We start from the raw sequence: 57,671 nt of genomic DNA, 5'->3' as shown, positions 1-57,671 counted from the left end.
TTAAATTAAAGGTAATATTAAATCAAAGTTAACCAAAACAACCAAGATGTAACAATTTAAATGGTATGTTTTAAGTAAATCTATGGAGGGGTATGAATGTCAATTAGAAAATTAAAAAATTATATAAATGGTGAGTGGGTAGAAAGCCAAACAACCACATACGAAACAGTAGTGAATCCTGCAACAAAAGAAGTAATGTGTGAGGTTCCGTTATCAACCCGTGAGGATTTAGACCATGCAGCCTCTGTCGCACAAGAAGCATTTCAAACATGGAAAGAGGTTGCTGTACCAAGACGTGCACGAATTTTATATAAGTTTCATCAATTATTAATTGAAAACAAAGATGAGTTAGCAAAATTAGTTACGTTAGAAAATGGAAAGGCTTTATCTGAATCATATGGTGAAGTTCAACGTGGTATTGAAAATGTAGAATTTGCTGCTGGAGCACCAACTTTAATGATGGGGGATAATTTATCTTCTATCGCAACAGATGTTGAAGCAAGTGTTTATAAATACCCAATCGGAGTAGTTGGTGGAATAACGCCATTCAACTTTCCGATGATGGTACCATTTTGGATGTTCCCCATGGCCATTGCTACAGGAAACACAGTAGTATTGAAGCCATCTGAAAAAGCGCCAATGTTAATGGAAAAAGTGGTGAGCTTATTAGAAGAAGCTGGTTTACCTAAAGGAGTATTTAATGTAGTTTTTGGAGCACATGATGTTGTAAACGGTTTATTACAACACCCAGATATCAAAGCGATTTCATTTGTTGGGTCACAACCAGTTGGACAATATGTTTATACAGAAGGTTCTAAAAACTTAAAACGTGTTCAATCACTAACAGGAGCTAAAAACCACACGATTGTTTTAAATGATGCCAATCTTAAAGACAGTATTCCTGCTATTGTAAGTGCCGCGTTTGGTTCAGCTGGTGAGCGTTGTATGGCAGCTGCAGTGGTAACAGTAGAAGAAGGTATCTATGATGAATTCATGGCTGAATTAACAAAAGCCACAAAAGATATCAAGATGGGCAATGGATTAGATGATGGCGTATTTTTGGGCCCAGTTATTCGTCAAGAAAACTTAGATCGTACACTAAACTATATCGAGCAAGGCGTTGAAGCAGGTGCTAATTTAATCTGTGACGGTCGTGAGCAACTAGATGAGGCGGGATTCTTTGTTGGACCAACTATTTTTGAAGGTGTGACAACAGACATGACTATTTGGAAAGATGAATTATTTGCTCCAGTGTTATCTATTATGAAAATTAAGGATTTACAAGAAGGGATTTCTATTGCAAATGCATCAGAGTTTGCTAACGGTGCTTGCCTCTTTACGAATAATGCTTCGGCTATTCGCTTCTTTAGAGAAAACATTGATGCTGGAATGTTAGGTATTAACTTAGGCGTTCCTGCTCCAATGGCAATGTTCCCGTTCTCAGGATGGAAATCATCATTCTACGGGACATTACCAGCAAATGGGAAAGCTGGAGTAGATTTCTATACACGTAATAAAGTCGTAACAGCACGTTACGCACGTAGTGATGTGTAAAGGGAGGAAACAAAATGGTTGAGCTAAAACGACGTCCATATAAAAAAGAACTTTCTGAACACGTGGTGGAATGCCATCACGTGACGCGTGAGGCGGACGGATTACGCTATATTGAAATGCGCGTGTTAAACCTATCTAAAGGTGGTATTTACACAGAAGAATTAACGAATTTAGAAGCGTGCATTGTCGTGATGGCAGGGAAAATTGATGTAATAGTTGGGGAAGACTCATTTAAACAAATTGGGAATCGTCAAGATGTCTTTGATAGAGTTCCAACGGATAGTGTTTATGTTTCAAGTGGTAAAACGTTCGATATTACGACCAATGAGGATGCTAGAGTATTAATTGCCTATGCTCCAAGTAATAAAATATTACCAACGACTTTAATTAAAGCATCTGATAATTCAGTAGAACATCGTGGAAAATATCAAAACAAACGTACTGTTCACAATATTATGGATGATCAAAGTCCCATTTCAGATAAATTAATTGTGGTTGAAGTGTATACAGATAGTGGTAACTGGTCTAGCTATCCCCCTCATAAACACGATCAAAATAATTTACCACATGAATCCTTCTTGGAAGAAACTTATTATCATGAAATGAACCCTAAAAAAGGCTTTGTATTCCAACGTGTATACACAGATGATCGTTCATTAGATGAAACCATGACTGTAGAACATGAAAATGTGGTGTTAGTACCAAAAGGTTATCATCCAGTATCAGTCCCTGATGGATACGATGGTTATTATTTAAATATTATGGCAGGGCCAATCAAAAAATGGCAGTTTCATAATGACAAAGATCACGAATGGATTTTAAATAGAGACTAATAAAAAGGAGTTTAATTATGACAACTTATGATTTAATTGCTGTTGGCCGAGCGTGTATTGATTTAAATGCAGTGGAGTACAATCGTCCAATGGAAGAAACAGAAACATTTAGTAAATACGTTGGAGGATCTCCAGCCAATATTGCAATTGGTGCATCAAAATTAGGATTATCTTGTGGATTTATTGGGAAAATTCCTGATGATCAACACGGAAGATTTATCTCAAATTACATGTCAGAAGTTGGAATTGATACAAGCCAAATGGCAATAGATAAAGATGGACATAAAGCAGGGTTGGCTTTTACTGAAATTCTTAGTCCGTCAGAATGTAGTATTTTAATGTACCGTGATGATGTGGCTGATTTATATTTAGAGCCAAATGAAGTCAGTGAAGACTACATCAAACAAGCGAAAATGTTAGTTGTATCAGGAACAGGTTTAGCACAAAGTCCTAGCCGTGAAGCCGTATTAAAGTCAGTTGCATTAGCACGAAAAAATAATGTCAAAGTGGTGTTTGAATTAGACTATCGTCCTTATACATGGAAAAATGCTGAAGAAGTATCTGTTTACTACTCAATCGTAGCTGAACAATCAGATGTCGTGATTGGAACACGTGATGAATTTAATATGTTGGAGAATGTAGTAGAAGGAAATAACGATAAAACAGTCGCGTATTTATTCCAACATGAGCCTGAATTAATCGTGATTAAACATGGTGTTGAAGGGTCATATGCTTATACAAAAGAGGGCGAAACATTCCGTGGTAAAGCGTATAAATCAAATGTATTAAAAACATTTGGAGCAGGAGACTCTTACGCTGCAGCCTTTTTATATGCCTTAACTAAAGGGAAAACAATTCAAGAAGCATTGCAATATGGTAGTGCCTCAGCAGCCATCGTGGTAAGTAAACATAGCTCATCTGAAGCCATGCCAACAGTAGAACAAATTGAAGCGTTAATGGAAGAACAATCAAACTAAAAGGAAGTAAGCTAATGAGAGAAACAATTCGATTAACAACAGCACAAGCATTAGTTAAGTTTTTAAATCAACAATATATCCATGTTGATGGTGTAGAAACACCTTTTGTTGAGGGAGTATTTAATATTTTTGGACATGGTAATGTCTTAGGCCTAGGTCATGCTCTAGAAGAAAATCCAGGGCATTTAAAGATAATGCAAGGTAAAAACGAACAAGGGATGGCGCATGCTGCGATTGCTTATGCCAAACAAATGAAACGACAAAAAATTTATGCTGTGACAGCTTCAGCTGGACCTGGTTCAGCAAACATGATTACAGCAGCCGCAACAGCGCATGCAAATAATATTCCTGTTTTATTTTTACCAGCAGATACTTTTGCGACACGTCAACCAGATCCAGTGTTGCAACAACTAGAGCATGAATCTAGTATTTCACTAACAACAAATGATGCGTTCAAAGCAGTATCACGATATTGGGACCGTGTAACACGTCCTGAGCAGTTGATGTCTGCGTTAATTCGAGCATTTGAAGTGATGACGAATCCTGCAACGGCAGGGCCAGCCACAATTTGTTTACCGCAAGATACTGAAGGGGAAGCATTTGATTTCGATGCGTCATTTTTTAAAAAACGTGTTCACTATTTAGATCGTACAAGTCCTGTTGAAAGAGCCTTGAATGATGCACTAGATAGAATCAAAGAAAGCAAACGTCCAGTGATGATTGTGGGTGGCGGTGCGAGATATTCTGGTGCTGGTGAGGTAATCCAACAGATTGCAACGCAACATAATATCCCATTAGTTGAAACGCATGCTGGAAAATCAACTGTTCCAAATAGTTTTACTTATAACCTAGGAGGAACAGGTATCTTAGGCACATCAGCAGCCAATAAAGCAATTGACTCAGCTGATTTAGTTATTGGTATTGGAACTCGCTATACCGATTTTACCACGTCATCAAAGACAGCATTTAATTATGATAAAACACGTTTTATTAATATCAATGTGAGTCGAGTACAAGCCTATAAATTTGATGCACTACAAGTAGTAGGTGACGCAAAAGCTAGTTTAGAATGGTTTAGTCAACATTTGGATGATTATAAAGCCAGTTATGGTTATGAGTTAGAAGAATGGCACAAAGAATGGCAAGAAGAACGCCAACGTTTACATAATATTGTCTTTAATAGAGAAACATTTAAAGCAGAAATTGCGGATCATTTTTCACAAGAAATCATGAATGATTATGCCGATGTGTTGCGAACAGAATTTACCCAAACCAATGCGTTAATCACACTAAATGATACAGTTGCAGATGACAGTGTTGTCGTTGCTTCAGCGGGTTCTTTACCAGGAGATGTGCAACGATTATGGGAAACAGATACAGTCAATACATATCATTTAGAGTATGGTTACTCATGTATGGGGTATGAAGTGGCAGGCGCTTTAGGAGCAAAATTAGCTAACCCAGATCAAGAAGTCTATGCTGTATTAGGCGATGGTAGTTTCTTGATGTTACATACAGAGTTAGTAACAGCCCTACAGTACAAACAAAAAATTAATATTTGTTTGTTTGATAACGCTGGATATGGTTGTATTAATAATTTACAAATGTCTAATGGTGGTGGAAGTTTCAACTGTGAATTACGCGATGCTGATAATCAAATTATGGCAATTGATTATGCGATGGTTGCAAAAGGATATGGAGCAAAAGTGTATCGTGTTAACACACGAGAGGAACTTGTTGCCGCATTAGAAGATGCAAAAAAACAAACAGTGTCAACATTGATTGACATTAAAGTATTACCAAAAACCATGACTGATGGATATGGTGGTTGGTGGAATGTTGGAGTATCAGAAGTATCAGATAATCCTAATGTGACACAAGCATGGAAACAACGAGAACAAAAGTTAGAAAAAGCGTGGAAGTATTAAGGTTTGGGAATATAGCTAGCTAAATAAAGGTGTTAGCTATATTTCTTTTAAAAACAAAGAAAGCGCTCTTTTTTTGAGCTAGGAGGATACTATGACAATTATTAAGTTAGGGATTGCACCAATCGCTTGGACAAATGATGATATGCCGGAATTAGGTAAGGAAAATACGTTTGAACAATGTATCAGTGAAATGGCATTAGCAGGGTACACAGGAACAGAAATTGGAAACAAATATCCGAAAAATCCAGAAGAATTAAAAAGTTACTTAGAACCACGTGGATTATCAGTAGCTAGTGCCTGGTTTAGTGCTTTTTTAACAACCAAACCATTTGAAGAAACAGAAGAGGCTTTTATGTTACATCGTGACTTTTTGCATGCAATGGGAGCAAAAGTCATCGTTGTGTCAGAACAAGGACATAGTGTACAAGGTCAAATGGAGACACCTGTTTTTGATAAAAAACCTGAATTTACAGAAGAAGAATGGCAAAAGTTAACAAGTGGGTTAGATAAATTAGGCGAGTTGGCAAATGAAAAAGACATGTCTATTGTTTACCACCACCATATGGGGACAGGTGTCCAAACAACTGATGAAATCAATCGTTTGATGGCTGAGACAGATCCTAAAAAAGTGTCACTATTATATGATACTGGTCACTTAGTTTTCTCAGGCGAAGATCCGATTGAAGTGTATCAAACACACAAAGACCGTATTAAACATATTCACTTTAAAGATATTCGTAAGGAAAAAATGGAAGAAGTTAAAACAAACTCATTTAGTTTCTTAAAAGGTGTTAAAGAAGGTGTGTTCACTGTTCCAGGAGATGGCATGATTGATTTTACACCAATTTGGCAAGAAATTGAAAAAGATGGTTATGAAGGATGGATTGTCGTAGAGGCAGAACAAGATCCAGCCAAAGCGAATCCGTTTATTTATGCCAAAAATGCTCGTGAATACATCAAATCAGTTACGAAACTGTAATAAAGGGAGACGGTCATGAATCTATTTTCTATTTTAAGTTTTGTTGTCATTATTAGTTGTGTGTGGTTATTTGCTTATAAACGCTCACGTGGCGTCAATGTTGATGGGGCAGAAGGATTCTTTATGGGTGGTCGAAGTTTGACTGCCCTACCGATTGCTGGTTCGATTATTATGACAAATTTATCAACAGAGCAAATTGTCGGTCAGAATGGACAAAGTTATGTCGCGGGAATGGAAGTTATGGCATGGGAAGTCACTTCAGCCATCGCAATCGTTATGTTAGCGTCCGTTTTCTTACCGAAGTATTTGAAATATGGGATTAATACCGTATCTGATTTTATTGAAATACGTTATGATACACAAATTAAGCGAATTATTTCAGCATTATTTATTATTACATATATCACATCTTTTTTACCAGTAGTGTTGTATTCAGGATCATTAGTATTTAATAAAATTTTTCGGATTGATGAACTGTTGGGTATTCGTCCTATTACGTCAATCATTGTCGTTTCACTAGCTATTGGTGTTATTGGGATTTTGTACCTACTTATTGGGGGGTTACGCCTAAGTGCTTACAGTGATACAGTATATGGCTTTGGTTTACTAGCTTGTGGTCTACTGATTCCGACAATTGGCGTTACAATGCTTGGTAATGGTAGTTTCATTGCAGGAATTGATCACATTGTGGATAACACACCTTGGTTACTAAATTCTGTTGGTTCAATTGATTCAGCGATTGTTCCTTGGCCAACGCTATTAACAGGCATGATGTTTAATAATTTATATTTCTGGTGTACCAATCAGATGATTGTCCAAAAAGCGTTAGCTGGAAAAAACTTAGCTGAAGCACAAAAAGGCGTATTCCTTGTAGGATTCTTTAAAGTATTTGGTGCATTATTCTTAGTATTTCCAGGAATTGTGGCGAGAAATATTTTTGGTGATGCATTAATGGGGATGCCTGATGAGGCGTACCCAACACTTGTGATACATGTCTTACCAGAGATGATTTATGGCGTGTTTGCAGCGGTTATTTTTGGGGCGATTTTATCGTCATTCTCAGGAGCGTTAAATGCGACCTCAACATTATTATCGCTTGATTTTTATAAGCCTGTTTTCAATAAACAAGCAACAGATCATGATATCACGCGTTTTGGGAAAAAAATTACGATTGCAATTGGGTTATTATCTATCTTTATCTCACCATTGATTTCATTTGCACCAGCAGGATTGTATCAATTTGTACAAGAGTTTAATGGATTGTATAATATGCCTTTGTTGGTAATTATTCTATTAGCATTTTACTCTAAAAAAGCAACAGCCTTTGCAGCAAAAGTAACGATTTACTTACATATTATCTTGTATGCGTTATCAAAAGTTGTATTAAAAGATGTGCATTTTCTATATGTGTTAAGTGTGCTATTTTTCTTAGATATGCTTGTTATGTTTGTGGTTTCAAAACTGAAACCAGATGGTGATTTTGAATTGAAAGTCTTTAATACAAAAGTAGATATCACACCTTGGAAACATACAAAATTAGTGAGTGTGATTACCGTTTTAGTAGTTGTTTTAACATATTTAATGTTTTCTCCATTGGGGATTGCTAGATAAAAGAATTAGGGGATGAATGATATGACAAAAGAATTAGTTGTAGGTGTAATTGGTGGCGGACGTATTGGAAAACTTCACACGAAAAACTTGGTACAAATGCCAGGTGTGAAAGTAAAAGCAGTCGCAGATATTTTTGCAGATAACATGCCAACATTTGAAGCAGAATATGGTGTACCATTAGTGTCGGATTTTGATACAATTTTTAATGATGATGAAATAGATGCAGTATTTATTTGTACGCCAACAGATACACACGTTGAGTTAATTAAAAAAGCTGCGGCAGCGAAAAAACATATTTTCTGTGAAAAACCAATTAGTTTTTCTGATGAAGAAACAGTTGAAACCTATCATATTGTGAAAGAAGCTGGTGTTAAATTTCAATTAGGAGTGAATCGTCGCTTTGATCGTAATTTTGCACAAGTTAAAAAACACGTTCAAGATGGATCTATTGGAGATATTCAGTTATTACGTATTGACTCACGTGATCCAGAAGCACCACCTTTGTCTTATGTTAAGTCGTCAGGCGGTCTATTTTTTGATATGATGATACATGACTTTGATATGGCCCGTTTTATCACAGGTAGTGAAGTAAAAGAAGTTTATGCTACAGGGGATGCATTAGTTAATCCAGAATTAGAAGGTATTGATGTTGACACAGCAATTGTGACATTAACCTTTGAAAATGGGTGTCTAGGTGTGATTAGTAACAGTCGTCAAGCAGTGTATGGCTATGACCAACGTTTAGAAGCATTTGGTTCAAAAGGTGCGTCTCAAGCAGAAAATGAGCTAGTGAATAATGTTGTGTTATCAGATGAGTCCGGTGTTCATAGCCAAAAACCACTTCACTTTTTCTTAGAGCGTTATAATGATGCATATATTAAAGAAGTTGAAGAATTCTTAACAGCGATTAAAGATGACACAGATACTGTTGTGACGTACGAAGATGGTATCATGGCACAACGTTTAGCTTTTGCTGCAAACGAATCTCTGAAAACTGGTCAGCCTGTTAAAGTTAAAAAATTATAAAAGGTGAATGACATGGAAAAAAGTATTTTATTTATCTGTGAGTCAGGTATTAGTGCCTCGTTATTTGTTTCAAAAATGTTAGAGAGTTTAAAAGAGCATGGTTTAAACTATGATGTTGATTATGCACCAGTTCAACGTGTGGAAGCAAAATTGTCACAACAACATTATGATGTGATTTTACTTGCACCACAAATTAAACGTTATGAAAAAGAGCTAAGAAGCTTACTTGAAGAAAAATCGCATGAGTCATATGTGAGTGGGATTCAAGATGACGAATTCGTTACAATGAATATTGAACGCATTTTAGAGAGAGTTAGATAAAACGACAAAGAAAACCAACTAGCCGGAACTAGTTGGTTTTTTCTTTTAATTGAAAGGTCATCTGAACAGGGTGATGATCTGTGTATCTAAATTGATAATCGTAGGTATTGGTTTGCTTAGTATTGATATTGTCTGATACGATAAATCCATCAATTACATAGACTTGAGAGGATTCATAATCACCAGTAAACGCATGGTTTAATACTCTGACTGAAGGATGGGTATCATCATATGAAAAAGAGAAATGATCAGGAATATCAGTTGAACTAATACTTCCAGGCTTCCATCCTTTTTGCCCTGTTTGAGGGAATGATTGAGTACCTTCAAAGACTTGATTAAAATCTCCTCCAGCAATGACATAATTTCCTTTATCATACTCTTCTTCAAGTACTTTTTTTAGAAGTTTACTTTGTTCAATTTTTCCTTGACCATTATCATAAGCATCCAGATGTAAATTAAAGACAACTAACTCTTTATCACTGCCACCTATAGGAAATCTTGTTTCAAGTAGTGCACGTTTTAAATTAGCCATACGAATAGGCCAAGAAAAAGGATTAGGTAGCGCAATGCGTTTGGCTTCACTCATAGTTGCGTTAGTCATCGTGACGATTCCGCTTTCTACTTTACCAATCGGTGGGATAGGGAATGGGACGTATGGTACATTGAAATTATACGCAAATGTACTTGGCATATGAAGCGCATTAGACAGCGATTCTTTTTGGTTTATATGGTATGAGCGTTTTGAATCTAAATCCACTTCTTGTAATAAATACATATCAGAAGGATGCTCTTTTAACATTGTTGTAATCCCAGCTAAATTTTCTTCGACGAGTTGTTTAGATTTAGGTTGGATATTTTTCCCGCCATCCATAAAAAAATCTTCAGAGCTGGATAAGCCACCATAACCAATATTTAGTGTGAGCAGTGAGATGTCAGTCTGTTGTTGCAACATGTTTTTCCCTTTAGTAGTTGTCACTGTTTCAACTTCTCTAGGTTTATATTCTTTGATTGAAAGATAGCCAATAAGTAATAATACGGTACTTAGTAAACTTATGACAATCCCTAATATAATCATTAATAATTTTTTCATATTTTCTCCTCCAAGTCAGTAAATGACTAGGGTTTATTATAAAACAGTTTAGTTTATTATGAAATAATATTTTGACATTTCTATAATTAAAATCATTAGAACATCACATTTTTTTCGAGGAATCTTTCTATACTAAAATTAAATCACGTTAAGGAGGTAGTATCATGGTAGCTATACCATATTGGTTAACTATTTTGGCTTGGATTAGTTTATTTTTAGCAGGTATTTCTTTTATTTATATTGCATTAGACGTGAAAAAACACCCACAAAAAATGAAAATAATGACGATTGTTTGGCCATTAACTGCTTTATTTGGGTCGTTTATCTGGGTCTTGGCTTATAAAAAGTGGGGTGAAAACCACTCGTTAGAAAAAATGAAAATGGGTGATTCTATGAATATGGATTCATCAAGTAAGTCAATGGCAGTATCTGTTTTTATTGGGACATGTCATTGTGGAGCTGGATGTAGTTTAGCAGATTTAATTATTGAGTGGCTGCTATATTTTTTTCCAGCATTGTATGTTGTGGGGGGGTACCCAACTATTTTCTCTCATAAATTATTTTCAGGATTTGTTCTAGCTTTTATTTTGGCTCTGATTATTGGAGTAAGTTTCCAGTACTTTGCGATTGTTCCGATGAAGCACTTAAGTAGAAAAGAAGGGATTATAGCTGCGATAAAAGCAGATACCTTATCATTATCTTGTTGGCAAATAGGGATGTATGCTACTGTTGCATTGTGTCAATTAAGTCTTTTTCCTCATTTCTTTGGAGGAGAAGTGTTACCAACTACACCTGTTTTTTGGTTAATGATGCAAGTTGCTATGTTGGTTGGATTTTGTACAGCATATCCAATGAATTGGTGGTTAATTAAGACAGGTATAAAAGAAAAAATGTAGAAAATATTGTTGTCATTTTAAACAATATTTCTTTGTTATTTTATTAAAAATGAAAGGGGATACTTAGATGGTATAATAGAAAGTAAGATGAAAAAGGAGGGGTCGTTATGACATTGTTGTCACTTGCTCAAACAGTTTTAAGATTGGGGCTATCCATTGTAATGGGAGGTACTATTGGGTATGAAAGAGAACAAAAAAACCGTCCAGCTGGGATGAAGACACATATATTAGTCTGTTTAGGGGCAACTATTATTGCACTGATTCAACAAGAGATAGCTCATGAAGCCATAAGACTTGTGCAAGAAAATCCAGATATTGCGCATATTGTAAAATTTGATCAGTCGAGATTAATTGCACAAGTGGTAAGTGGTATAGGTTTTCTAGGAGCAGGAACGATTATTGTAACAAGGCAACGTATTACAGGCTTGACAACAGCAGCATCATTATGGTCATGTGCTGCAATTGGTATTGGTTTGGGGATGGGTTTTTATTTGGTCACAATATTAGGATTTATATCAATCATGTTTTCGTTATCATTAGTGAAGCAAATTATTACAGTTTCTAAAGTAAATAATTTAGAAATTCAATACGTGCATAGAAAAGAAACAAAAGATTTTATTCATCAATATTTTGAAGTACGTCAAATTGAAATAGAAGATGTTACATTTGAAGTTCAAATTATCGAAGGTGAAAAATATTATAAAAATGTTTATACGATTGATTTACCTAAAACTCTTACATATGCTGATGTGATAGAAGAGCTTTCTATGTACTCAAATGTACGGGAAATAAGGTTAGTGGCTATTAGTGATTAAATTAAGAAGAAAAATATTATTTATTAATAAATAAGGTACTATTTCTTGCGATTTATATGATTAAAGAATAATATTGTATTGAGAATAATATTTTAAGAAGGGAAGAGAGTTATTATGTCAAATGAAAAAAATGGATTTGATTGGTCCTCATTTTTATTAGGAATTTTGTTTATATTTGCATCGTTGGCGTCGTTTCAAGATCCTGCTGGAAATTTAGTGGCAATCGTTGTAGTTTTTGGAATGTTTGCTATTATTAAAGGTATTTTTGAATTATTTTTAAGAAAGAAAGTGAGAGAACTTATAGGTTTTTCTGCAACAATGCCAATAGTAGTTGGTATTTTTGATATCATTGTTGGTATCTTTTTATTATTTAATATCTCTGCAGGTGTTGTGGCTCTACCAATTGTGTTTGCTATTTGGTTTTTAATTGATTCATTAGTCGGTTTATTTAGTTCAAATGCTTTAAAAAATTTGAATACAGGTTACTATTGGTTCTCAATCATTATTAATATTTTAGGTGTGATTGTAGGATTCATACTTTTAGCAAATCCAGTATCATCTGCTTTAACATTAAGCTTTTTAGTCGGTTTTTATTTCATGATGTTTGGTATGACTGAAATTATTTATGCCTTCCGTTAAAATAATGGAAGGATATGTTATAATTGAGTTAGCTAAATAACAGTAAACTCAAAGGTGTGATAAAGATGGAAAAAGCAATAATACATTGTACAACTGAAATCGTGCATGGTGGATGTAATGTCTGCCCAACAACTGCTACCGCTACTTATGAGGTAGAATTCTCAGGTAAAATGATTGGGATTCCGAATTTAGATGTTGTGTCACTTCTTCGCCCAATTGTGAGAGAGCATGGTTATAAAGAACGTCAAGAATATGATGTAACAAGTGATTATGATGTGTTTGAAACATCAAACAACAGTGTCGATGTATTTGAAACATATCAAGGACTACGCTTTAAAAATCAAGAAATCGAAAAAGAAGTCAAACCTACTTATGAATCAGATGATGAAGTATTTAAAGTAGTAAATGAGTTGTTAACAGATTTATTTAAACTTGATGCAATTGAGTTTGTCACAGATATACCAGAGAATTAGAAGATTGAGTCTACTTGACCCAGTCTTTTTTTATCCAACCATATTTATAAAGATTTGTGAGAATGGTTGGCTATTGCATGAAAGCGTGTTATATTTGAGTGGAATTGAATACGAGAAACATTTGGGGTGCGTAAAGCTGAGATTATACCCATGGAATCTGCTCCAGTTAGTACTGGCGAAGAGAAATGTGTCATTTATGACAAAACATTGAACCTAGGTCTATTTACGCCCATCCAATTTATTTGGACGGGCTTTTTTATTTGGATGAGTGTCGATAAATGTTGTAATGAATCAGATTAACCCTACCTCCTTTGTTTCTTTTAATGAGAAAAAGGAGGTTTTTTGTCGTTTAATTTAACACAATAATAAGGTGTAGGTAAGATATAGGAGGATGAGTAAAATGAAGGAAAAATGGACGTTGCGTCAGGTTGTATTATTAGCATTATTAGCTTTTTTATTTGGTGGTGTATTTATGGGAGCTGGGTTTTTATATGCTGGCTTATCAGCTGTATTAACGCCCCTTGGGTTAAGCCCTTTTGCTAATGAACTATTATTTGGTTTATGGACAATGGCTGCACCAATGGCAGGGATATTAATTCCTAGAAAGGGAAGTTCAATTTTAGGAGAAATGTTGGCTGCACTAGCAGAGATGTTATATGGCACGTATTTTGGCCCAGGTGTTCTTATTTCAGGTTTTTTCCAAGGGCTAGGGACAGAACTAGGATTTATGGTTACAGGATACAAACGGTATGATATCGTGCCATTATTTTACGGGGCGATTGGAACAACCTTATTAAGTTTTGTGTATGAATTTTTTAAATTTGGTTATGGAACGTATTCAATTGGAATGATTTTATCACTTCTTGCTGTGCGGTTTTTATCGGTGACGTTCTTTGGCGTTGTTGTGGTGTCAATGGTCATGAAGCTTTATAACCGTTCACAAGAGCTTTCGGTAGTAAACGAATGAGAGGAATAGAATTAAGTGAGTTGACGATTAAACGTGGCGATAAAGAGGTGTTACGTCAGGTTGACTTTGTTTTTTCTCCTCATGAATTTATTTTGCTATCTGGTGCCAGTGGTAGTGGTAAATCAACATTATTAAAAGCCATTGCTGGATTTGCTGATGTGCCATATTCAGGTACAATCACCGTTGATGGCAAGAGTCTAACACAAGCGAGTATGTCTGATAAGGCTAGACAGATTGGCATGATGTTTCAAAATCCAGGGCAACAATTTACAATGAAAACACTACGTCGTGAAATTATTTTTGTGTTAGAAAATCTGCAAACAAAACCTAGTGATATCACGGAACAAATGCACGAGGCTGTTTTATTAGCAGATACGACAGAATTATTAGATAGACAGTTATCAACTTTATCAGGTGGGGAAAAGCAACGAGCAGCATTGACTGTTTTACTAGCGATGAAAAGCCCATTTTTATTACTAGATGAGCCGTTTGCCAGTATTGATCCTAAAACAAGAAAATTATTAATTCAACAGTTACAGCAATTAAAAAATCAAGGTAAAACAATTATTATTTGCGACCATGATTTTAATGATTATGTTGATGTGGTTGATACATGGGTGACACTAGATAATCAAGTATTACAAAAAATTCCAGTAGCTCTTTTAAAGCAAGAGCAGACAAATGTGCTCTTGACGGATCATAGAGCATCTATGGATGGCATTTTAAGATTAGAGGATGTCAGATACAAACAGAATAAGCGCGAGCTACTAAGTCAAGATTCTTTTCATTTTTCTAAAGGAATCACGACACTTACAGGAGATAACGGAACGGGAAAATCAACGTTGTTTCGTTCGATAGCACAATGTCATCGTTATAAAGGCAAGATGTTTTTATACGATAAAAAGCTTAAAAAAAGCCGTACGCTATATCAGATATTATCCTTAGTTACTCAAGAAGCGGAAAAACAATTTGTGACACTCACACCAGCTGAAGAATTTACTTATAGTGTGTATCAGTGGGAGGACGCTAAACGTCAAAGACAAGAAGCGATTGAGTTTTTAGGATTGGAACCACTACTTAATCGAAGCGTGTTTCATCTAAGTGAAGGACAGAAGAAAAGTATTCAATTATTAACGATGTTGAGTTTAGATGTGCCGTTCTTATTATTAGACGAGCCGTTTTCAGGTTTAGATGAACGTGCTGCAAGCTATTTTGCTAATTGGTTTAAAAGGCAAGCAAACAGACAAGATATGATGATTATTTCGCATCGATTGGCACCGCTTGATGGGGTTAGTCAGCATCATGTGCATTTAGATAAGAAACAATTATGGCAACAAGATTATTCGGTAGAGGAGGAGATAAAGGATGTCAGTGACGAAAAGTTCTGCTTTAATGCTAAGCGGGCTACTACTACTTTTGACTATTGAATTATCATTTACCTCATCTGTGACATTAAACTGGTTTGTTGTGTTAGTCAGTGCTTTGTATCTTCTTAGTAAGAAAAAATGGTTTGGGTTGTTTGGCTTAGTTTTTTTTCCATTAATTCCAGCTTTAGGAACGTATTGGTCAGTTTATCTATATGGAAATAATCCTGATTATGGTCTTGTTTTAGTGAGTCGAACCTTTGCTTTTGCTGCGATTGGCATGGTGTTTGCATTTGGGGTCGACTTAGAAGAATTACTCTTAATTTTAGAGCAAAAAAAATTACCAACGTCATTTGTTTATGGCATTTTAGTTGTTTTACATGCGATGCCTGTGATTCAACGAGAGATTATGGCACTAAGAGAAGCCAGTTTATTTCGTGGGAAAAAATTACATTTTTATTCGCCATTGATGTATTTAAAAGTTATTTTTGTCGCCAACCATTGGCGGGATAGTTACACAGAAGCCATGTTTTCAAGAGGATTTGATGAAGAAGGCGAAAGGACGCATTACATACAATATAAAGTGTGTCCTAAAAGTTTAGCTACATTAGGCGTATTAACGGTTATATCACAATTTATATTAATCATTACTTAGGAGGAAGAAAGATGTTTACAAAAATTGCACGAGAGAAATCAGCACCTTATTGGGAAGGAAGTTTTACTCATCCATTTGTCGCAGGACTTCAAGAAGGAACGTTATCTGATGAAGCGTTTCGCTATTACTTGATTCAAGATGGGTACTACTTAGAGCATTTTAGCAAACTTCACCGTTTGATAGCAGAACAAGTAGAAGACGAAGAAGTAAAAGAGATGTTGCTAACAGGGTCTAACCACCTTAAAGAAGGTGAGATGAGTATTAGAGAGAATTTCTTTACTGAGCTAGGTATTACAGATGAAGAAATCGCTAATACTGATATTGCTCCAACAGCTTATCATTATGTGTCACACATGTATCGTCAATTAATTGATGGGACGCCAAATAGTGCTGTTGCGGGTTTACTACCATGTGCGTGGTTATATCAAGAAATCGGGACTGAATTAATTAAGACAGGTTCTCCTCATCAGTTGTATCAACGATGGATTGAAACATACTCTGGTGAAGAATCAAAAGAAGAAGTCGCTCATCAATGTGCTTTACTGAATCGACTGTATGAAGAAAGCGACAAGGAAGAACAAGAAAAAATGATTGAGGCCTTTTATGTGAGTGCTCAAATGGAATACCTGTTTTGGGAAATGGCATACACACATCAAAAATGGCCGGAAGGAGAAAAAGATGCCGTCTCAAAGTACTAATTTAAAAAAACTATTGATTTTATCTCTAATGGTTGCGATGGATGTGGCGTTATCACCACTCTTTCGCATCGAGGGGATGGCACCAATGTCTAGTGTAATGAATGTGATTGGTGTGATGCTAATGGGACCTTTTTACGGCACGATTATGGCACTTGTCTGTGGCATATTACGAATGATGCTTCTAGGGATTCCACCACTAGCCTTAACAGGTGCTGTTTTTGGTGCGTTACTTGCGGGTATTTTTTACAAAATTTATCCAACAATTTACAGTGCGATGTTTGGTGAGTTTTTAGGAACAGGAATTATCGGATCCTTACTATCCTATCCTGTGATGGCTTGGTTTACCGGAAGTCGTAATGGTATGTACTGGTTTTTCTATACACCAAGATTTATTGGTGGCGCGGTAATTGGTTCGTTTTTGGCTTTTATCGTGATGAAAAAATTAGCGAATGTTCCAACGTTTCAACGAATTCAAGCGATGTTTTTTTATGAGGAAGTAGGTGAAGAACAACATGTTACTCACTCATAAATTTCAAACACCCTTTCCTCTAATACCTTCTCCCCTAGTGCATTGTATTACGAACTCAGTGACATGTGAAACGGTCGCAAATAGTGTGTTATACATTGGAGGAAAGCCAATTATGACAGAAGATACGCGAGATTTTTCAGATTTATATGAACAGGTAGGTGGTGTGTTAATCAATATTGGCCATTTATCAGAAGAAAAAGAAACCGCTATGGTACTAGCTATGGAAGAGGCTCATAAACGCAACGTCCCTATCGTTGTAGACAATGTCGGCGTCTCCAGTTCAAGAGTACGAAAAGAAGTCGCCAACAGGTTATTGTCTCTTGAACCAACTGTTGTCAAAGGCAATGTGTCAGAAATGCGAATGTTGTGCAATTTAGCCAGTCATGGAAAAGGTGTCGATGCAGCAGAAGAAGACCAAGATTTGTTAGCGATGAAAGAATTAGAAGAAGGATTATTAGCACTAGCTAAAAGCCATCCAAATACGTGTTTTCTAGCGACAGGACCAAGTGATTTAGTGGTGTATCAATCACAAGTTGTCTTGCTACAAAATGGCATTGAGGCATTAGATAAATTCACAGGGACGGGAGACGTCGTTGGGGCATTAATTGCAACACTTTTAGGTAGTGGGGTGGATGTATTGCCAAGTGTTTTACAGGCAGTAAGCTATTTTAATTTGTGTGGTGAAGAAGCATTAGAAATAGTTCAAAATGACGCGAAAATTGCGAGTATCCGTGAAGAAACACTGAATCAATTATCATTATTAAAACAAAATGAGTCATGGCAAAACGGGATAAAAGGAGATTGGTTATGATTGATGAGGCATTAACGTTGTATTTAGTGACAAATTCAGATGGGTTATCTGATGACGTCTTTTTTACAAGAGTAGAGGAAGCATGTAAAAATGGTGTGACACTTGTCCAATTAAGAGAAAAAAAAGCTAGCACACGAGAATTTTATCAAAAAGCATTAGCAATTAAAGGTATCACGGATAAATATGGCATACCTCTTATTATCAATGACCAAGTCGATGTGTGTTTGGCAGTTGATGCAGCAGGCGTGCACATTGGGGATGATGAGTTGCCGGTGGACATGACACGTCGTTTGATTGGACCTGATAAATGGTTAGGTGTCTCAGCTAAAACCGTTGAGCGAGCACTTGAGGCCAAAGAACAAGGAGCAGACCATTTAGGTGTCGGGGCCATGTTTCCAACAACGACGAAAGAAAATGCTCCAACAACGGATATATCAGTTTTGCAAGATATCATTCACGCAGCACAATTACCAGTTGTCGCGATTGGCGGGATTAAAGAAGAAAATATGGCGGCATTACGTGACACAGATATTTCAGGTGTTGCGATTGTGAGTGAGATTATGCAAGCTGATGATATAGCGAAAAAAACGCAAGCATTAAAGCAACAAATTGTCGATATAAAGGAGAAAAATCATTATGCCCGTTAACCAAACCCCACAAGTAGTAACCATTGCCGGAAGTGATTCAGGTGGTGGCGCAGGCATTCAAGCCGACTTAAAAACGTTTCAAGCAAGAGATGTTTTTGGTATGAGTATTGTTGTTGCCTTGACTGCACAAAACACATTAGGTGTACAAAGTAGTCTGCCGATACCATGTGACTTTGTTGCGGAACAATTTGATTCTCTGGCAGAAGATTTTCATATACGCGCGTGTAAAACAGGGATGCTTGCGGATAAAGAGCATGTTCAAGTTGTTGTTCAAAAATTGAAGGAAGTTGATTTTGGACCATTGATTGTTGATCCAGTTATGATTGCAAAAGGAGGGCACTCTTTACTTAAAAGAGAAGCAGTAGATTGTATCAAGAAAGAGTTACTACCTCTAGCAACTTTTTTAACACCTAATATTCCAGAAGCAGAGGAGTTAGTTCAACAAGATATTAAAACAAGTGATGACATGATTCAAGCAGCATATGATTTGCAGCAAATGGGTGTCAAAAATGTGGTGATAAAAGGAGGTCATTCATCCGATATTTTGGCGAAAGATTTTGTCTTACTTGAAAATGGCGAGACATTTTGGATGAGTTCAAAACGCGTTGAAACAATCAAAACACATGGGACAGGTGATACGTTCTCATCGTGTATTGCAGCAGAAATAGCAAAGGGCAAGTCGGTTAAAGAAGCTATACATATTGCCAAAAGTTTCATTCAAGGAGCGATTGAACAAGAAATTTTTGTTGGTCATGGTCATGGGCCAACAAATCATTGGGCAATACCTGCACAAGATATTTTAATTGATTAACTATTTTTCAAAAGAATGTTTATTATTGTCTGTATAATGAATAAATGTTACAATTATATTACAAAGAGTAATGGTGTTGTAACATCTTGTTTTATAGGAGGGGATCATATGAAAAAGTTAGTATTAGGTACAGTGATTATGGCTAGTTTGTTGGTAGGACAAATGGGTTATGCATCTGAATCAACCTCTACATCAAGTACAGATAATTCATCGAGTAAAGTAATAAGTTCCGAAGTAAATGATACGACAGAAACAACAACAGATGAATCCATTCCAGATGCATTAGCGATTACGAAATCGGATATTTTTTTATTAATGAATGACATGGTAAATGAGGGGAAGCTCTCTCAATTTCAATATGAAGGATTGATTTCACGTTTAGAGAAAGTTAACACAGTAGAAGAGGCTACACTTGTTTATTCAGATGCAAATGATTTAGTAAAACAAAATAAAGATTTGTATCAATCATCATTTGATGAAAAAGTATATAATACAAAACATCAAATAGAGCTATTAGTTCAAGCTGGTCGATTAACACAGAAACAAGCGGATGAATTTGTTGCAAAAGTTGATAGTTGTAAAACGATTGATGCATTAGATGATATATGGGCTGAGATTGAAAAAGCAGTAGATAAAATATCAACAAAAGCCACAAGTACAACAGAAACGAATATAACAGAAACGAGTACAACAGAAACGAATATAACAGAAACGAGTACAACAGAAAATGATAAAAAAACAGAATCAGTAGCTAAAATACCTAATTCTAGTGATAAACAATCAGCTAGTTTACCTAAAACAGGTGAAAAAAAATCTAGTGTTGGGCTACAATTAAGTTTAGTTGCTTCATTGTTCTTAGTAAGTGTATTGATTAAAAGAAAATTATAGCAATATAAAAGAGTGTCACCCAAATAAAGGTGGCGCTCTTTTATTTTTTATTAGAAAAGGTAATAGACAGGGATGCTTCGGGGTCGATACTAGTTAGTATTTTTTGATAATAATCAGTTGCTTGTTCTTGTAACCAATCGCGATTTGTATCAATATATTTAATTAATGTTTTATCACTCATCGCGTTGTTTGCTAACTCATTAGTGTCGATGTCTTCAGTAATAAAACTCAAAAACTCGCCTTTGCTATTTAACCACCTCAAACTTTGGATTGCTAATACCAACAACAATAAATTATGGAATAGAAATATTATAAGTATTTGAAGAATTACTTGCCTTATTAATGGTTACATGATTGCCATCAAAACCAAGTTTAGCTTCAAAAGTTCCTTTAATATAAGCTGTTTTTTCGCTAAATGGAAATTCCATTCCAAAAAATGTTTTAACCTGACCACTTCATGTCGGTGAACTTGTCTTTTTTATTTTTCGATGCCGATTAGGAGGAAAACAAAATGACAAAACGAAGTGTCATTAAACGTGGTGGAACATCGGTCGGAGATTTTTCAAAAATTAAAAATATAGCCAGTTATTTAGTGAGTAGAGTATTTTGTGATAGATAGTTTATCAGAAATTGAACGACTAAACGAGCTAACAACTAAAAAAGTTAAAGCATTGCTTAGAATCAATCCAGGTGTTGAAGCTCATACGCATGAATTTATTCAAACAGGACAAGAAGATAGTAAATTTGGGTTAAGTATTAAAAAAGGTTTAGCACTTGACGGTGTAAGAAAAATTGAGGATGCTGAAAATATTGAACTCATGGGTGTTCATTTTCATATAGGTTCTCAAATTTTTGAATCCACTGGGACAGTTGAAACAATTAAACAAGTTATAAAATGGCTCTCAAAAAATCAAATAAAAATTAGTGTATTAAATATAGGCGGAGGGTTCAGTATTAAGTATACGGATGATGATATCAGCTATCCGATAGAAGATGGTATCAAAACAATTACGAATACGTTAAAATCAACTTGTAACGAATATGATTATCCCATTTCAGCCATTTCATTGGAACCTGGGCGATCTATTGTTGGTGAAGCAGGTGTTACACTTTATGAAGTAGGAACGGTGAAAGATATCCCTGAAACGAATTATTATGTATCGATAGATGGTGGGATGAGTGATCATATCAGAACGGCACTTTATGGAGCAACCTACAATCTACTGCTAGCAAACCGAGCGGAAGAATATGATAAATTGATGACAGTGGCTGGAAAACTGTGTGAGTCAGGTGATATCATAAGACGTGACATAAAATTACCGTCAAGTGTTCACCGTGGGGACTTACTTGTGGTATTATCAACTGGTGCCTATCATTACAGCATGAGTTCGAATTATAATCAGATGTTAAAACCCGCCGTGGTATTTGTTACACCAGAAAAAGTTCGTTTAGTGGTGCGACGTCAGACACTAGAACACCTTATCGCACAAGATGTAAGATAAATGAAAGAAGAGAAAATAATGGAAGAAACAAGATTTAATACACGAGCAACCAATTTAGAGGTACCAGGGACGAGAAAGTTTTCTAATCAAGTTAAACAATACGATGATGGTGTTGATTTAACATTGGGACAATCAGGTTTTGAAACACCTGAATACATTAGAGAAGCTATGATTGAAGCCATTAATCAAAATAAATTACGTTACACACACAATAGAGGTTTAATTGAATTAAGGGAAGCTATCTCGCAATATAATAGGAAACGATTTAATGTGACATATGACGCTGAGACAGAGATTATTGTGACTAACGGTGGATCTGAAGCGATCGATAGTGTGTTACGAACAATTCTTGAAGACGGGGATGAAGTAATTATTCCTTGCCCAACGTATTTAGCATATGAGCCAATTACTAAACTTCAAGGTGCAAAAACAGTTTTGGTTGATACAACAAAAACAAATTTTGTTTTGACAAAAGAAGCATTAGTTGATGCTATCACACCGAAAACAAAAGCCATTATCTTTAATTACCCAACAAATCCGACAGGGATGATTCCATCATTGGAACAAATGAAGGAATTAGTTGATGTATTGAAGGAGACAGATATATTCATTTTAACTGATGAAATTTATTCTGATAATGTGTATGGTGGAGAGTTTCATTCTTTTATGGAGTTTTCAGAAGTTAGAAATCAATTATTTGTTATCAATGGATTATCAAAATCCCACGCTATTACTGGAGGAAGAATTGGATATATTCTAGCCCCACCTCTTGCAACAGAACATGTGACAAAAGTCCATTTATACAACTCTGTGTGTGTAGCTACTCCATCACAGTATGGAGCAACTGCAGCTTTTACAGATGCAACAGGGCCAGTAATCTTATCGAAAATGAATGAAGCTTATAAAGAGCGTCGTGATTTTGTTTATAAACGTTTAAAAGAGATGGGATTATCAGTTGAATCACCTAAGGGAGCATTCTACATTTTCCCTGATATTTCTGAGTACAATAATGATTCTTTTGAATTTGCAACAGAATTATTAGAAGCAGAACATTTAGCTGTAGTACCTGGGAAAACATTTTCTATTTATGGAGAAGGGCATATTCGTTTGTCTTTTGCATGCACAATGGAAGAATTAGTAGATGGTTGTAAACGACTTGAAAGATTTCTATCAACATATAGAAAAAGAAGCTAAACAGAATCATACTGTTTAGCTTCTTTTTTAACATATACATAGTGGTTAAAAGGAGTTGTTTACTTATTATTAAATAAGTAAATAAAAGTTTGCTAGGGTTACTTCGTTAGTACACTAACATTATATAATGAAAATGTGATGAAATTATGAAGAATAGTTTTGAAAATAATCTGAAAAACCGTTATTAATTATTCGTTAATTGAATTATCTTTTATAATTTGTTTAAATAAATTTATTAAATAAAATTACGGAGGTTTATATGAAAACACAACGAGAGCGTATGATTAATGGAGAACTGTACTATCCTGGTAGTGGCGAGACAGAGTTAAGAGAGTTATTTATGAGAAGTCGTCGTTTAATGCGTGAATACAACCAAACAAGTGAATTCGAAGCAGAAAAAAGAGCCGCTTTACTGAAAGAATGGTTAGGAAAAACAGGAGAAAAAGTCTATATAGAACCTAATTTTAAATGTGATTATGGAAAACATATTTCAGTTGGAGAAAGGTTTTACGCTAATTTTGATTGCATTATGTTAGATGTTTGCCCTATTACTATTGGGGATAATACGATGTTTGGACCGCGAGTTAGTTTATTGACAGCATCACACCCAATTGATGCACAAGTAAGAGTATCTGGCTTAGAATTAGGATCACCTATCACGATTGGAAATAATGTCTGGTTAGGTGGCGGGGTTATTGTTAATCCTGGTGTGACGATTGGAGATAATTGTGTCATAGGATCGGGTGCAGTAGTGACAAAGAATATTCCACCTAACACTGTAGCAGCAGGAAATCCTTGTAGAGTGCTCCGTCCCATTACAGACGAAGATAAAACTTATTGGGAAAAACAAGCGAGCGTGTATTGGGCAGATGTTGAAGGAAACTAGTCATACTATGGTGTATTATGATGTTTTGTGATATTTTATACTAGTAGATAAATAGTATAAGGGAGTTTTTTTCATTGAAGAAGAAGTTAGGTTGGATTAGTTTAATATCAGTTATGGCAATTGGTCTATTGGCAAGTTGTGGCACAAAAGAGAACACAAATCAAAAACAAACAGATGAATCAGCTAAAAAAGAATTATTGACTTTGAGTTTTGGCGCTATGCCCGCAGTTGATAGTTTACCAGTTTACATTGCTGAAAAAGAAGGATACTTCAAAGATGAAGGTCTTAATTTAGCATTAAGTAGTTTTAAGTCACCAAAAGACCGTGATGCGGCTTTAACAAGTGGTCATCTAGATGGAGCTAATACAGATTTGATTGCGCTGAGCACATATAGACAAGGTGATATGGATGTCAAAGTGGTTAGTCAATCAATCGGGACTTTTTCTGTTTTAACTGGAAATGATAGTATTAACACAATAAATGATTTAAAAGGAAAAAAAGTGGGTTACGCTAAAAATCAAGCACCTTATTATTTTTTAGATGAAGCATTAAAAACGCATGACTTATCTGTTAATGAAGTCGGGTTTGAAGAAGTACCGCAAATTCCAGTCAGAGTTGAGTTAACACTAAATCATAAAATAGATGCTACAGTGGTACCTGAACCTTTTAGAACGATTGGGTTGTCGCAAGGATTAAAAGAATTAACGAATAGTAATGAGTTAGGTATTCAGTCAACTGTTTTTGGTTTTACAAATGAATCACTAACCAATAATGAAGAAGCCATTGAAGCTTTTTACCGTGCCTATAATAAAGGTGTTGATTATGTTAATAATCATGATTTGGATGATTATTATGATGTGTTAAAAGAAAAAATTGGTTTTACGGATGACATTAAAAAAGATGTGACATTACCTAAATATGTTCATGCCGAACAAATAGATGGTAAACAAGTAGAAAAGGCATTTAACTGGTCAAAAAAAGAAGGTATTTATAAAAAAGAATACAATCAAACAGATGTTATGAGTGATTTACTCGTTAAATAAGTATAGAGGTGAAAGAGATGTTAACCATTGAAAACGTCAGTGCGTCTTATGGAGGAGCACCGTTGATTTTAGATGACATCTCTTTTACTGTTTCTAAGGGAGAAGTTGTCGCGTTAATTGGTCCAAGTGGGACGGGAAAATCGACGTTACTTAATGCCATTACAACGTTGCACCAACAGTATCAAGGAACGATTACATTGGATAGGGCAGATATTAATCCAAAACATCATAAAATAGCCTGGATACCACAAAATTATGGATTATTACCTTGGGAAACAGTAAAAGAGAATATATTACTTGGAGTATCTGTTCGAAAATTATCTGGAAAAACAATATCTAATCAGTTAGATCATTTGGTAAGCGAATTAGGACTGGGGGAATTACTATTACGTTACCCTAACCAACTGAGTGGTGGACAACAACAACGCGTTGCTATTGCTAGAGCGATGCTTGTGACACCAGACATTTTTTTATTAGATGAGCCTTTTTCTGCTTTAGATGCACTAACACGAGAACACATGCAAAGTTTATTTTTAACCCAGTGGGATAAAGAAAAAGCCCCGGCTATTTTAATTACTCACGATGTAGAAGAGGCTGTATTTATGGCAAGTAAGATAGTCTTATTATCTGGTAAACCAGGAAGAGTATCAGCTGTTATAGAGAATAGTAGCTTTTCGATCCCGTTGAAAGAAAAAAGGTTATCACCACTATTTTATGACACCATTAAACAAGTGAGAGGAGCAATGGAAAAAGCATGAGAAAAAGTGTATCAAAAGTGACACATGCGATTCTATCATTTATTTTTTTAACTATTTTATGGTGGTTAGCAAGTGTGATATTAAATAAAAACATGTTACCCACACCGTTTGCGGTGTATCGACACTTAATGGTTATCGAGCCACAAGTATTATGGCTACATACATATAATAGTTTGGTTCGTCTGTTTTGGGCTATGCTGATTGCTGTTTTGATAGGATTAATTATAGGGCTTTTGATGGGACGTTTTCCCAAAATAAATCAATTGTTGGATCCAATTGTTTATTTGACTTATCCCATTCCTAAGATTGCCTTGTTGCCAATTATTATGTTGTTATTTGGATTAGGAAATGCCTCTAAAATTATCTTATTAGTGTTGATTATTGTGTTTCAAGTTATTTTATCTGTGAGAGATGGTGTTAAGTCGATTCCAAAAAGTTACTATCATCATTTGTATGTACTAGGTGCGAGTCAATTTCAACAGTTTTGTAAAATTACGTTACCTGCAGCATATTCTGCCATTTTAAATGCCGTAAGGATAGCGTTAGGAACAGCGATTGCTATTTTATTTTTTACAGAAGTATATGGGACAAGTTACGGATTAGGTTTTTTCATTATGGATGCATGGGGAAGGTTAGATTATTTAGACATGTATAGTGGAATTTTAGCGCTAAGTTTGGTGGCATTTATCTTATTTCAAATGATTGATTTTGCTGAAAATAGAACAAACAAATGGCGTAAAACGTATTAAATTATTAATAGTACAATAGTTAAAGCGATGGTTAAAAATGGGACAAAGGCTATTTTTGTAAGGGGATGGCTTGTTAATAATTGATATAACATAATATAGAGTATTCCTATAAATGAAGCAATAAATATTAACCATAGAAGTTGTATTGGAGATAGAAAGACTGACCAGTAGACAAGTAATTTGATATCACCAAATCCTAACTTTTTTGGCATCAAATAACTAAGTAATAAAAAGAACAATAAGACATATAAAGGTAATAACTTATTTATTGATGGATAAAGAGTGAGTAGACCTATTATAAACAAGACAGATAGATATGGATCAACAACATAGTAGTAAAAATCAATAATAGATAAATAAACTCCCATAATGATAAGTAGAATCATTACCATAGATAATTTTGTTGTTAACAATAGTAGATAAATAATCGAACTTCCAATAAAAAATAAGTAGCGATGATGTTTATTAAAAAGGTTTATCTTTTTGTCAGTTGGTAAAAATGATACGTATGTTAAAAAGATATACGACATTATATTGAATAAAAAAATTAAAAAAAATATCATATAAGCACCTCCTTTAAAAAGATACGAATTAAATAAAAAATTCTTTTTTGGAAGATATATGGTAAACTAACCATAAAAGAATGTAAGTAATAGGAGTGAAAAATCATGTTGAAAGACAAAAGATGCTGGTTTTTATTATTAAGTACACTATTGCTATTCTTTCTTTCCAGTTGTTCTTCTAATAAGGATAATATAGACGAAATAGCTACTTTATTTGCTAATCGACTTTTATACAATACCGATTTGGACGAATATAAAGAAAAATTTTCTGATAGCAAACGATTTAATGAACGATCAAAAGAAGTTGAAGAAGATTTAGAAAAAAATTTTGCAACAGTTTTTGAACCAATATCAGGAAAATTGTCTCAAAGTGAAAGAGAAGATATATCGAGATCATTAATTGATAAGGTGAGGGAAACAACAAGTTACACATATACTCTTGATGAACAATCAAAAGGTGAGCTTAAAGTGACGTATCATATTAAAGGATTTGATTATGCTCGACTTGTTGCAATGATGATGGCTAAATTATTAGATAATCAAGATAACATTGATATAGGTTCAGTTAATGCGAAACATCTAGTGACGACTGCTTATTACGAATCATTAGAGCAATCAATGAGTATTATAGAACCTATAAGCATTAACATTTACTTTAAAAAAGATGACGATAAAAAGTGGTTAATTAACAATAAGAAAACGGATGGAACGGATATTCAAAATTTGTTATTTGTCTTTATGACAGGAAAAGTTCACGATGAAGATTACGAGAAAAGTATGTTAGAAGAGATTAATCAAATCGTTGCTAGAGAAAAAGAAAAAGATAACAAAACATCCTCTCCAAACTAATGGACAGGATGTTTTGTTACCCTATTTAATTAAAGTCTTTTTTCTTTTTTTTGTTTTCATTAAACGATAGTATAAAATAAATGCTCCTGTAGCACTAATAAAACATATGACACCAATTATAAAGCCTGGAGGTAGGAAACTTAGCTCAATTTCATGGTTACCTTTTGGTACAGTAAATGTCAGAAAACCGTCTTGAAAATCTTTTATGGCTACTTTCTTGTTGTCTATTTTTACTGTCCAACCTTTATCATAAGGGATAGTTGTAAATACAACTTGTTCTTCAGGCGTTTCTACATGAGCTGTGGCTTTTCTACCGTTGATTTTGAAATCCACTCCTTTTGTTTCCATAGATTTAATAGCAGCATCAAATTTAGGAATATCTAGTAAGACAACAGGTGGATTGATTAATTCAATGGTATCTGTACCATAAAAAGAAACTGAGAATTCGACAATGGCATCTTCTTTGAAATACCCTAAATTGTAATATTGACCTGTGATACCAATTTGTGTTTCATAGCTAACGTTTTGCGTAGTAATTTTAGCATTAGAACTTTTTAAGTCACCAAAATTATTTGGAAATAGGCTGACATAAGCTTGTTTTCCAGCGGGGACACTTACTTGATAAGTGATGGTTTTAGCCTCATTTGGTTTTTGTTCTTTAATTGAGACTCGATTATTTGGTAAATTGGTAATTAGTGCATTTTGTGTGGTCATAACTGTGGGATTTGTAAAGGTATAATAAACATCATTTAAATCAGCTAATTGGTTAATCAGTGTAGTCTGAGCGCCAAGATTATCGTGGACAGGGAGTTTTAATTTATACAAATCATTATTTGTTAATATACCCAGTGGTAAAGCCTTATCATTCGCGTAAAGAGTATATTTTCCTTGGCTATTTGTTGGATTGAATCCATATTTTAAGACATCCTGATTGCTGATATTATATTTAATTCCCATTAGACTATCCATTAACAGTGTATTATTTTGATATCGTATGTTTAAACTAGTTCCTCGAGAACGAAATCCTAGTTCATTTAGTAAGGCAGAAGAATGTCTATTTCTAATAGAAGAAAACATGCTAATACCACTATATCCATAATTAAAGCCATCATTGCTTGAGATGGGTGAAAGAGATTCTAAACGACTAAATGATTTTTTATTAGAGTTATTAGCTTTGTCAACTAGTGCTTTATAATCTGGGTAAGGTTCTGAATACAAGCTACGAGAAGCGTAATTCCAATCGTTTAAAATGCCATTTAACATAAAAGATGTATTAATATAAGCTTCACCAGCTACTATTAAAAGAAGCAAAAAGACGAATGTGTGTTTAGGTAACTGATTTCCATAATAAAAATACATGCTTGCTAAATATAATCCTAAAAATAGAATAGTTAGGATATATTGTCCTAGAGTTACATAAGTGTAACTATCTTTACTTGATGCAAAGAAAGCGATAGAAAATAACACTGCTAAAGAAAGGACGATGACAATCATTAAGGGCATATCTGATTTAGAAAATTTTTCCCAACCATAGCCAGCAAGTATGACGACAAGGGATGAAAATAAAAAACTGTATCTAAATAAAAACATGTTAGGAGCATGCATACCATGCCAAAATAAATTAAGAGGTTCAATATAAAAACTTAAAATTAGAATAATAAATAAACCTGCATAAGCTATTTTATTTTTTGTTTTATTTTTTTCGCTACAAAAATAAAAGAGACAAAAAATTAATGGCAATAGCCCGACATAAATAAAAGGAATTGAGCCATATTTTGTGGTATCAAAAACCCCAATCATATTTTTAATCACAATATCCCAAAAAGCCGTTGCTTCTGTTTTAAGATGACCTATAGCAGATAGTGTCTCACCATTAGATCTTAAATCAAATACGGCTGGCAAAATCATCACCATCGAAGCTATCCCAGCTAAGATAGAGGTTGTCAGATAAGGGATGATTCGCTTTTTATAAAAAGATGCGTTTATGGCAACACGAGCAACGAAATAAAGGAACGAAAATAATCCTACCATAAAACCAAAGTAAAAATTAGATACAAATAAAAGAAAGTAAGAAACAAACAGTAAAGCAGATTTTCCCTTATCTAGTATTCGGTTGATACCTAAAAAAATTAGAGGGATGTACATAAAAATATCTAACCACATAATCAACTCAGAGTGTGCGGTTGCAAAAGACATGAGCGAATAACAAATAGCTAATGTAACATGTGATAGATTTGGTAATTTATAAGTTTCTTTTGAGTAGTACCAAAAGGATAATCCAGCTGTTCCTATTTTTAATAAAGTTAATAAATAAAGAGCATCTGGAATATTCTGATTATTAAAAAAGAAAACAATCGGTGTAAAGATACCGCCCAAATAGTAAGAAATAAGAGACCAGTAATTGAGTCCTAAAGAAGCATTCCAAGTATAAAAGATACTTTGTTTACCATGTAAAACGTTGTTAAAACTAGCATGAAAATTAGAAAATTGTGAAAAAGCATCGCTAGCCAAGACACTTCTAGTACTGCCAGGATAAATACCTAAACTTAAATAAACGCCTATCATAACCAAAACTGGGACGATAAAAGCAAGAAGTCCGAATTTACCACTTGTTTTAAATGTTTTTTTCATGTTTGATAACATAGTCGTTTTTTATCCTCCTAGATAAGATTTTAACGTCTAGTTTGACCTTCCCCAAAGATGATATATTTTGTGGTAGTTAATTCATTTAAGCCCATTGGACCTCTAGCGTGTAATTTTTGTGTGCTAATGCCAATTTCTCCACCAAATCCAAATACGCTACCATCAGTAAAGCGAGAAGATGCGTTGACGTAAACAGCGGCTGCGTCAATTTGTTGAATAAATTTTTGAGAGTGCTGATAGCTGTCTGTTACAATCACTTCGGAATGTTTCGTTCCGTAATGGTTAATATGCTGGATAGCGTCATCTAGATTATTGACGATTTTTACTGATAAGATTAGGTCATTAAATTCTGTGGCAAAATCTTCCTCTGTTGCAAGTGTAGCAGAAGGTAGGTAAACCAAAGATGCTTGGTCTACTCTTAATTTAACATGATTGGCTTCAAATTCAGGGGACACCAGTTCAAAAAATTTCTTAGCAATAGTCGCGTTCACTAAAAGTGATTCTATCGCATTGCATACTGAAGGACGTTGACACTTACCGTTAATTACAATATCTTTTGCCATAGTTAAATTGGCGTGTTTATCAACATATACATGACAGTTTCCAGTTCCAGTTTCAATAACAGGGACAGTGGCATTTTTAACCACAGATTGAATTAAGTTCGCACCACCACGAGGGATTAGAACATCTAGATAATCTGATAATTGCATGAATTTTGTTGCTGTTTCTCTTGAAGTATCATCAATGAATTGAACACAATCTTTTGGAAAATCAACTAACTCTAAAGCCTGTTGAATCGATTGAACAAGTGCTTGATTAGAGTAAAAAGCCTCTTTTCCTCCGCGTAAGATGATGGCATTACCTGATTTTAAAGCAAGAGCTGATGCATCTGTTGTAACGTTCGGTCTTGATTCATAAATCATACCGATAACGCCCAATGGAACTCGTTGTTTTCCAATTAATAAATTATCTTCGTTTCGCCACATATGATCAACTTTTCCTATTGGGTCGTCTAAATCAATAGTTGTCTGAATGTCGTGTTGCATCGTATTAATTCGTTCTTTTGTGAGAAGTAGCCTGTCAATCATGGTTTCAGGAATCCCATTTTTATTAGCTAATTCAATATCTTTTTCATTTGCTGCCAAGATAATTTCCATATCTCTATCTAGCATTTCGATGATAGATTTTAGTGCATTATTTTTTTCTTTTGTTGTGGCATTATTCAAGAAAAAGGCCGATTTAGTTGCTTGTTTACCCAATGTTTCTAATAGTGTCATTTAAAACCCCTCCTTTATAAGTTCTAGTTAATTTGAAAATAGTGTACCTACTTCTTTTCCCTCTAAAATGTCGAATAAAATAGCAGGATCTTTACCGCTAGCTAAAATCATTTGTGATTGATTATCTAACACACGCTTTGCTGCTTTTAATTTGCTTGTCATACCACCAGTTCCAAAAACGCTCCCTTTACCTCTAGCCGCGTCTTCCATCATTTCTGTAATTTCTGTGATATGAGAGTACAGTATCGCATCTGGATTAGTATGAGGATTATCACTATAAAAACCATCAATGTCTGAAAGCATTAGGAGTAAGTCTGCTTGAGCTAATTTACAAACAATAGCAGATAGTTGATCATTATCACCGAATTTTGTTAAGTGATCAAGTTCATCTACGGAGACACTGTCATTTTCGTTTACGATTGGGATAACCCCCATAGTTAATAACTCCTCAAATGTATTAATAACATTTTGTCTACTTGTTGGAAAATCGATGACATCACGAGTGAGTAAGACTTGGGCTGATTGTTGGTGATAAGAAGTAAATCGTTGAGTGTATATCTTGATTAATTCAGATTGACCAATCGCTGCAACAGCCTGTTGTTTAGCGATAGTCTCAGGTCGTTTTTCTAATCCTAATAAGTTCATTCCAACACCAATTGCACCTGAAGAAACCAAGATAACCTCATATCCAAGTTGTCTTAAAGAAGATAAGGTAAAAGCTAATTGATCAATAGCACGTAAATTTATTTCGGAATTGGGTAGAACAAGAGAGCTTGTTCCAACTTTTATAACAAGTCGCTTACTTTTTTTTAATAATGTTTTTCTGCTCAAAATAATCCCTCTTTTTTGTTTAATGGCTATTTTTTAAGTGCCTATGCTTGCTATAATAACGCATTTTTAATTGTGTTTCCACTAATAGAAAATGATTTTTGAAAATTAGTGTTGACTTTAAAAAAAATGAGTATATGATTGTCATGAATACTAACTTTTTAAAGAGAAAAGGAGTGAAAAAGGTGAGTCAAAAATGTAATCCACAAGCAATTGATCGATTTACGCTAGGTGGAACGCTTGTTGCAATGGGAGTTGTTTATGGCGATATTGGTACTAGTCCATTATATGTCATGAAAGCCATTGTTGATGGTAATGGCGGGCTAGATCATGTTTCAGAAACCTTTATTTTAGGTGCGGTATCACTAGTTTTTTGGACGTTAACTTTATTAACCACAATAAAATATGTCATGATTGCATTGAATGCAGATAACCACGGTGAAGGTGGTATTTTTTCACTCTTCACATTAGTTAGAAAAAATAGTCGATATTTATTATATCCGGCTATGCTAGGAGGAGCCACTTTACTGGCAGATGGTATATTAACTCCTGCTGTAACGGTTACAACAGCTGTTGAAGGCCTTCGAGGAATTCCCTCTTTCCATAATGTGTTTGGTGATAGCCAGCAAATCATTGTGATTATAACAGTTATTATTATCTTTTCCCTTTTTATGGTTCAACGTTTAGGTACTAAAAAAGTGGGGACAGCTTTTGGTCCAATTATGTTTGGCTGGTTTACATTCATTGGTTTGATTGGTTTATCTAATTTTATGGGGAATTTATCTGTGATTCGTGCATTAAATCCTTATTATGCTGTTCATCTACTATTCTCTGAAGAAAATAAATTAGGTATTTTAATTTTAGGTAGTGTATTTCTAGCGACAACAGGGGCCGAAGCTTTATATTCTGATTTAGGTCATGCCGGTAGAAACAATATTCGTGTTAGTTGGCCGTATATTAAAGTATGTTTGGTATTAAATTACTTTGGTCAAGCTGCTTGGATTATTCGTGTGAAAGATTTACCGGAATATCAAGATATCGGTATGTTGAATCCGTTTTTTAGAATGATGCCACAATCATTAACTATTATTGGTGTTATCTTTGCAACAGTAGCTGCTATTATTGCGTCACAATCATTGATTTCTGGCTCTTATACATTAGCTTCTGAGGCAATTAAGTTACGTCTATTACCAAGAATGAAAATTATTTATCCGACTGATCAAAAAGGACAATTATATATTCCAGCTATTAATAATATGTTAATGGTGGGTTGTTTAGCCATTGTTTTTGGTTTCCGAACATCTGCTCGAATGGAAGCAGCTTATGGCTTAGCTATTACGATTACGATGTTAATGACAACTATTTTGTTGCTTGTATATTTATTACAAGAGGGAACACCAAAATCTTTAGCGTACCTGATTTTTATCTTTTTTGGAACGATTGAGAGTATCTTTTTTGTTTCTAGTGCATCTAAGTTTATGCACGGAGGTTACGTTGCTTTAGGTATGGCGTTAGTTATTTTCTTGATCATGTTAATTTGGCATCGAGGTAATATGATTACAGAGGCAACATCAAAACGTATCTCTTTATATGATTATAAAGGACAATTAGGTGAGTTAAGAGATGACACGGATTGGCCACAGTTACAAACAAATTTAGTCTTTTTAACTTCTAAAATAAAGGGGCACCTGATTAGTAGAGAAATTATGTATTCAATATTAGACAAAAGCCCAAAACGTGCGAAAGTTTATTGGTTCGTTAATGTCTTTGTGACAGATGAACCGTATACCAAAGAATATTATGTGGATATGATGGATACTGATTATATTGTCAATGTCCAACTTCGTTTAGGATTTAAAATGCCACAGGAAGTTAACGTCTATCTAAGACAAATTGTACATGATTTAATGAACGAAGGAAAACTACCGAAACAACCACAAAAATATTCTATTACACCAGGAAGAGATACAGGAGATTTTTCATTTGTTTTAATACGTGAAGAATTATCCCGTGTAACAGAGTTGAATTGGTTAGATACTTTAGTGATGCAAGCAAAATTAGGAATCAAACGACGAGCAGTTGACCCTGCTAAATGGTATGGGTTGGAATATAGTGATGTGATTACAGAATATGTTCCACTTGTTATTCAACCTAAGCGAAACAAAGTAACATTAAAACAAGTGCCAGTTGAAGAATTTGATGAAGATGATGATGAATTACATAATTTATAAAAGAAAGAGTAAGATTTATTTTTACTCTTTTTATTTGTCTATTTTTCGGTTAGGATTAAAGAAATCAAAAGATAAAGGAAGGTAACACATGAATAAAGTAAGAGGATTTGAAAAAGTATCAACATTTGAGAATATCAATCTACCAAAAAGAGCAACAAAAAATGCAGCAGGATATGATTTTGAATCAGCTGTTGATATTGTGATTCCAAGTATTTGGAAACAAGGAATTGCGAAAGTATTAAAGGCTATATTATCAAAAGAAGATATATTGGTTGATGCTGATATGCAAAAAGAGTTAAAATCAACACTTGTTCCAACAGGTGTGAAATCTTATATGGGGGATGATGAGTTTTTACAGATTGCCAATCGCTCAAGCAACCCGTTAAAAAATTTTTTAGTTTTGACAAATGGTGTGGGAGTTATAGACAGTGACTATTATGATAATCCAGATAATGAAGGGCATATCATGATTCAGCTACTAAACTTTGGCTTAACTGACAAGCAGATTAAAAAAGGAGATCGTATCGCTCAAGGCATTTTTTTACCATTCTTAAAAGCAGACAATGATTTAGTACAAACGCAGAGGACAGGTGGATTTGGGTCGTCTGGTAAATAATTTTCTAAAGAGTCGCAGTTTTTATTAGAATCGGACAATTTATGTTAAAATACGTTTATAAGTATTTTATTTTATAAGGAACTAAAAATTGTAGGATAAGGATGATTTTGTGGCAAAAAAAAAGAGAAATGAGTTTGTTTGTCAAACGTGTGGTTATATCTCTCCAAAGTATCTGGGTCGTTGTCCTAATTGTGGTGAATGGAATACATTAGTGGAAGAAATTTCCTCAGATACCCCCACTAGGCATAGTCGAGTAAGTTTGACGGGTGAAATGAGTAAACCGCAAAAGTTAAAAGAAGTCGCTACACAAAAAGAACGGCGTATAAAAACACAATTAGGTGAATTAAATAGAGTATTAGGCGGGGGGGTTGTTCCAGGCTCAATGGTCTTAATTGGTGGGGATCCTGGTATTGGAAAATCAACACTATTACTACAAGTATCTCAACAACTTAGTCTGTTAAAAGGAAATGTATTATACGTCTCTGGTGAAGAGAGTTCGCAACAGATTAAAATGCGTGCAGAACGGTTGGCTGATGGAACAAATGATTTTTATGTTTATCCAGAAACGGATATGGGTCGCATTAAACAAGTTATCGAGCAATTGACACCAGACTATGTGATTATTGATTCGATTCAGACAATGGTTCATCCGGAAACGGAAAGTGCTGCTGGAAGTGTGAGTCAAGTTCGAGCGAATACGGCTGAGTTGATGCAAATTGCTAAAACAAACAATATTGCCATCTTCATTGTAGGACACGTGACCAAAGAAGGCTCACTTGCAGGGCCACGGATGCTTGAACATATGGTAGATACAGTACTTTATTTTGAAGGAGACAGACATCATACATTTAGAATATTGCGTGCTGTAAAAAATCGTTTTGGTTCAACCAATGAAATAGGTATTTTTGAAATGAGACAAGCTGGTTTAGTGGAAGTGTTAAATCCATCTGAAGCTTTCTTGGAAGAGAGAATTGATGGGGCAACTGGATCAGCGATTGTCTGTTCAATGGAAGGAACGCGACCTATATTAGCTGAAATTCAATCACTTGTAACGCCATCTGTTTTTGGAAATGCGAAACGAACAGCAACAGGTCTTGATTATAACCGTGTATCACTGATTATGGCTGTGTTAGAAAAACGTGCTGGATTATTATTACAAAACCAAGATGCTTATTTAAAAGCAGTTGGGGGAGTGAAACTTGATGAACCAGCGATTGATTTATCCATCGCAGTGAGTATTGCATCAAGTTACAAAGATAAAGGGACTTCTCCTCAAGATTGTTTTATTGGTGAAATTGGGTTAACTGGTGAGATTAGACGAGTAAATCGTATCGAGCAACGGGTAGGAGAAGCACAGAAATTAGGATTTAGACGAGTCTTTATTCCTATTAATAATCTGCAAGGGTGGACACCGCCAACTGGAATTGAAGTAATTGGTGTTGAAACACTATCTGAAACATTATTTAAAGTATTTTCCTAAGTAAAGGAGGAAAGATAAGTATGCAGAAAAAAATATATGCGATTGTGATGGCTATTGTTGGATTTAGTTTAGGTGTGGCATTATTCCCATTACTATGGAAAGCCACAAATCAAGAAACACTTAGTTGGTTAAATAACGATATTACTAACGGAATTATTGGTGCGATTATTTTTGCAATTATTGCGACTTTAACTGAGCGATACTTAGTATCAGGTTTAAAAAAAATAGAAAAATTTATTACAGAACAAAGTCTATCAGATTTGTTATTCGGAAGTATTAGTACAATTATTGGATTACTCTTAGGGGCACTTATTTCTGTTCCATTTTATTCACTCCCTTTAATTGTTCCGGCAATTATTATGTTAATTACAGGATATTTAGGTTTTAGAGTTGGAACAATGAAAACGGAAGATTTTAAAAAGCTCTTTATGCCAAAATCAAAAAAGGTATCAGAGGACATCTTAGATCGTCGAGTTGATGATTATTTTCATAAATACAAAGTATTAGATACCAGTGTTATTATTGACGGGCGTATTTATGATATAGCTAAAACTGGGTTCATTGAAGGAACATTATTAATTCCAAATTTTGTTTTATATGAATTACAATACATTGCGGATTCAGGGGATAGTATGAAACGCGTTCGCGGACGTCGAGGGTTAGATATCTTAAACGCCTTACAAAAAGAAGAAAATATCTCGGTTGAAATGTATGAAGGCGATTTTGAAGATATTCAAGAAGTTGATAGTAAATTGATTAAGTTAGCTAAATTGTTAGATGGTATTGTCGTGACAAATGACTACAATCTTAATAAAGTCTGTGAATTTCAAAATGTCCCAGTATTTAACATTAATGCCTTGGCAAATGCTGTTAAACCAGTTGTCATACCTGGTGAAACAATGGATGTTGTTGTAATGAAAGATGGAACAGAACGCCAACAAGGTGTAGCATATTTAGATGATGGCACAATGGTTGTGGTTGAAGATGGTAAACACTTTATGAACAAGAAAATAAATGTTATTGTAACGAGTGCATTACAAACGGCTGCTGGTCGAATGATTTTTGCAAAACCAAGTCATTCTCAAACAACGATAAATGCTGACTAATTGTTAAAAAAGTCTTAAGAAAGTGCCTTTACTATTTAAGTAAATGAAGGTAAACTAAAAGCATAGGAAGCGATAATACGTGAACAAGGAAGGTAATACCATGGGAAATAAAGTACGTGTCAGATATGCACCAAGTCCAACAGGTCATTTGCATATAGGAAATGCCAGAACAGCATTATTTAATTATTTATTTGCTCGTCATCATGATGGCGATTTTATTATTCGTATTGAGGATACAGATCAAAAACGTAATATTGAAGACGGAGAAAAAAGTCAGTTAGATAACTTAGCATGGCTAAATATTGACTGGGATGAGTCACCTGATAAACCAGGTGAATATGGTCCTTATCGTCAATCCGAAAGAAAAGATATTTACCAACCATTAGTTGATCAATTATTAGCAAGTAACTTGGCTTACAAATGCTACTGTACAGAAGAAGAATTAGAAGCAGAACGTGAAAGCCAACGTAGCCGTGGTCAAATTCCACGTTATAATGGAAAGTGTGCTCATTTAACACCAGAACAACAAGCAGCAAAAGAAGCTGAAGGTATCACACCAGTGGTTCGTTTTAGAGTACCAAAAGGCGAAGAATACACATTTGATGACATTGTAAAAGGAAACATTACATTTGAATCTGATAGTGTAGGTGGCGATTTTGTCATTTTAAAACGTGACGGGATGCCGACGTATAACTTTGCCGTAGCCGTGGATGATCATTTGATGAAAATTACGCATGTTTTACGTGGGGATGATCATATTGCAAACACACCCAAACAATTAATGATCTATGAAGCTTTCGGTTGGACACCACCAAGATTTGGTCATATGACATTAATCATTAATACAGAAACAGGTAAAAAACTAAGTAAACGTGATGAAACGATTCTACAATTTATCGAACAATACCGTGAATTAGGTTACTTACCAGAAGCAATGTTTAACTTTATCAGTTTATTAGGTTGGTCTCCAGTTGGTGAAGAAGAAATCTTTAGCCAAGAAGAATTGATTAAAATCTTTGATGCAGATCGTTTAGGTAAATCACCTGCAGCCTTTGATAACAAAAAACTTGAATGGATTAGTAACCAATACATGAAACAACTTGATAGAAAAACAATGGCAGAAATGGCCTTACCTTATTTAATTGAAGCAGGATTAGTAGAAGAAAATCCAACCGCTGAAAAACAAGCTTGGGTTGAAGAATTAGTGAGTCTTTACCAACCACAAATGAGTTATGCAAAAGAAATCGTTGAATTATCAAGTTTATTCTTTAATGATACATTGTCATTTGATGAATCTGCTAAAGAAGTCCTATCAGATGAACAAGTGCCAGAAGTATTAGAAGCATTTAAAACTCAATTGAAAGAATTAGAAGAATTTGATGTTCCGACTATTAAAAAAGCGATTAAAGCTGTACAAAAAGAAACAGGAGCTAAAGGTAAAAAATTATTTATGCCAATTCGTGTAGCAGTCAGTGGACAAATGCATGGTCCAGAATTAGCAGAAACGATTCTTTTATTAGGTAAAGAGCAAGCAACAGAACATATTAATTTAGCATTAAAAGAAATACAAGGATAAGAAAAGTAAGTGATAAATTGTCTTTAGAGAGCTTGTGGTGGGTGCGAACAAGTGTTAATTTATCAGTGAAGTGCCTCTTTGAGTAGGATAAGTGAAGTAAGTAGCTTGTCTCGTGTGATAGACGTTATGTTATCAAAAAGATTCACTGTATCAAGTGAATGAAGAAAAGTGGAACCACGTGAGAACGTCTTTTAACAAACAATTTGTTAAAAGACGTTCTTTTTTATCTATGAGAGGAGCAAGTATATGGGAATACAGATATATAATACATTAAGTCGAAAAAAAGAAAATTTTGTACCAATTAAACCAAATGAAGTGAGCATGTATTTGTGCGGTCCGACTGTTTATAATTACATTCATATAGGAAATGCTAGAAGTACAGTCGCTTTTGATACAGTTAGACGTTATTTTGAGTTTAGAGGATATAAGGTTAATTATGTCTCAAACTTTACAGATGTGGATGATAAAATCATTAAGACGGCTAACCAAGAAGGAATTTCAACGAAAGAATTAGCAGATAAATATATAGAGGCTTTTAAAGAAGACACGGGTAAATTAAACGTGCAACCAGCTTGCTTGCACCCACGTGTCGTTGACCATATTGATGATATCATTGACTTTGTTTCTGTTTTAATTGATAAAGGTTATGCTTACGAGTCACAAGGAGATGTGTATTACCGCACACGACTATTTAAACCTTATGGAAAGTTAAGTAATAAAAGCATTGACGAATTGGAAATTGGGGCTAGTCAAAGAACTGGTGATGAATCAGCTAAAAAAGAAGATCCATTAGATTTTGCTTTATGGAAAGAAGCAAAAGAGCATGAGGTTTCATGGGATTCTCCATGGGGAAAAGGCCGTCCAGGATGGCACATTGAGTGCTCTGTGATGGCAACAAAACATTTAGGTGATACAATAGACATCCACGCAGGTGGTCAAGACTTAGAATTTCCTCATCACGAAAATGAAATTGCTCAAAGTGAAGCAAAAACTGATCAGACATTTGCTCATTATTGGATGCATAACGCTTATTTAACAGTCGGTGAATCAGGTGAGAAAATGAGTAAATCACTTGGTAACTTTATTACCGCACATGATTTGATGAAAGACGTGTCACCAGAAGTGGTACGTTTCGCTTTGTCAACGACACATTATCGTCGACCAATGCCTTTCAATGAAACAACAATTAAAGAAGCAACGACTAATTTAGGACGTATTAAAAGTAGTTACAATAATGCGAGTTTCCGATTAGAAACGTCAGTTGATTCTTTAGAAAACGATCATGATTGGTTAAAAGAATTATCTACTTTGATGATGGAATTTGTTACAGAGATGGATGATGATTTTAATGCCGCAAATGGTATTACAGTAGTTTATCAGTTAGTGAAACACTTAAATCGTTACTTAGAAGAAGAGACGGTTTCTAAAGAAGTTATATCTGCCTATCAAGAAACGCTAGAAAAATTAGTGCTTATTTTTGGTATTGAACTAGCTAGTAGCGAGGATTTATTAGATGAAGATATTGATGCGTTAATTTCTGAGAGAAATACGGCACGTAAAGAAAAAAACTTTGCTAGAAGTGATGAGATACGTGATTTATTAAAAGAACAAGGGATTATTTTAGAAGATACCCCTCAAGGAACAAGATGGAGTAGAAGTGAATGACAAATGAAAAAGATTATACCTTACTAAGTGGATTAACTCTTGCTTACGTGGGGGATGCTATATATGAAACATACATCCGTGATTATTTAGTGAAAAGTGGGCAAACTCGCCCGAATCAATTACACCGTTTAGCAACACACTATGTATCAGCCAAAGCGCAACATTATTTGATTGAACAAATGATGGAACAAGGACTTTTAAATGATGAAGAACAAGATATGTATCGACGTGGCCGCAATGCCAAAAGCCACACAAGTGCCAAAAATACGTCGGTTGCTGTGTACCGATCATCTACAGGTTTTGAAGCATTGATGGGATATTTACACTTAACAGAACAAAAGAAACGTTTAGAAGAAGTCATTGCATGGTGTATTCAAACAATAGGAGAAAAAAATAATGAGAAAACCACAAAATAAACGCAAACCAGACAGACAACGCCCAAAATTTGATAAAAAACATCAACAAGAAGCAGATGTACCAACACCAGAAATGGATGATGTGGTGTTAGGAAAACATGCGACAATAGAAGCGCTGCAAGCTAATCGAGGGAATAAACTATTTTTACAAGAAGACATTAAAGGAAATAAAATTGAAGAAATTAAACAGTTGGCTCAAGAAAAAATAGTTTCTATCAAATGGGTACCAAAATCTAAATTAGATGAAATGGTAGATGGATTAAATCATCAAGGGATTGTCTTAAAAATCACCCCATATGAATATCTATCGTTATCAGAATTATTGGAAAAAACAAAAGAAAAAGAAAATCGTTTTTTCTTAATTTTAGATAGTATTATGGATCCACATAATTTAGGTTCTATTTTACGGACAGCTGATGCGGTAAATGTTGATGGCGTTATTATTCCAAAACACCGTGCAGTTGGTGTGACACCAGTTGTGGTTAAGACGTCTACAGGAGCAGTAGAGCATATTCCCATTTCACGTGTGACAAATTTATCTCAAACAGTGAAAGAGCTTAAAAAAGAAAATATTTGGGTATTTGGAACCGATATGGAAGGGACAGACTACACCCACTGGAATGTTTCAGGAGACATTGCTTTAATTATTGGTAATGAAGGAAAAGGTATGGGACAAGCGCTCAAAAAAGAGGTCGATGAAATGATTACTATTCCAATAGAAGGTCACGTACAAAGTCTAAATGCGAGTGTTGCAGCTGGCTTGTTAATGTATGAAGTATACAGAAAGAGAAGATAAACAATGGAGGGCATCATATGACACGAAAATTAAAACATCAAGTCCTTTTTGTCGATGGTTATAATATGATTGGTGCTTGGCCTGAATTAAATCGCTTAAAAAAGCTAGATAAATTAGGAGATGCGAGAGATCAGTTATTATTTATTCTATCGAATTATGCTAAATATAAAGGAATCGAAATCATCGTTGTATTTGATGCCCAACTTGTTCCAGGTATTCAACAGACGTATGATAAGTATGGTTTAACAGTTATTTTTACAAAAGAAGAAGAAACAGCAGACACATACATTGAACGGGAAGTTCCCAATAAAATGAATGCTTTATCAACTGTTCGTGTAGCAACAAGTGATTTGGCAGAGCAGTGGGTGGTTTTTTCTCAAGGTGCGTTACGTGTTTCAGCAAGGGAACTGTTTAATTCAATTAAAGAAATGGAAAAAGAAATTAAAACTGATACACAAGATTATAAGTACCAAAATTTAAGACGAAATAGTCCATGGAATCAAGAACAAGTTCAAACATTAAAAGAATTATTTGATGAGTTAATGTATCATTAAACAAAATGACCCGTTACCTTTATTATGGTAACGGGTCATTTTTTATTTTTTGGCAGAACGCATAAGTGAATCAAACGTTATTTTAACCAAATATAATATACCAGTTGCGACTGAGCCAGTAAAAAGAATACTAGATACGTCTGCAAAAAAGTTTTCTAATTGTGGGTGAGCAAATAAGCCAATCAAATAAAAAATAATGCTTAAACTAAGTAAAATAACAGCAAATAAAAAAATAATAGCATTAACAGTTAATTGTTTGTTTTCTTGATTATTAAAAAATTTTTTCATAATACATCTCCTTTAACAATATGATTTTTATTATCATAATATAGATTTCAATTTGAAGTAAAGAGGAAAAATTAAATCGTAATAGACCAAAAAAGGACGATTATCTGTTTAAAGATAATCGTTCTTTTTTTTATTTGGTTATGTCTTTAATCATATCAGACATTATTTTTCGTTGATATTCTGCTGCATAGGCTTGTGATAACTTAGATTGTTTGTCTTTATTTGTTGCTAAAGTAGGATCTTTAGCGATAGATTCTTTTAATCTAGAAGAAACATAGTTTGTCATTTCGATTTCTAATGAGTCTTTTTTACTAGCCATCTCTTCTCCAAGTTTTTTTGCTTGATCTGTGCTTAACTCTAACCAGTCTTTTGGAATGTAGAAAATATTTTCTTTTGAAATATATTCCCTGTTATTACCAGACATACCAAAAAGCATTTGATACATAGAGCTTTTATATACCCAACGAGTAGTCTCAGTTTTCAGTAAGGCTTTATTATCGTCGCTTGTTTTAACAATATTGGTTACATGGTTAGTCCCAGTTTGGGTAAGTTTTTTTTGAGAGGGGTTTGTTTTATATAAATAAATTTTTTCATCACTAGTTCCTAATGGTTGATAAAGTAATATATTCATTTGGTCATTGTCAGTTGAACTTACAATAGAAATTTCTTTTAGTGTTTTTTCTTCTTTCATCCCAAAATGATGTGAATAGTTCATTCCCATTAGAGTGATACTTCCAATAAATAAGATCCCAAATACGACAGCCAAGGTATAGTGCCATGTTGATTTGGCAAAAATAAATGTAAAGGCAAATAATAAGGCGCTAAGAATAACTAAGATAACTATCATGAGATAACCTCCTGACTTTGAGCAGTTTTTTTGATGTTTTCATGAATGAAGAAAGTAATCAATAAACCTATTATTCCAAATAGAACTGCTACTAAAAATGCAGCATGATAACCTGTTAAAGTGGCATTAGTTGCTAATTCTTTGTACTCAAGAGGCGCTGATTTTAAAAGTGATTTATCAGGTAAAGAATTCTTAGTTTTGTTTGTAAGAACACTGATTAAAATAGCCGTTCCAACAGAACTAGCAACTTGACGTAGTGTACTATTAACAGCTGTTCCATGTGTAATGAGATGTTTTGGTAAAGAGTTCATACCTAGTGTAGTGAGAGGCATCATTACCATAGAAATACCAAACATACGTACCGCGTATAACGTCATAATATAAATTACAGGAGTTGTTTCAGTTAGGAACATAAAAGGAATTGTCGCACTTGTCAGTAAAAACATTCCCATGATACCTAAACGTTTTGCTCCATGTTTATCAAAAATACGACCAGTTACGGGCATCATAATTCCCATAACTAATGCGCCAGGGAGTAACATTAAACCAGAGTGAAAAGCTGATTCACCTCGAATATTTTGAATATATAAAGGTAAAACCATTTCGGCTCCAATCATTGCCATATTAGCTAAACTTGCAAGTATGGTAGCAATCGTATAAGTTTTTGATTTAAATACTCTTAGCTCTAAGAAAGGAGTTTCGATAGTTAATTGTCTCCAAGTGAAAATAATTAAAGTAATGACGCCGACTGCTAAAAAGCTTAATACTTTAGTACTACCCCATCCATCATTTCCAACACTAGAAAATCCATAAAGTAGTGAACCAAACCCTAAAGTAGATAAACAAATAGATAACACATCAATAGCAGGATTTGATAACTCCAATACGCTTTTCATTGCAAAAAACGACAAAATAATAACTAATAAAACAATAGGAATAACCATATAAAATAAATCACGCCAGACATAATGATCAATGATATAGCCTGAAAGAGTTGGCCCTAAAGCAGGAGCTAGCCCAATAACAATACCAGCGCCACCCATGGCCGCTCCACGTTTTTCAGGTGGGAAAATATTTAGCATAATGTTTTGCATTAAAGGCATAGATACGCCAACACCAGCAGCCTGAACGAGTCTACCAGTCAATATCATGGAAAAAGTTGGTGCAATCGCACAAAGAATGGTCCCGACTAAGAAAATACTCATAGCCCCAATATATAAATTTTTTGAATTAAATTTATTCATTAACCAAGCTGATATAGGAATCATAATCCCATTAACTAATAAAAATCCAGTTGTGAGCCATTGAATGGTAGCAGCAGATACATCGAATTCTTTCATTAAAGTTGGAAAGGCTGTTGTTAGTAAAGTTTGATTTAAAACAGTACAGAAAGTTCCAATTAAAAGTACCGAAACGAGTAAGCTACGTTTATATGTGTTCCCATGAATATCAACGGGTTGTAAGTTTTCCATATAATAATCCTCCTAAAAATTATTTTTATAACAGTAAAACAATATACACGTCTCTGACGCCATTGTCAACAATGTTGACACATCTGTTAAGTGCGTGTATATTGATGTAGTTAACCTTTTTATGGAAAGTAGGGTAATTATTATGGTATCTAAATTTAAAGACTGGATAGAACAAGAAGATATTCGTATGGGAATCAGTGAATTAACAAAAAAAACTGAGACAACGACTAGACAGTTAAGATATTGGGAAAAAAAAGGATACATCCAATCCATTCAGCCGGATCCTAATAGCCCAAGGTCATATAAGCTAAGTGAGATTATTAAAGTAGAACTGATTAAAGAATATCTGGATAGTGGATATAAATTGTCCATGGCACATGAAAAAGCAATGGCGAAATTATCTAAAATGCAACGATTTCGTGACGTTTTTTCAAATTACTTTAAAGATGCTGAGATTTTAGATGATCAGTATGAAATATTTACAATTGGTCCATTTAGTGAGACAAATGAAAAAATAACTATTAAGCATGATTCAGTTAATAATACATTAAGTTATGAAATAAAAAAAATAGAGGAATAATATGGATGAATAGCTCTAAAAATATCTAAATGATAACAAAAAATTCATATTTTTTTAATAAAAATAACAAATTATTATAAAATAAGGGGTGTTATAATAACAAGGAGGAGAGATAACGCTTTCAAAAGAATAAGGAGATTTATGATTATGAGAGAAGATATTTTTGACTTATTAAAGGAACGTGCCGTAAAGGGATGTTCCTATTCGTTTGACTATATTTTTGAAACATACAAACCTATTGTTTATCGTTCGAAGAAAGTATATCATTTATACCATTATGAGACAGATGATTGGTTGCAAGAAGGAAGAATCGTATGTTTCAAGTCCTTACAAACATATGATGTTAAACGAGGAGCAACGTTTGGTAGTTACTTTCGAATGAATTTTAAAAATCATATATTTTCATTGATAAGGAGACAAGAAGCTCATAAAAGAAGAGTAGATAAAGAGTGTATCACTTGTGGAGGGGATATTGACATGGTATCTCATGTGATTGAAAATCGCCCACTAGAAACCATCAAATATATATTTTATAAAGAAAATGTGTTTCTTTTTGCAGAATCATTATCTGATTATGAACGTCAAGTGTTCGTAAAATATACATTAGAACAGGAATGTAAGATGTTAAAAGAAAAAAGAGCCTTAACTCGAATTAAGAAAAAGTTTGTTCATCACTATATTAACTCATAAAAAAATAAAAGTGCTTATCTCTCTTATTAAAAATGTTTAATTATTCTTTGAAAAAATGAAAATACTATTGATAAATAAAAACGATTATGGTAAAATTTGTCTTTTTTGTTCGTCTATGATATACTTGACGTAAGAGGTGAATAAAATGTCTTTAAGTATCTCCACCATAAAAGAAGAATTAGAACATAAAGTCGGTAGTAGAATAAAGTTAGTCGCTCAAACGGGTCGTAAAAAGCAGACTGAGCGTCATGGAGTATTAGCTGAGTTATATCCATCAGTTTTTATTGTACAACTAGATCAAGATGAAAATGCTTTTGAACGTGTGTCGTATAGTTATACAGATATTTTAACACATTCAGTAGAAGTATTATTTCATGAAAATGAAGAAGAATTAATAGGATAAGAAAGATATAGAGCCTAGTAGACCTGAGGCTTTTTATTTTTGAATAAGGGGGACAAAGGATGAAAAAAGTATTATTTGTTTGTTTAGGTAATATTTGTCGTTCACCTATGGCAGAGGTAATATTTAAAGATAAGGTAAAAAATAAAGGGTTGTCTGATGTTATTGAGGTTTCTTCCAGAGCAACTGGGAGCTGGAATGATGGAGACGCTCCACATAAAGGCACACAAGAGAAATTGAAAGAAGTCGGTTTATCATGTGAGGGATTACATGCTCAAAAAATTTCTTCTGATGATTTTCATCAGTTTGATTACATTATAGGAATGGATGAAAATAATATTCGAGATTTAGAAGGATTATCACCTGATATTGAATCATTACATAAAATTCATTTATTATTATCAGAAGAAGTTGGATTGGATAAAAAAATGATACCAGATCCTTATTACACCGGAGATTTTGATTTAACTTATGAGTTGATAAATAAGGGAACAACAAAATGGTTAGAAAAAATTGAACAGGAAATGAGTTAATTTTGTCAAATAGTATAAAATAAAAAGAGTTAGGAGCTAAACGTTACTAACTCTTTTTATTTAGATCTTAATGAGATAGTTTGTGAAAAATTCATAAGTATAGACAACATGATTATAAATAGGTCAAAATTTTGTTTCAATAAAATAAAAGATGACGATACTAATATGGGATAAATTAGAAACTTGTGTACAATAAGATTCATTGGTGATAAATGAGCTGGACTTTTATTTTTAGTCAATTTTTGGTTACCTTTTTAGTTATTTTTGAACATTAAACAAATTAAAAGCATCATATACTCATTTTGTAAGTAACAATAAATTCAAAAAAGGGGCATATAAGGATGACTAATAAAATACAACCAGAAAATTTAAATAATATAAAATTAAAAAAGAAACGTAAAAAAAGAAAACATAGACAATCATCTAGTCAGTCCATCTGTTCAACTAACGTCATAAAAACTGGGAAAATAGTCGTTAAAAAACGATTGAGTATAGCAGCTATTTTAGTTGCTATTTTAAGATTAAGTACAACAGCAACAGTCGTTGCTTTAGATCGTCACAATGCTCATCAGGAGGAAATAAAAAAGAATTAGCCTACGTTTCTTTTATAAATGATGTCTATCTTTATCAACTAAATTTGGTTAATTTATGAAGTGAATTAAATGATAAATCTATTAAATTACAGTATCCAATTTTTTATGATATTGTATCCCAGAGTTTAAAAGAATTAGAAATAAATACTCCTTGGATTCGTTTTTATGCCCCTTTATTGATTAGTCGAGCCTTTAGGTATTGTAATTATAAGGTATTTGAGAGTCTTACTAAAATTAAAGCTGTTTCAATCGTGGTCTCGACAACTTTAGAGAAAAATCATGCCAAGATTTTAAGCTATATTTTAAAATTGAACATTTCAAGCTAAAATTAAAATTGTAGGATTAGAATATGAAAAGACATTATTTAATAGTAAAGAAACAAGAGATTCTTTGAATAAAGTAGATATGATGATAACGAACCACCTCTTTTATCACGACTTAGAGAATGTAATTATTGTAGATGACGTTATTGAAAATAATCGATTAGAAGCTATTAAACGTTCAATAGATAGTATATTAATGAAAAATATCGAAAATACTGAACAAGGTTTGGAATAATATTGCTGGATAGTCATTGAAAAAGATTGTGAAAAATGATACACTAAATGTGAAAATAATCACAATTCTTTAGGAGGGATGGACTGTGGAAGAACACAAAAATATGAAAATGGTCCCTAAAGCAACAACAAAACGTATTCCACTTTATTTTAGGTATTTAAAAACATTAGATGAAACAGGTGTAAAACGTATTAAATCAAACGAGTTTAGTAAAATGATTCAAATTCCATCAGCAACTATTAGGCGAGATTTTTCTCACTTTGGGGAGTTGGGACGAAGTGGCTATGGTTATGATGTGCCATACTTAATAGAAGTTTTTAGTGAGATATTAAAAACAGATATTGAAAAACGCATTGCATTAGTTGGATCTGGAAATTTAGGTAAAGCATTAATAAAAAATAATTTTAGACGAGATACAAATTTAAATATTGTGGCGGCATTTGATGCAAATCCTGAAATTGTTGGTGAAAAAATTAATGGAATTGTTGTAAAAGATATGAGTGAGTTAAAAAACATTGTAAAAAAAGAAGGTATTACAACAGTTATTATGACTGTGCCTAGTAGCAAAGCACAACAAGTAATTGATGAGGTTGTTGAAGCTGGAGTGACGGCTATTTTAAATTTTGCTCCTAAGCGGTTAAAAGTTCCCTCACATGTTCAAGTGCAATACATTGATTTAACGACGGAGTTACAAACGTTGATCTATTATGATGAAAATTACAATCATGCAAACCTTGATTTAATCTAGTTTTTCCAAGCATCTATTTTGTGTATTTAACTTTATTTCACTATAATGAAGGAAAGTTAAATAAAGGATGTGTCAACATGGAAGTATTATTAAAAGGTAACCCAGTTGAATTAGTAGGAACACCACCAAAAGCGGGAGAAAAAGCTCCAACATTTAGTTTAAAAGATTTGTCAGATAATGTAATCTCATTAGAGGAATTAAAAGGAAAACCAGTTATTATTAGTGTGGTACCTGATATTGATACTAGTGTTTGTGCACTACAGACAAAACACTTTAATAAAGAAGCAGCAACAATTAAAGACGTATATTTTTTAACGATTTCAAATAACACAAAAGAACAATTAGCTAATTGGTGTGCAGCTGAATCAGTTGACATGACCATGTTAAGAGATGAAGAAGGTGTGGTTGGAAAAGAATATGGTATTTTAATTCCATCAATTAATCGTTTAGCACGCTCAATTTTTGTGTTAGACAAAGATGGCGTCATTACATATGAAGAAATCGTACCAGAAGTATCAAGTGAACCAAATTATGTTAAAGCATTAGAAGCTGCAAAAGCGTTAATCTAAGTTTGACGAAATGATGCTATCAAGGTAAAATGAATGGCATAAACAACCATAAAGAATAGGAAGAGTAATACTTGGATATGTTGCAGAAAGAAAATCCATTGGCTGAAAGGTTTTCCATTTAAAAGTATGAAGGTAGCCTAGGAGTGGGAACCGTATTGTCAACGTTATATGACCTAGAGAGATAAGCGTATTCGTATGCTTATAAGATAGGTGGTACCGCGAGATAATCGTCCTAAAGTTAGAAATAACTTTAGGGCTTTTTGTTTTGAAAAATAAAAAATAAGGAGAAATGTATATGACAGATGAACAACAAAACTTAGCGCCAAAGTTTGACCCAAAAGCTGTTGAAAAAGGGCGTTATAAAAAGTGGCTAGAAAAAGATTTATTTAAACCAAGTGGAGATGAAAGTGCACCAGCGTATTCTATTGTCATACCACCACCAAACGTGACAGGAAAACTTCACTTAGGTCATGCATGGGATACGACACTGCAAGATATGATTATTCGTCAAAAGAGAATGCAAGGCTTTGATACATTATGGTTACCTGGTATGGACCATGCTGGGATTGCAACTCAAGCGAAAGTTGAAGAAAAATTACGTGGTGAAGGTGTGTCACGATATGATTTAGGTCGTGAAAAATTCATCGAAACAACGAAAGAATGGAAAGAAGAATATGCCGGACATATTCGTGAGCAGTGGGCAAAATTAGGATTATCTTTAGACTATTCAAGAGAGAGATTTACTTTAGACGATGGACTATCTGATGCGGTGAAAAAAGTGTTTGTGACACTTTATAATAAAGGCCTTATTTATCGTGGTGAGTACATTATTAATTGGGACCCACAAGCAAAAACCGCTTTATCTGATATTGAAGTCATTCATAAAGACATCGAAGGCGCGTTTTATCATATGTATTATCCATTAGCTGATGGCAGTGGAAAATTAGAAATTGCGACAACACGTCCAGAAACCATGCTTGGAGATACAGCTGTTGCCGTTCACCCTAAAGATGAACGTTACCAACATTTAATTGGCAAAACAGTGATTTTACCATTAGTGGATAAAGAAATTCCGATTGTCGCTGATGATTATGTTGATATGGAATTTGGAACAGGTGTCGTAAAAATTACACCAGCCCATGACCCTAACGACTTTGAGGTGGGTAATCGTCATGATTTACCTCGTATTAACGTGATGAATGATGACGCGACAATGAATGATTTAGCTGGTAAATATGCCGGTATGGATCGTTTTACTACACGTAAAGCAGTCATTAAGGATTTAGATGAGTTAGGACTACTTAAAGGCGTTGAAAAAATGACTCATAGTGTTGGTCACTCTGAGCGAACTGGAGTCGTGGTTGAGCCAAGATTATCAACGCAATGGTTTGTTAAAATGGCGCCACTTGCGAAAAAAGCTGTTGAAAACCAAGCAACAGATGACGCCGTTGATTTTTATCCACCACGTTTTAATCAGACATTCTTAACATGGATGGAAAATGTACATGACTGGGTAATTTCTCGTCAACTTTGGTGGGGACATCGTATTCCAGCTTGGTATCATAATGAAACAGGCGAAGTTTATGTTGGAGAAGAAGCACCTAAAGACGTTGAAAACTGGCATCAAGATGAAGATGTATTAGATACTTGGTTTAGTTCAGCTCTTTGGCCATTTTCAACAATGGGTTGGCCTGATACGGAGTCACATGACTTCAAACGTTATTTCCCAACGAATACATTAGTGACTGGTTATGACATTATTTTCTTCTGGGTAAGTCGTATGATTTTCCAAAGTTTAGAATTTACTGAAGAACGACCATTTGAAAATGTGTTGATTCACGGATTAATTCGTGCGGAAGATGGACGTAAAATGAGTAAATCTCTTGGTAATGGTATCGACCCAATGGATGTCATTGATCAATACGGAGCAGACGCGTTGCGTTGGTTCTTATCAAATGGCTCTACACCAGGTCAAGACATGCGTTTTAGTTATGAAAAAATGGATGCTGCTTGGAACTTCATTAATAAAATTTGGAATGCCTCTCGTTTTGTATTAATGAACGTTGAAGGCATGACATATGATGATATTTCTCTTGATGGTGATAAAACTGTTGCAGATAAATGGATTTTAACTCGACTAAATGAAACGATTGAAAAAGTAACGAACTTCTTTGACCGTTTTGAGTTTGGGGAAGCCGGTCGTCATTTATACAACTTTATTTGGGATGATTTCTGTGATTGGTATATTGAGATGAGTAAGGAAGTCCTTTACGGAGAAAATGAAGAACAAAAACAAATGACTCGTAGCATTTTAGTACATGTATTAGATAACATTTTACGTTTACTACACCCAATCATGCCGTTTGTGACAGAAGAAATTTGGGAAAAAATCCCACATCAAGGTAAATCAATTGTAGTGGCAGCTTATCCAACTATCAATGAAGCTTGGACAGATGAACAAGCGGCAGAAGGAATGGAAGTATTAAAAGAATTGATTCGCTCAGTGCGTAATATTCGCTCAGAAGTAAATGCACCAATGTCTAAACCTATTACATTATTAATCAAAACATCAAAAGATTCTGTTAAAGACTTCTTTGAAGCAAACACTAATTATATTGAACGTTTCTGTCATCCAGAAGTGTTAGAAATTAAAGAAGAATTTGATGTGCCAGATTTAGCCATGAGTGCAGTGATTACTGGGGCGGAAATTTACTTGCCGTTAGAAGATTTAATCAATATCGACGAAGAAATTGCTCGTCTGGAAAAAGAATTAGATAAATGGACGTCAGAAGTAGCACTTGTTGAGAAGAAATTAAGCAATGACCGTTTTGTTTCAAATGCACCAGAGGCAGTGGTTGCAGCAGAACGTGAGAAACAAAAAGATTACTTAGAAAAACAAGCCTCTGTAAAAGAAAGACTGGCTTCTTTGAAAAAATAAATAAAGGTGGCTGTACAAGATGGAGTATGGAGAAATCATTTCATGGATACATGAACGCACAAAGTTTGGTATTCGTCCGGGGTTAACACGAATCAATTATTTATTAGAACAATTAGACAATCCGCAAGATAAGTTAAAAATTGTTCATATCGGTGGAACAAATGGGAAAGGCTCAACGACAACGTTTTTACGTTGTCTGTTGGAGCAACAAGGCTTAACGGTTGGAACCTTTACCTCACCGTATATCGAATCATTTAACGAACGCATTGCGATTAACGGTCAACCAATTCCTAATGAAGAGTTGGTTGAATTATGTGAAAAAGTGATACCTATCGTGGATAAGATGGATGAGGTACCTGAGTTAGCTCATACTGTTGAATTTGAAGTATTAACAGCTATGATGTTTGATTATTTTGTTGATAAAAAAGTTGACATTGTTCTAGTTGAAGTTGGTTTGGGCGGACGTTTTGACTGTACGAACGTGATGACTCCACTTGTGTCAGTAATTACGACAATTGGTTTAGACCATGTCGATATTTTAGGAGATACGATTGAACAAGTTGCTAGTCAAAAAGCTGGGATTATTAAAGAAGGAAGGCCAGTTATTGTCGGGAATGTTTCAGATGAAGCATTTGATGTGATTAGTAAAGAAGCAAATTCATTACATGCTCCAATCAAACGTTATGGGGTTGACTTTGATAGTCAATACTTACAACCGACTGATAATTGGGGAGAAACATTCCATTTTAAATCAGATAAAGTTGATTTAAAACAATTATCCATAAATATGGTTGGAAAACACCAAGTAGATAATGCAAGTGTCGCCATTGAAGCATTTAATGAGGTGGCTGATATGCTTCATTTACCAGTGTCTAATCGTGATTATCAAAAAGGATTACAACAAGCATTTTGGCCTGGTCGTATGGAAAAAATTTCTGATGAACCATTTATTGTATTAGATGGGGCGCATAACGATCACGCGATGGAAGTATTAGTAGACAATCTAAGACGAGAATTTTCAGATAAAAAAATTCATACGATTTTTGGGGCGTTGATCACTAAAGACATTCAAGGGATGATTGGGTTATTGCAGTCAGTAAATAATCTAGACTTGAAAGTGACCACTTTTGATTACCCAAAAGCTTGTACGAAAGAATTATATGAAGAGATGGGATTAACAGCATATGATCACTGGCAAGAAGCGCTATCAGATACATTGAAAGAAGTGTCAGGGGACGATTTGATTTTAATTACCGGATCATTGTATTTTATTTCCCAAGTAAGACAAATTTTATTAGGAGAGTGACGTGTGAAAAAAATAAGCGGCGTTATTTTTGATATGGACGGCCTAATCTTTGATACAGAAGCAGTCTATTCAAAAAATAATATTGAAATTGCACAAAAATTCAAGATGCCTGGCTACGATGAGGAATATTATAAATCTGAAGTTGGTTTAGGTGAGAAGGCAGTTTACCAAAAATATGTCAACGATTTTCCAATGTTGAGACAAGATGAGATTGACCAATTTTTTAAAGAAAGTCGAGCTAGTACATGGGAAGAATTTTCGACAGTGGGAGCACCGATTAAACCAGGTGTGGAAGAATTGTTAACGTATTTAAACAATCACGGCGTAAAGTGTGTCGTTGCTTCAAGTAATAACCGTGAAGCGATTGATATGTTATTAGACAAAGCTGGATTTATGGATAAGTTTAGTGGGATTGTCAGTGGCAATGATGTGACACATGCTAAACCACATCCAGAAATTGTTGAAAAAGCTGTCGAAATATTAGGTACACCAAAAGAAGAAACGATAATGCTAGAAGATTCATTGAATGGCATTCGAGCGTCTTTCACTGCCAATGTACCAGTCATCATGGTACCGGATTTGATTTTACCAAATGACGAAGCAAAAGAAAAAACACTGACTATTAAAGATAGTTTGTATGATGTGTTAGACTACATAAAATCAGTTTAAATCAAAAACTCCTTTTTTCACGTATATTTTGGGTGAAGAAGGGAGTGTTTTTTTATTGAAAATTAAATGTCGAGAGCAAGAGTATAAAGATCAATTGTTACCTCGCGAGCGATTACTACAATATGGTTCAGAGGTTTTATCCAATGAAGAGTTATTAGCTATTGTGTTACAATCAGGAAATAAGTCAATACCAGTCATGCAGTTAGCAGAAAATATATTAAAAGAAGTGGATGGGTTATACGGATTAAAAACCGTTAAAATAGAGGAATTGATGAATTTAAATGGAATAGGAACAGTAAAAGCGATACAAATAAAAGCTATTGTGGAATTAGGAAAACGATTAGCTTTATCAACACAAGAAAAATATGGAAAAATTTATTCTAGTCAACAAATTGGCGAGCGATTAATTGAAGAAATGAAGGATTTAACACAAGAACATTTTATGGTATTTTATTTAAATGCTAAAAATGAAATCATAAAAAAAGAAACGATTTTTATTGGCACGTTAAATCAATCAATTGCTCATCCACGTGAAATTTTTCATCTAGCCGTGAGGTATTCGGCCTCTCGCCTTATCCTAGTTCACAACCATCCGTCTGGAAATCCAGAACCGTCAGATCAAGATGAAATATTCACAGAACGTTTGGTTTCTTGTGGTAAAATGATGGGGATGGAGATTTTAGATCATATAATTGTAGGAGGATCCGGTTACGTAAGTTTTAGAGAAACTAAGAGATTATCATTGTGAAAACGGGTCTTTACTTGCAATTAAAAGAGACATGAGTTATCATGAATATGTAATATGGTTTTGGATTTCAATAGATGTTGTATGAAACACCCTCTATCGACCGAAAGCAAGTATTACAAAAATTAACATGTGCTACGGCACGAGGAGGAAGTAACATGGCTCAAGGAACAGTAAAATGGTTTAACGCAGAAAAAGGATTTGGATTTATTCAACAAGAAGAAGGAAATGACGTATTCGTACATTTCTCAGCTATCGAAGGCGACGGATTCAAAACTTTAGAAGAAGGTCAAGCTGTAACATTCGAAATCGAAGAAACAGATCGTGGACCTCAAGCAGCAAACGTTGTAAAAGCGTAATTAAATCTAATTAAAATTTTAAGTGTAAGTGGGTTAATCCACTTACACTTTTTTTGATTAATTTGTTGCATGGTATAAAGTTATCGGATAATATGAGGAAGCAGAGCTATATAAAAGGAGGAGTTTAATAAATGGAATTGAAAACATTACTAATAATTTTTTTAATTAATTTTTGTTATGTTACACTAAATACTATCCGTTTCATGTTAACAATGAAAGGGTCACGTGTTATTGCCCCGTTACTTAGTATGGTGGAAATTTCCATCTATGTTGTTGGTTTATCTTTAGTATTAAATCAAATTAATAACCCAGTTAATCTGTTTGTATATGCATTAGGTTATGCTTGTGGAATTGTTTTAGGGATAAAAATTGAAGATTATTTAGCATTAGGTTATATTATGGTGACGGCTATTTTGCCATTAAATGAAGAAAATAAGGCACTTCCAGAATTGTTAAGAGATGAGGGATATGGTGTGACACAAACCATTGCTCATGGACGAGAAGGAGAACGATTAGTACTAGAAATTTTATCTGCTAGAAAATCGGAGCGTTCTTTATATAAAGATATTAAAGATTTTAATGATAAAGCATTTATCATCTCATATGAACCTAAGTACATTTCTGGAGGGTTCTGGACGAAAAAAGTACGTGAAAGGAACAAGAGAAGATGATTACATTTGAACAAAAAAGATTTGATCATTTAACCCGACAAGAATTGTTTTCTATGTATCAACTACGAATTGCTGTGTTTGTTGTGGAACAAAAGTGTCCTTACCAAGAGGTAGATGAGATAGATCTATCAGCTATACATGTTTTGGGAAAAAATGAAGCAGGTGAATTAGTTGCTTATATGAGGTTGTTTCAAGAAAACCAATCTTGGCATATTGGCCGAGTAACTGTTCGAAAAAGTGATAGACATCTTCATTATGGAAGGAAGTTAGTTTCATACGGTCTGTCTTGTGTACCAACTAATCAATTAATAAAAGCACAAGCACAAGAGTATTTAAAATCATTTTATGAATCATTTGGTTTTGAAGCAATATCTGATGTTTATCTAGAAGATAATATTCCGCATATTGATATGGAATGGATAAAAAAAATATGAAAAAACCTGTAAATGCTTAATTATCTT

61 protein-coding genes, 1 riboswitch and 2 other annotated features are annotated in these 57,671 nt (G+C 34.2%); of the genes, 52 read left to right on the top strand and 9 right to left on the bottom strand.

The genetic code is table 11. The features are described 5' to 3' along the window. Positions 1–96: 96 nt before the first annotated feature. The 8 genes from AC37UB_RS07895 to AC37UB_RS07860 all read left to right on the top strand — a co-directional run bounded on the left by AC37UB_RS07895 (position 97) and on the right by AC37UB_RS07860 (position 9,229). Positions 97–1,554 carry a CoA-acylating methylmalonate-semialdehyde dehydrogenase gene (locus AC37UB_RS07895; RefSeq protein ID WP_117973541.1) on the top strand — a complete coding sequence of 486 codons (1,458 nt, stop codon included), beginning with the start codon at positions 97–99 and terminating at the stop codon, positions 1,552–1,554. A 14-nt stretch (positions 1,555–1,568) separates the two neighbouring features. Next, a complete protein-coding gene (gene iolB / locus AC37UB_RS07890; RefSeq protein WP_117973539.1) occupies positions 1,569–2,387 on the top strand; it encodes a 5-deoxy-glucuronate isomerase in 819 nt (272 codons plus the stop codon). Between the two features lie 14 nt (positions 2,388–2,401). Further along, complete coding sequence (gene iolC / locus AC37UB_RS07885) at positions 2,402–3,364, top strand: 5-dehydro-2-deoxygluconokinase (protein ID WP_199500926.1); 963 nt, start codon at positions 2,402–2,404, stop codon at positions 3,362–3,364. Positions 3,365–3,378: 14 nt separating this feature from the next. Continuing rightward, a complete protein-coding gene (iolD, locus tag AC37UB_RS07880; protein ID WP_490685562.1) occupies positions 3,379–5,292 on the top strand; it encodes a 3D-(3,5/4)-trihydroxycyclohexane-1,2-dione acylhydrolase (decyclizing) in 1,914 nt (637 codons plus the stop codon). 91 nt (positions 5,293–5,383) lie between these two features. Beyond that, a complete protein-coding gene (iolE, locus tag AC37UB_RS07875; protein ID WP_490685561.1) occupies positions 5,384–6,271 on the top strand; it encodes a myo-inosose-2 dehydratase in 888 nt (295 codons plus the stop codon). A gap of 15 nt (positions 6,272–6,286) precedes the next feature. After that, positions 6,287–7,882, top strand: a complete 1,596-nt coding sequence (locus tag AC37UB_RS07870; RefSeq protein ID WP_490685560.1) for a solute:sodium symporter family transporter — start codon at positions 6,287–6,289, stop codon at positions 7,880–7,882. Positions 7,883–7,903: 21 nt separating this feature from the next. Next, entirely contained in the window at positions 7,904–8,908 is a 1,005-nt protein-coding gene (gene iolG, locus AC37UB_RS07865; protein ID WP_117973425.1) for an inositol 2-dehydrogenase, read from the top strand. A gap of 12 nt (positions 8,909–8,920) precedes the next feature. Then, entirely contained in the window at positions 8,921–9,229 is a 309-nt protein-coding gene (locus tag AC37UB_RS07860; protein ID WP_117973424.1) for a PTS sugar transporter subunit IIB, read from the top strand. Positions 9,230–9,257: 28 nt separating this feature from the next. On the opposite strand, the gene AC37UB_RS07855 is transcribed toward AC37UB_RS07860, so the two are convergent. After that, a complete protein-coding gene (locus AC37UB_RS07855; protein WP_117973423.1) occupies positions 9,258–10,319 on the bottom strand; it encodes an endonuclease/exonuclease/phosphatase family protein in 1,062 nt (353 codons plus the stop codon). A gap of 164 nt (positions 10,320–10,483) precedes the next feature. Here AC37UB_RS07855 and AC37UB_RS07850 point away from each other — a divergent pair, with 164 nt between their 5' ends. From AC37UB_RS07850 to AC37UB_RS07790, 13 genes are all read left to right on the top strand, one after another. Then, a complete protein-coding gene (locus tag AC37UB_RS07850) occupies positions 10,484–11,215 on the top strand; it encodes a DUF4396 domain-containing protein (protein WP_117973422.1) in 732 nt (243 codons plus the stop codon). Between the two features lie 107 nt (positions 11,216–11,322). Next, the gene (locus AC37UB_RS07845; protein WP_117973421.1) at positions 11,323–12,030 is read left to right on the top strand and encodes an MgtC/SapB family protein; all 708 of its coding nucleotides are present in this window, start codon (positions 11,323–11,325) and stop codon (positions 12,028–12,030) included. Between the two features lie 114 nt (positions 12,031–12,144). Next, the gene (locus AC37UB_RS07840; protein ID WP_490685559.1) at positions 12,145–12,669 is read left to right on the top strand and encodes an HdeD family acid-resistance protein; all 525 of its coding nucleotides are present in this window, start codon (positions 12,145–12,147) and stop codon (positions 12,667–12,669) included. 65 nt (positions 12,670–12,734) lie between these two features. Next, the gene (locus tag AC37UB_RS07835) at positions 12,735–13,142 is read left to right on the top strand and encodes a DUF4809 family protein (RefSeq protein WP_490685558.1); all 408 of its coding nucleotides are present in this window, start codon (positions 12,735–12,737) and stop codon (positions 13,140–13,142) included. Positions 13,143–13,254: 112 nt separating this feature from the next. Then, positions 13,255–13,343: riboswitch (TPP riboswitch) on the top strand. Positions 13,344–13,542: 199 nt separating this feature from the next. Then, a complete protein-coding gene (locus AC37UB_RS07830) occupies positions 13,543–14,109 on the top strand; it encodes an ECF transporter S component (RefSeq protein ID WP_117973418.1) in 567 nt (188 codons plus the stop codon). Beyond that, positions 14,106–15,536: an ABC transporter ATP-binding protein gene (locus tag AC37UB_RS07825; RefSeq protein ID WP_117973417.1), complete on the top strand. Its 1,431-nt coding sequence runs from the start codon at positions 14,106–14,108 to the stop codon at positions 15,534–15,536. The genes AC37UB_RS07830 and AC37UB_RS07825 overlap by 4 nt, the downstream gene beginning before the upstream one ends. Further along, positions 15,475–16,128, top strand: coding sequence for a CbiQ family ECF transporter T component (locus AC37UB_RS07820; RefSeq protein ID WP_117973416.1), 654 nt, complete (start codon positions 15,475–15,477; stop codon positions 16,126–16,128). The genes AC37UB_RS07825 and AC37UB_RS07820 overlap by 62 nt, the downstream gene beginning before the upstream one ends. Positions 16,129–16,139: 11 nt before the next feature. Next, complete coding sequence (gene tenA, locus AC37UB_RS07815) at positions 16,140–16,826, top strand: thiaminase II (protein WP_490685557.1); 687 nt, start codon at positions 16,140–16,142, stop codon at positions 16,824–16,826. Next, positions 16,807–17,355 (top strand): energy coupling factor transporter S component ThiW, encoded by a 549-nt coding sequence (gene thiW / locus AC37UB_RS07810; protein ID WP_490685556.1) that lies wholly within the window; start codon positions 16,807–16,809, stop codon positions 17,353–17,355. Before tenA ends, thiW begins: the two co-directional genes overlap by 20 nt. After that, positions 17,339–18,166: a hydroxyethylthiazole kinase gene (gene thiM, locus AC37UB_RS07805; RefSeq protein ID WP_490685590.1), complete on the top strand. Its 828-nt coding sequence runs from the start codon at positions 17,339–17,341 to the stop codon at positions 18,164–18,166. Before thiW ends, thiM begins: the two co-directional genes overlap by 17 nt. Continuing rightward, complete coding sequence (gene thiE / locus AC37UB_RS07800) at positions 18,163–18,813, top strand: thiamine phosphate synthase (protein ID WP_490685555.1); 651 nt, start codon at positions 18,163–18,165, stop codon at positions 18,811–18,813. The genes thiM and thiE overlap by 4 nt, the downstream gene beginning before the upstream one ends. Continuing rightward, on the top strand, positions 18,803–19,624 hold the full coding sequence (gene thiD, locus AC37UB_RS07795) for a bifunctional hydroxymethylpyrimidine kinase/phosphomethylpyrimidine kinase (RefSeq protein ID WP_490685554.1): 822 nt from the start codon (positions 18,803–18,805) through the stop codon (positions 19,622–19,624). The genes thiE and thiD overlap by 11 nt, the downstream gene beginning before the upstream one ends. A 108-nt stretch (positions 19,625–19,732) precedes the next feature. Further along, positions 19,733–20,512 (top strand): LPXTG cell wall anchor domain-containing protein, encoded by a 780-nt coding sequence (locus AC37UB_RS07790; protein ID WP_490685553.1) that lies wholly within the window; start codon positions 19,733–19,735, stop codon positions 20,510–20,512. Positions 20,513–20,552: 40 nt separating this feature from the next. Here the strand turns inward: AC37UB_RS07790 and AC37UB_RS07785 are convergent, their stop codons facing one another. Next, a complete protein-coding gene (locus tag AC37UB_RS07785; RefSeq protein ID WP_117973409.1) occupies positions 20,553–20,744 on the bottom strand; it encodes a hypothetical protein in 192 nt (63 codons plus the stop codon). 376 nt (positions 20,745–21,120) lie between these two features. Here AC37UB_RS07785 and lysA point away from each other — a divergent pair, with 376 nt between their 5' ends. The 6 genes from lysA to AC37UB_RS07755 all read left to right on the top strand — a co-directional run bounded on the left by lysA (position 21,121) and on the right by AC37UB_RS07755 (position 26,644). Continuing rightward, positions 21,121–22,014, top strand: a complete 894-nt coding sequence (gene lysA / locus AC37UB_RS07780) for a diaminopimelate decarboxylase (protein ID WP_490685552.1) — start codon at positions 21,121–21,123, stop codon at positions 22,012–22,014. 18 nt (positions 22,015–22,032) lie between these two features. Beyond that, the gene (locus AC37UB_RS07775) at positions 22,033–23,208 is read left to right on the top strand and encodes an aminotransferase class I/II-fold pyridoxal phosphate-dependent enzyme (RefSeq protein WP_117973441.1); all 1,176 of its coding nucleotides are present in this window, start codon (positions 22,033–22,035) and stop codon (positions 23,206–23,208) included. Positions 23,209–23,467: 259 nt separating this feature from the next. Beyond that, positions 23,468–24,094 (top strand): sugar O-acetyltransferase, encoded by a 627-nt coding sequence (locus AC37UB_RS07770; protein WP_117973407.1) that lies wholly within the window; start codon positions 23,468–23,470, stop codon positions 24,092–24,094. A 74-nt stretch (positions 24,095–24,168) separates the two neighbouring features. After that, a complete protein-coding gene (locus tag AC37UB_RS07765; protein WP_117973406.1) occupies positions 24,169–25,137 on the top strand; it encodes an ABC transporter substrate-binding protein in 969 nt (322 codons plus the stop codon). Positions 25,138–25,154: 17 nt separating this feature from the next. Then, positions 25,155–25,895, top strand: coding sequence for an ABC transporter ATP-binding protein (locus AC37UB_RS07760; protein WP_241699504.1), 741 nt, complete (start codon positions 25,155–25,157; stop codon positions 25,893–25,895). Beyond that, on the top strand, positions 25,892–26,644 hold the full coding sequence (locus AC37UB_RS07755; RefSeq protein WP_490685551.1) for an ABC transporter permease: 753 nt from the start codon (positions 25,892–25,894) through the stop codon (positions 26,642–26,644). Before AC37UB_RS07760 ends, AC37UB_RS07755 begins: the two co-directional genes overlap by 4 nt. Here the strand turns inward: AC37UB_RS07755 and AC37UB_RS07750 are convergent. Beyond that, positions 26,641–27,207, bottom strand: coding sequence for a prepilin peptidase (locus AC37UB_RS07750; protein WP_117973403.1), 567 nt, complete (start codon positions 27,205–27,207; stop codon positions 26,641–26,643). The genes AC37UB_RS07755 and AC37UB_RS07750 overlap by 4 nt on opposite strands. A 105-nt stretch (positions 27,208–27,312) precedes the next feature. Between AC37UB_RS07750 and AC37UB_RS07745 the strand changes: the two genes are divergently transcribed. Then, the gene (locus AC37UB_RS07745; protein ID WP_117973402.1) at positions 27,313–28,056 is read left to right on the top strand and encodes a hypothetical protein; all 744 of its coding nucleotides are present in this window, start codon (positions 27,313–27,315) and stop codon (positions 28,054–28,056) included. 21 nt (positions 28,057–28,077) lie between these two features. Here the strand turns inward: AC37UB_RS07745 and AC37UB_RS07740 are convergent, their stop codons facing one another. From AC37UB_RS07740 to proB, 3 genes are read right to left on the bottom strand one after another with little or no spacing between them, the layout of a single operon-like run. Continuing rightward, positions 28,078–30,699 (bottom strand): YfhO family protein, encoded by a 2,622-nt coding sequence (locus tag AC37UB_RS07740; protein ID WP_490685550.1) that lies wholly within the window; start codon positions 30,697–30,699, stop codon positions 28,078–28,080. A gap of 29 nt (positions 30,700–30,728) precedes the next feature. Next, a complete protein-coding gene (locus tag AC37UB_RS07735) occupies positions 30,729–31,976 on the bottom strand; it encodes a glutamate-5-semialdehyde dehydrogenase (protein WP_490685549.1) in 1,248 nt (415 codons plus the stop codon). 27 nt (positions 31,977–32,003) lie between these two features. Next, positions 32,004–32,807 carry a glutamate 5-kinase gene (proB, locus tag AC37UB_RS07730; RefSeq protein ID WP_241699501.1) on the bottom strand — a complete coding sequence of 268 codons (804 nt, stop codon included), beginning with the start codon at positions 32,805–32,807 and terminating at the stop codon, positions 32,004–32,006. Between the two features lie 245 nt (positions 32,808–33,052). Here proB and AC37UB_RS07725 point away from each other — a divergent pair, with 245 nt between their 5' ends. The 9 genes from AC37UB_RS07725 to AC37UB_RS07685 all read left to right on the top strand — a co-directional run bounded on the left by AC37UB_RS07725 (position 33,053) and on the right by AC37UB_RS07685 (position 43,244). Next, positions 33,053–35,035, top strand: a complete 1,983-nt coding sequence (locus AC37UB_RS07725; protein WP_233519194.1) for a KUP/HAK/KT family potassium transporter — start codon at positions 33,053–33,055, stop codon at positions 35,033–35,035. 88 nt (positions 35,036–35,123) lie between these two features. Next, positions 35,124–35,651, top strand: coding sequence for a dCTP deaminase/dUTPase family protein (locus tag AC37UB_RS07720; protein WP_117973398.1), 528 nt, complete (start codon positions 35,124–35,126; stop codon positions 35,649–35,651). Between the two features lie 109 nt (positions 35,652–35,760). Further along, positions 35,761–37,131, top strand: coding sequence for a DNA repair protein RadA (gene radA / locus AC37UB_RS07715; RefSeq protein WP_117973397.1), 1,371 nt, complete (start codon positions 35,761–35,763; stop codon positions 37,129–37,131). 20 nt (positions 37,132–37,151) lie between these two features. Continuing rightward, positions 37,152–38,237 carry a PIN/TRAM domain-containing protein gene (locus AC37UB_RS07710; protein ID WP_117973396.1) on the top strand — a complete coding sequence of 362 codons (1,086 nt, stop codon included), beginning with the start codon at positions 37,152–37,154 and terminating at the stop codon, positions 38,235–38,237. Between the two features lie 100 nt (positions 38,238–38,337). Beyond that, a complete protein-coding gene (gene gltX / locus AC37UB_RS07705) occupies positions 38,338–39,813 on the top strand; it encodes a glutamate--tRNA ligase (protein WP_117973395.1) in 1,476 nt (491 codons plus the stop codon). After that, positions 39,798–40,008 (top strand) — a binding site (T-box leader). It overlaps the preceding gene by 16 nt. Before the next feature lie 51 nt (positions 40,009–40,059). Then, complete coding sequence (cysS, locus tag AC37UB_RS07700; protein ID WP_117973394.1) at positions 40,060–41,478, top strand: cysteine--tRNA ligase; 1,419 nt, start codon at positions 40,060–40,062, stop codon at positions 41,476–41,478. Then, entirely contained in the window at positions 41,475–41,894 is a 420-nt protein-coding gene (locus tag AC37UB_RS07695; protein ID WP_117973393.1) for a Mini-ribonuclease 3, read from the top strand. The genes cysS and AC37UB_RS07695 overlap by 4 nt, the downstream gene beginning before the upstream one ends. Continuing rightward, positions 41,875–42,690, top strand: coding sequence for a 23S rRNA (guanosine(2251)-2'-O)-methyltransferase RlmB (gene rlmB / locus AC37UB_RS07690; RefSeq protein WP_241699500.1), 816 nt, complete (start codon positions 41,875–41,877; stop codon positions 42,688–42,690). Before AC37UB_RS07695 ends, rlmB begins: the two co-directional genes overlap by 20 nt. Positions 42,691–42,707: 17 nt before the next feature. Further along, on the top strand, positions 42,708–43,244 hold the full coding sequence (locus tag AC37UB_RS07685; RefSeq protein ID WP_117973391.1) for an NYN domain-containing protein: 537 nt from the start codon (positions 42,708–42,710) through the stop codon (positions 43,242–43,244). A gap of 42 nt (positions 43,245–43,286) precedes the next feature. Here AC37UB_RS07685 and AC37UB_RS07680 read toward each other — a convergent pair whose 3' ends face one another. The 3 genes from AC37UB_RS07680 to AC37UB_RS07670 all read right to left on the bottom strand — a co-directional run bounded on the left by AC37UB_RS07680 (position 43,287) and on the right by AC37UB_RS07670 (position 45,851). Next, positions 43,287–43,532 (bottom strand): hypothetical protein, encoded by a 246-nt coding sequence (locus tag AC37UB_RS07680; protein ID WP_117973390.1) that lies wholly within the window; start codon positions 43,530–43,532, stop codon positions 43,287–43,289. 130 nt (positions 43,533–43,662) lie between these two features. After that, positions 43,663–44,379, bottom strand: coding sequence for a DUF4811 domain-containing protein (locus tag AC37UB_RS07675; protein ID WP_117973389.1), 717 nt, complete (start codon positions 44,377–44,379; stop codon positions 43,663–43,665). Further along, complete coding sequence (locus AC37UB_RS07670; protein ID WP_242093831.1) at positions 44,376–45,851, bottom strand: MDR family MFS transporter; 1,476 nt, start codon at positions 45,849–45,851, stop codon at positions 44,376–44,378. Before AC37UB_RS07670 ends, AC37UB_RS07675 begins: the two co-directional genes overlap by 4 nt. Positions 45,852–45,993: 142 nt before the next feature. Here AC37UB_RS07670 and AC37UB_RS07665 point away from each other — a divergent pair, with 142 nt between their 5' ends. The 15 genes from AC37UB_RS07665 to AC37UB_RS07595 all read left to right on the top strand — a co-directional run bounded on the left by AC37UB_RS07665 (position 45,994) and on the right by AC37UB_RS07595 (position 57,644). Next, on the top strand, positions 45,994–46,431 hold the full coding sequence (locus tag AC37UB_RS07665) for a MerR family transcriptional regulator (RefSeq protein WP_117973387.1): 438 nt from the start codon (positions 45,994–45,996) through the stop codon (positions 46,429–46,431). A gap of 147 nt (positions 46,432–46,578) precedes the next feature. Further along, a complete protein-coding gene (locus AC37UB_RS07660; RefSeq protein ID WP_117973386.1) occupies positions 46,579–47,121 on the top strand; it encodes a sigma-70 family RNA polymerase sigma factor in 543 nt (180 codons plus the stop codon). Positions 47,122–47,266: 145 nt separating this feature from the next. After that, a complete protein-coding gene (locus AC37UB_RS07655) occupies positions 47,267–47,524 on the top strand; it encodes a Veg family protein (protein WP_117973385.1) in 258 nt (85 codons plus the stop codon). A gap of 59 nt (positions 47,525–47,583) precedes the next feature. Beyond that, positions 47,584–48,054 carry a low molecular weight protein-tyrosine-phosphatase gene (locus AC37UB_RS07650; protein WP_490685548.1) on the top strand — a complete coding sequence of 157 codons (471 nt, stop codon included), beginning with the start codon at positions 47,584–47,586 and terminating at the stop codon, positions 48,052–48,054. A 341-nt stretch (positions 48,055–48,395) separates the two neighbouring features. Then, the gene (locus AC37UB_RS07645) at positions 48,396–48,647 is read left to right on the top strand and encodes a hypothetical protein (RefSeq protein ID WP_117973383.1); all 252 of its coding nucleotides are present in this window, start codon (positions 48,396–48,398) and stop codon (positions 48,645–48,647) included. Between the two features lie 390 nt (positions 48,648–49,037). Continuing rightward, a complete protein-coding gene (locus AC37UB_RS07640) occupies positions 49,038–49,205 on the top strand; it encodes a hypothetical protein (protein WP_490685547.1) in 168 nt (55 codons plus the stop codon). 103 nt (positions 49,206–49,308) lie between these two features. After that, entirely contained in the window at positions 49,309–49,953 is a 645-nt protein-coding gene (locus AC37UB_RS07635; protein ID WP_117973439.1) for a redox-sensing transcriptional repressor Rex, read from the top strand. Between the two features lie 77 nt (positions 49,954–50,030). Next, positions 50,031–50,522, top strand: a complete 492-nt coding sequence (gene tpx / locus AC37UB_RS07630; RefSeq protein ID WP_117973382.1) for a thiol peroxidase — start codon at positions 50,031–50,033, stop codon at positions 50,520–50,522. A gap of 42 nt (positions 50,523–50,564) precedes the next feature. Beyond that, positions 50,565–50,760 (top strand) — a binding site (T-box leader). A 57-nt stretch (positions 50,761–50,817) separates the two neighbouring features. Beyond that, entirely contained in the window at positions 50,818–53,460 is a 2,643-nt protein-coding gene (locus AC37UB_RS07625; protein WP_490685546.1) for a valine--tRNA ligase, read from the top strand. Positions 53,461–53,479: 19 nt separating this feature from the next. After that, positions 53,480–54,766, top strand: a complete 1,287-nt coding sequence (locus AC37UB_RS07620; RefSeq protein ID WP_490685545.1) for a bifunctional folylpolyglutamate synthase/dihydrofolate synthase — start codon at positions 53,480–53,482, stop codon at positions 54,764–54,766. A gap of 3 nt (positions 54,767–54,769) precedes the next feature. Next, the gene (locus AC37UB_RS07615) at positions 54,770–55,435 is read left to right on the top strand and encodes an HAD family hydrolase (RefSeq protein ID WP_117973379.1); all 666 of its coding nucleotides are present in this window, start codon (positions 54,770–54,772) and stop codon (positions 55,433–55,435) included. Positions 55,436–55,490: 55 nt separating this feature from the next. Continuing rightward, on the top strand, positions 55,491–56,183 hold the full coding sequence (gene radC / locus AC37UB_RS07610; RefSeq protein WP_233519190.1) for a RadC family protein: 693 nt from the start codon (positions 55,491–55,493) through the stop codon (positions 56,181–56,183). A gap of 155 nt (positions 56,184–56,338) precedes the next feature. Further along, entirely contained in the window at positions 56,339–56,539 is a 201-nt protein-coding gene (locus tag AC37UB_RS07605; RefSeq protein WP_071457588.1) for a cold-shock protein, read from the top strand. Positions 56,540–56,670: 131 nt separating this feature from the next. Next, positions 56,671–57,210 (top strand): DUF2179 domain-containing protein, encoded by a 540-nt coding sequence (locus AC37UB_RS07600; RefSeq protein ID WP_117973378.1) that lies wholly within the window; start codon positions 56,671–56,673, stop codon positions 57,208–57,210. Then, complete coding sequence (locus AC37UB_RS07595; RefSeq protein WP_199500918.1) at positions 57,210–57,644, top strand: GNAT family N-acetyltransferase; 435 nt, start codon at positions 57,210–57,212, stop codon at positions 57,642–57,644. Before AC37UB_RS07600 ends, AC37UB_RS07595 begins: the two co-directional genes overlap by 1 nt. The last annotated feature ends 27 nt before the right edge of the window (positions 57,645–57,671 follow it).

It is taken from the genome of Vagococcus changpingensis, from assembly GCF_058211775.1.
Note: the sequence above shows the minus strand (reverse complement) of the source record. Positions and strands in the feature narration are given on the sequence as shown.

What these genes read in the sequence shown, in the direction of transcription:
- AC37UB_RS07895 (WP_117973541.1), top strand. Translation starts at nt 97, where the DNA reads ATGTCAATTAGAAAATTAAAAAATTATATAAATGGTGAGTGGGTAGAA.
- iolB (WP_117973539.1), top strand. Translation starts at nt 1,569, where the DNA reads ATGGTTGAGCTAAAACGACGTCCATATAAAAAAGAACTTTCTGAACAC.
- iolD (WP_490685562.1), top strand. Translation starts at nt 3,379, where the DNA reads ATGAGAGAAACAATTCGATTAACAACAGCACAAGCATTAGTTAAGTTT.
- iolE (WP_490685561.1), top strand. Translation starts at nt 5,384, where the DNA reads ATGACAATTATTAAGTTAGGGATTGCACCAATCGCTTGGACAAATGAT.
- AC37UB_RS07870 (WP_490685560.1), top strand. Translation starts at nt 6,287, where the DNA reads ATGAATCTATTTTCTATTTTAAGTTTTGTTGTCATTATTAGTTGTGTG.
- iolG (WP_117973425.1), top strand. Translation starts at nt 7,904, where the DNA reads ATGACAAAAGAATTAGTTGTAGGTGTAATTGGTGGCGGACGTATTGGA.
- AC37UB_RS07860 (WP_117973424.1), top strand. Translation starts at nt 8,921, where the DNA reads ATGGAAAAAAGTATTTTATTTATCTGTGAGTCAGGTATTAGTGCCTCG.
- AC37UB_RS07855 (WP_117973423.1), bottom strand. Translation starts at nt 10,319, where the DNA reads ATGAAAAAATTATTAATGATTATATTAGGGATTGTCATAAGTTTACTA.
- AC37UB_RS07850 (WP_117973422.1), top strand. Translation starts at nt 10,484, where the DNA reads ATGGTAGCTATACCATATTGGTTAACTATTTTGGCTTGGATTAGTTTA.
- AC37UB_RS07845 (WP_117973421.1), top strand. Translation starts at nt 11,323, where the DNA reads ATGACATTGTTGTCACTTGCTCAAACAGTTTTAAGATTGGGGCTATCC.
- AC37UB_RS07840 (WP_490685559.1), top strand. Translation starts at nt 12,145, where the DNA reads ATGTCAAATGAAAAAAATGGATTTGATTGGTCCTCATTTTTATTAGGA.
- AC37UB_RS07835 (WP_490685558.1), top strand. Translation starts at nt 12,735, where the DNA reads ATGGAAAAAGCAATAATACATTGTACAACTGAAATCGTGCATGGTGGA.
- AC37UB_RS07830 (WP_117973418.1), top strand. Translation starts at nt 13,543, where the DNA reads ATGAAGGAAAAATGGACGTTGCGTCAGGTTGTATTATTAGCATTATTA.
- AC37UB_RS07825 (WP_117973417.1), top strand. Translation starts at nt 14,106, where the DNA reads ATGAGAGGAATAGAATTAAGTGAGTTGACGATTAAACGTGGCGATAAA.
- AC37UB_RS07820 (WP_117973416.1), top strand. Translation starts at nt 15,475, where the DNA reads ATGTCAGTGACGAAAAGTTCTGCTTTAATGCTAAGCGGGCTACTACTA.
- tenA (WP_490685557.1), top strand. Translation starts at nt 16,140, where the DNA reads ATGTTTACAAAAATTGCACGAGAGAAATCAGCACCTTATTGGGAAGGA.
- thiW (WP_490685556.1), top strand. Translation starts at nt 16,807, where the DNA reads ATGCCGTCTCAAAGTACTAATTTAAAAAAACTATTGATTTTATCTCTA.
- thiM (WP_490685590.1), top strand. Translation starts at nt 17,339, where the DNA reads ATGTTACTCACTCATAAATTTCAAACACCCTTTCCTCTAATACCTTCT.
- thiE (WP_490685555.1), top strand. Translation starts at nt 18,163, where the DNA reads ATGATTGATGAGGCATTAACGTTGTATTTAGTGACAAATTCAGATGGG.
- thiD (WP_490685554.1), top strand. Translation starts at nt 18,803, where the DNA reads ATGCCCGTTAACCAAACCCCACAAGTAGTAACCATTGCCGGAAGTGAT.
- AC37UB_RS07790 (WP_490685553.1), top strand. Translation starts at nt 19,733, where the DNA reads ATGAAAAAGTTAGTATTAGGTACAGTGATTATGGCTAGTTTGTTGGTA.
- AC37UB_RS07775 (WP_117973441.1), top strand. Translation starts at nt 22,033, where the DNA reads ATGGAAGAAACAAGATTTAATACACGAGCAACCAATTTAGAGGTACCA.
- AC37UB_RS07770 (WP_117973407.1), top strand. Translation starts at nt 23,468, where the DNA reads ATGAAAACACAACGAGAGCGTATGATTAATGGAGAACTGTACTATCCT.
- AC37UB_RS07760 (WP_241699504.1), top strand. Translation starts at nt 25,155, where the DNA reads ATGTTAACCATTGAAAACGTCAGTGCGTCTTATGGAGGAGCACCGTTG.
- AC37UB_RS07755 (WP_490685551.1), top strand. Translation starts at nt 25,892, where the DNA reads ATGAGAAAAAGTGTATCAAAAGTGACACATGCGATTCTATCATTTATT.
- AC37UB_RS07750 (WP_117973403.1), bottom strand. Translation starts at nt 27,207, where the DNA reads ATGATATTTTTTTTAATTTTTTTATTCAATATAATGTCGTATATCTTT.
- AC37UB_RS07745 (WP_117973402.1), top strand. Translation starts at nt 27,313, where the DNA reads ATGTTGAAAGACAAAAGATGCTGGTTTTTATTATTAAGTACACTATTG.
- AC37UB_RS07740 (WP_490685550.1), bottom strand. Translation starts at nt 30,699, where the DNA reads ATGTTATCAAACATGAAAAAAACATTTAAAACAAGTGGTAAATTCGGA.
- AC37UB_RS07735 (WP_490685549.1), bottom strand. Translation starts at nt 31,976, where the DNA reads ATGACACTATTAGAAACATTGGGTAAACAAGCAACTAAATCGGCCTTT.
- AC37UB_RS07725 (WP_233519194.1), top strand. Translation starts at nt 33,053, where the DNA reads ATGGGAGTTGTTTATGGCGATATTGGTACTAGTCCATTATATGTCATG.
- AC37UB_RS07720 (WP_117973398.1), top strand. Translation starts at nt 35,124, where the DNA reads ATGAATAAAGTAAGAGGATTTGAAAAAGTATCAACATTTGAGAATATC.
- AC37UB_RS07710 (WP_117973396.1), top strand. Translation starts at nt 37,152, where the DNA reads ATGCAGAAAAAAATATATGCGATTGTGATGGCTATTGTTGGATTTAGT.
- gltX (WP_117973395.1), top strand. Translation starts at nt 38,338, where the DNA reads ATGGGAAATAAAGTACGTGTCAGATATGCACCAAGTCCAACAGGTCAT.
- cysS (WP_117973394.1), top strand. Translation starts at nt 40,060, where the DNA reads ATGGGAATACAGATATATAATACATTAAGTCGAAAAAAAGAAAATTTT.
- AC37UB_RS07695 (WP_117973393.1), top strand. Translation starts at nt 41,475, where the DNA reads ATGACAAATGAAAAAGATTATACCTTACTAAGTGGATTAACTCTTGCT.
- rlmB (WP_241699500.1), top strand. Translation starts at nt 41,875, where the DNA reads ATGAGAAAACCACAAAATAAACGCAAACCAGACAGACAACGCCCAAAA.
- AC37UB_RS07685 (WP_117973391.1), top strand. Translation starts at nt 42,708, where the DNA reads ATGACACGAAAATTAAAACATCAAGTCCTTTTTGTCGATGGTTATAAT.
- AC37UB_RS07680 (WP_117973390.1), bottom strand. Translation starts at nt 43,532, where the DNA reads ATGAAAAAATTTTTTAATAATCAAGAAAACAAACAATTAACTGTTAAT.
- AC37UB_RS07675 (WP_117973389.1), bottom strand. Translation starts at nt 44,379, where the DNA reads ATGATAGTTATCTTAGTTATTCTTAGCGCCTTATTATTTGCCTTTACA.
- AC37UB_RS07670 (WP_242093831.1), bottom strand. Translation starts at nt 45,851, where the DNA reads ATGGAAAACTTACAACCCGTTGATATTCATGGGAACACATATAAACGT.
- AC37UB_RS07665 (WP_117973387.1), top strand. Translation starts at nt 45,994, where the DNA reads ATGGTATCTAAATTTAAAGACTGGATAGAACAAGAAGATATTCGTATG.
- AC37UB_RS07660 (WP_117973386.1), top strand. Translation starts at nt 46,579, where the DNA reads ATGAGAGAAGATATTTTTGACTTATTAAAGGAACGTGCCGTAAAGGGA.
- AC37UB_RS07655 (WP_117973385.1), top strand. Translation starts at nt 47,267, where the DNA reads ATGTCTTTAAGTATCTCCACCATAAAAGAAGAATTAGAACATAAAGTC.
- AC37UB_RS07650 (WP_490685548.1), top strand. Translation starts at nt 47,584, where the DNA reads ATGAAAAAAGTATTATTTGTTTGTTTAGGTAATATTTGTCGTTCACCT.
- AC37UB_RS07645 (WP_117973383.1), top strand. Translation starts at nt 48,396, where the DNA reads ATGACTAATAAAATACAACCAGAAAATTTAAATAATATAAAATTAAAA.
- AC37UB_RS07635 (WP_117973439.1), top strand. Translation starts at nt 49,309, where the DNA reads ATGAAAATGGTCCCTAAAGCAACAACAAAACGTATTCCACTTTATTTT.
- tpx (WP_117973382.1), top strand. Translation starts at nt 50,031, where the DNA reads ATGGAAGTATTATTAAAAGGTAACCCAGTTGAATTAGTAGGAACACCA.
- AC37UB_RS07625 (WP_490685546.1), top strand. Translation starts at nt 50,818, where the DNA reads ATGACAGATGAACAACAAAACTTAGCGCCAAAGTTTGACCCAAAAGCT.
- AC37UB_RS07620 (WP_490685545.1), top strand. Translation starts at nt 53,480, where the DNA reads ATGGAGTATGGAGAAATCATTTCATGGATACATGAACGCACAAAGTTT.
- AC37UB_RS07605 (WP_071457588.1), top strand. Translation starts at nt 56,339, where the DNA reads ATGGCTCAAGGAACAGTAAAATGGTTTAACGCAGAAAAAGGATTTGGA.
- AC37UB_RS07600 (WP_117973378.1), top strand. Translation starts at nt 56,671, where the DNA reads ATGGAATTGAAAACATTACTAATAATTTTTTTAATTAATTTTTGTTAT.